The organism is Bradyrhizobium ingae (assembly GCF_055791185.1).
The window spans coordinates 112,659-166,834 of record NZ_JBVUBB010000008.1; the positions used below are offsets into that span (position 1 = coordinate 112,659).

Annotated in this window: 57 protein-coding genes, 1 other RNA gene and 1 pseudogene (2 of these 59 cut by a window edge); 46 read left to right on the forward strand and 13 right to left on the reverse strand. The window is 64.2% G+C overall.

Annotation, left to right across the window (positions count from 1 at the left end):
- From ACV1FX_RS14805 to ACV1FX_RS14820, 4 genes are all read left to right on the forward strand, one after another.
- Nucleotides 1-358, forward strand: partial view of a cell division protein ZapA gene (locus ACV1FX_RS14805; RefSeq protein WP_473118294.1) — the 3' portion only. It extends 26 nt beyond the left edge of the window; 358 of the gene's 384 nt are visible here — the last part of the coding sequence; its start codon lies beyond the left edge, outside the window; the stop codon is at nucleotides 356-358.
- A 50-nt stretch (nucleotides 359-408) separates the two neighbouring features.
- Nucleotides 409-569: non-coding RNA, 6S RNA (gene ssrS / locus ACV1FX_RS14810), on the forward strand.
- Between the two features lie 202 nt (nucleotides 570-771).
- Nucleotides 772-1,374, forward strand: a complete 603-nt coding sequence (locus tag ACV1FX_RS14815; protein WP_473118295.1) for a 5-formyltetrahydrofolate cyclo-ligase — start codon at nucleotides 772-774, stop codon at nucleotides 1,372-1,374.
- A complete protein-coding gene (locus ACV1FX_RS14820; protein WP_473118296.1) occupies nucleotides 1,352-2,176 on the forward strand; it encodes a TIGR00282 family metallophosphoesterase in 825 nt (274 codons plus the stop codon). The genes ACV1FX_RS14815 and ACV1FX_RS14820 overlap by 23 nt, the downstream gene beginning before the upstream one ends.
- A gap of 202 nt (nucleotides 2,177-2,378) precedes the next feature.
- Here the strand turns inward: ACV1FX_RS14820 and ACV1FX_RS14825 are convergent, their stop codons facing one another.
- Both ACV1FX_RS14825 and ACV1FX_RS14830 read right to left on the reverse strand, forming a co-directional pair.
- Nucleotides 2,379-3,803, reverse strand: coding sequence for a methyl-accepting chemotaxis protein (locus ACV1FX_RS14825; RefSeq protein WP_473118297.1), 1,425 nt, complete (start codon nucleotides 3,801-3,803; stop codon nucleotides 2,379-2,381).
- Between the two features lie 217 nt (nucleotides 3,804-4,020).
- The gene (locus tag ACV1FX_RS14830) at nucleotides 4,021-5,763 is read right to left on the reverse strand and encodes a methyl-accepting chemotaxis protein (protein WP_473118298.1); all 1,743 of its coding nucleotides are present in this window, start codon (nucleotides 5,761-5,763) and stop codon (nucleotides 4,021-4,023) included.
- 211 nt (nucleotides 5,764-5,974) lie between these two features.
- Between ACV1FX_RS14830 and ACV1FX_RS14835 the strand changes: the two genes are divergently transcribed.
- The 9 genes from ACV1FX_RS14835 (at nucleotide 5,975) to ACV1FX_RS14875 (ending at nucleotide 12,710) form a co-directional block, all read left to right on the forward strand.
- Entirely contained in the window at nucleotides 5,975-6,721 is a 747-nt protein-coding gene (locus tag ACV1FX_RS14835; RefSeq protein WP_473118299.1) for a YebC/PmpR family DNA-binding transcriptional regulator, read from the forward strand.
- Between the two features lie 203 nt (nucleotides 6,722-6,924).
- Nucleotides 6,925-7,452 carry a crossover junction endodeoxyribonuclease RuvC gene (ruvC, locus tag ACV1FX_RS14840; RefSeq protein ID WP_473118300.1) on the forward strand — a complete coding sequence of 176 codons (528 nt, stop codon included), beginning with the start codon at nucleotides 6,925-6,927 and terminating at the stop codon, nucleotides 7,450-7,452.
- Nucleotides 7,449-8,066 (forward strand): Holliday junction branch migration protein RuvA, encoded by a 618-nt coding sequence (gene ruvA / locus ACV1FX_RS14845; RefSeq protein WP_473118301.1) that lies wholly within the window; start codon nucleotides 7,449-7,451, stop codon nucleotides 8,064-8,066. The genes ruvC and ruvA overlap by 4 nt, the downstream gene beginning before the upstream one ends.
- 46 nt (nucleotides 8,067-8,112) lie before the next feature.
- On the forward strand, nucleotides 8,113-8,532 hold the full coding sequence (locus ACV1FX_RS14850; protein WP_458149396.1) for a cytidine deaminase: 420 nt from the start codon (nucleotides 8,113-8,115) through the stop codon (nucleotides 8,530-8,532).
- Nucleotides 8,529-9,578 (forward strand): Holliday junction branch migration DNA helicase RuvB, encoded by a 1,050-nt coding sequence (ruvB, locus tag ACV1FX_RS14855; RefSeq protein ID WP_473118302.1) that lies wholly within the window; start codon nucleotides 8,529-8,531, stop codon nucleotides 9,576-9,578. The genes ACV1FX_RS14850 and ruvB overlap by 4 nt, the downstream gene beginning before the upstream one ends.
- A gap of 95 nt (nucleotides 9,579-9,673) precedes the next feature.
- Nucleotides 9,674-10,543 (forward strand): DUF6869 domain-containing protein, encoded by an 870-nt coding sequence (locus ACV1FX_RS14860; protein ID WP_473118303.1) that lies wholly within the window; start codon nucleotides 9,674-9,676, stop codon nucleotides 10,541-10,543.
- Between the two features lie 85 nt (nucleotides 10,544-10,628).
- Nucleotides 10,629-11,546 (forward strand): metallophosphoesterase, encoded by a 918-nt coding sequence (locus tag ACV1FX_RS14865; protein WP_473118304.1) that lies wholly within the window; start codon nucleotides 10,629-10,631, stop codon nucleotides 11,544-11,546.
- A 167-nt stretch (nucleotides 11,547-11,713) separates the two neighbouring features.
- Complete coding sequence (gene ybgC / locus ACV1FX_RS14870; RefSeq protein ID WP_473118305.1) at nucleotides 11,714-12,166, forward strand: tol-pal system-associated acyl-CoA thioesterase; 453 nt, start codon at nucleotides 11,714-11,716, stop codon at nucleotides 12,164-12,166.
- Nucleotides 12,167-12,242: 76 nt separating this feature from the next.
- Entirely contained in the window at nucleotides 12,243-12,710 is a 468-nt protein-coding gene (locus tag ACV1FX_RS14875; protein ID WP_473118306.1) for a nuclear transport factor 2 family protein, read from the forward strand.
- Nucleotides 12,711-12,792: 82 nt separating this feature from the next.
- Here ACV1FX_RS14875 and ACV1FX_RS14880 read toward each other — a convergent pair whose 3' ends face one another.
- Complete coding sequence (locus ACV1FX_RS14880) at nucleotides 12,793-13,509, reverse strand: glutamine amidotransferase-related protein (RefSeq protein WP_473118307.1); 717 nt, start codon at nucleotides 13,507-13,509, stop codon at nucleotides 12,793-12,795.
- Between the two features lie 156 nt (nucleotides 13,510-13,665).
- Here ACV1FX_RS14880 and ACV1FX_RS14885 point away from each other — a divergent pair, with 156 nt between their 5' ends.
- Entirely contained in the window at nucleotides 13,666-15,750 is a 2,085-nt protein-coding gene (locus tag ACV1FX_RS14885; RefSeq protein WP_473118308.1) for a hydantoinase/oxoprolinase family protein, read from the forward strand.
- Nucleotides 15,751-15,752: 2 nt separating this feature from the next.
- A complete protein-coding gene (locus ACV1FX_RS14890; RefSeq protein WP_473118452.1) occupies nucleotides 15,753-17,417 on the forward strand; it encodes a hydantoinase B/oxoprolinase family protein in 1,665 nt (554 codons plus the stop codon).
- A gap of 8 nt (nucleotides 17,418-17,425) precedes the next feature.
- On the opposite strand, the gene ACV1FX_RS14895 is transcribed toward ACV1FX_RS14890, so the two are convergent.
- The 3 genes from ACV1FX_RS14895 to ACV1FX_RS14905 all read right to left on the reverse strand — a co-directional run bounded on the left by ACV1FX_RS14895 (nucleotide 17,426) and on the right by ACV1FX_RS14905 (nucleotide 21,404).
- Nucleotides 17,426-18,754, reverse strand: coding sequence for a dicarboxylate/amino acid:cation symporter (locus tag ACV1FX_RS14895; RefSeq protein WP_473118309.1), 1,329 nt, complete (start codon nucleotides 18,752-18,754; stop codon nucleotides 17,426-17,428).
- Between the two features lie 123 nt (nucleotides 18,755-18,877).
- Nucleotides 18,878-20,671 carry an ATP-binding response regulator gene (locus ACV1FX_RS14900; RefSeq protein ID WP_473118310.1) on the reverse strand — a complete coding sequence of 598 codons (1,794 nt, stop codon included), beginning with the start codon at nucleotides 20,669-20,671 and terminating at the stop codon, nucleotides 18,878-18,880.
- Between the two features lies 1 nt (nucleotide 20,672).
- Nucleotides 20,673-21,404 (reverse strand): response regulator transcription factor, encoded by a 732-nt coding sequence (locus tag ACV1FX_RS14905; protein WP_473118311.1) that lies wholly within the window; start codon nucleotides 21,402-21,404, stop codon nucleotides 20,673-20,675.
- Between the two features lie 142 nt (nucleotides 21,405-21,546).
- Here ACV1FX_RS14905 and ACV1FX_RS14910 point away from each other — a divergent pair, with 142 nt between their 5' ends.
- The 9 genes from ACV1FX_RS14910 (at nucleotide 21,547) to ACV1FX_RS14950 (ending at nucleotide 31,233) form a co-directional block, all read left to right on the forward strand.
- Nucleotides 21,547-22,734, forward strand: coding sequence for a cupin domain-containing protein (locus ACV1FX_RS14910; protein WP_473118312.1), 1,188 nt, complete (start codon nucleotides 21,547-21,549; stop codon nucleotides 22,732-22,734).
- Between the two features lie 205 nt (nucleotides 22,735-22,939).
- Nucleotides 22,940-24,361, forward strand: coding sequence for a YadA-like family protein (locus tag ACV1FX_RS14915; protein WP_473118313.1), 1,422 nt, complete (start codon nucleotides 22,940-22,942; stop codon nucleotides 24,359-24,361).
- Between the two features lie 16 nt (nucleotides 24,362-24,377).
- Entirely contained in the window at nucleotides 24,378-24,965 is a 588-nt protein-coding gene (locus ACV1FX_RS14920; RefSeq protein ID WP_473118314.1) for a hypothetical protein, read from the forward strand.
- A gap of 130 nt (nucleotides 24,966-25,095) precedes the next feature.
- The gene (locus ACV1FX_RS14925; protein ID WP_473118315.1) at nucleotides 25,096-26,226 is read left to right on the forward strand and encodes a helix-turn-helix transcriptional regulator; all 1,131 of its coding nucleotides are present in this window, start codon (nucleotides 25,096-25,098) and stop codon (nucleotides 26,224-26,226) included.
- A 38-nt stretch (nucleotides 26,227-26,264) separates the two neighbouring features.
- On the forward strand, nucleotides 26,265-27,083 hold the full coding sequence (locus ACV1FX_RS14930) for an NAD-dependent protein deacetylase (protein WP_473118316.1): 819 nt from the start codon (nucleotides 26,265-26,267) through the stop codon (nucleotides 27,081-27,083).
- Nucleotides 27,084-27,402: 319 nt separating this feature from the next.
- Nucleotides 27,403-29,118: an outer membrane protein assembly factor BamB family protein gene (locus ACV1FX_RS14935; protein WP_473118317.1), complete on the forward strand. Its 1,716-nt coding sequence runs from the start codon at nucleotides 27,403-27,405 to the stop codon at nucleotides 29,116-29,118.
- A 98-nt stretch (nucleotides 29,119-29,216) separates the two neighbouring features.
- Nucleotides 29,217-29,558, forward strand: coding sequence for a c-type cytochrome (locus ACV1FX_RS14940; protein WP_473118318.1), 342 nt, complete (start codon nucleotides 29,217-29,219; stop codon nucleotides 29,556-29,558).
- A gap of 44 nt (nucleotides 29,559-29,602) precedes the next feature.
- Nucleotides 29,603-30,370 carry a substrate-binding periplasmic protein gene (locus ACV1FX_RS14945; protein WP_473118453.1) on the forward strand — a complete coding sequence of 256 codons (768 nt, stop codon included), beginning with the start codon at nucleotides 29,603-29,605 and terminating at the stop codon, nucleotides 30,368-30,370.
- A gap of 2 nt (nucleotides 30,371-30,372) precedes the next feature.
- Entirely contained in the window at nucleotides 30,373-31,233 is an 861-nt protein-coding gene (locus ACV1FX_RS14950; protein WP_473118319.1) for a sugar phosphate isomerase/epimerase family protein, read from the forward strand.
- Between the two features lie 42 nt (nucleotides 31,234-31,275).
- Here ACV1FX_RS14950 and ACV1FX_RS14955 read toward each other — a convergent pair whose 3' ends face one another.
- Nucleotides 31,276-31,920, reverse strand: coding sequence for a glutathione binding-like protein (locus tag ACV1FX_RS14955; RefSeq protein ID WP_473118320.1), 645 nt, complete (start codon nucleotides 31,918-31,920; stop codon nucleotides 31,276-31,278).
- Nucleotides 31,921-32,029: 109 nt separating this feature from the next.
- On the opposite strand from ACV1FX_RS14955, the gene ACV1FX_RS14960 reads away from it, so the two are divergent.
- Nucleotides 32,030-32,680 (forward strand): TetR/AcrR family transcriptional regulator, encoded by a 651-nt coding sequence (locus ACV1FX_RS14960; protein WP_473118321.1) that lies wholly within the window; start codon nucleotides 32,030-32,032, stop codon nucleotides 32,678-32,680.
- A 30-nt stretch (nucleotides 32,681-32,710) separates the two neighbouring features.
- Here the strand turns inward: ACV1FX_RS14960 and ACV1FX_RS14965 are convergent, their stop codons facing one another.
- Entirely contained in the window at nucleotides 32,711-33,631 is a 921-nt protein-coding gene (locus tag ACV1FX_RS14965; RefSeq protein WP_473118322.1) for a LysR family transcriptional regulator, read from the reverse strand.
- Nucleotides 33,632-33,757: 126 nt separating this feature from the next.
- Between ACV1FX_RS14965 and ACV1FX_RS14970 the strand changes: the two genes are divergently transcribed.
- The 5 genes from ACV1FX_RS14970 to ACV1FX_RS14990 all read left to right on the forward strand — a co-directional run bounded on the left by ACV1FX_RS14970 (nucleotide 33,758) and on the right by ACV1FX_RS14990 (nucleotide 38,424).
- Entirely contained in the window at nucleotides 33,758-35,137 is a 1,380-nt protein-coding gene (locus ACV1FX_RS14970; RefSeq protein WP_473118323.1) for an MFS transporter, read from the forward strand.
- A gap of 31 nt (nucleotides 35,138-35,168) precedes the next feature.
- Nucleotides 35,169-36,275 carry an amidohydrolase family protein gene (locus ACV1FX_RS14975; protein ID WP_473118324.1) on the forward strand — a complete coding sequence of 369 codons (1,107 nt, stop codon included), beginning with the start codon at nucleotides 35,169-35,171 and terminating at the stop codon, nucleotides 36,273-36,275.
- Nucleotides 36,272-37,372, forward strand: a complete 1,101-nt coding sequence (locus ACV1FX_RS14980; protein ID WP_473118325.1) for an amidohydrolase family protein — start codon at nucleotides 36,272-36,274, stop codon at nucleotides 37,370-37,372. The genes ACV1FX_RS14975 and ACV1FX_RS14980 overlap by 4 nt, the downstream gene beginning before the upstream one ends.
- On the forward strand, nucleotides 37,369-37,782 hold the full coding sequence (locus tag ACV1FX_RS14985; RefSeq protein WP_473118326.1) for a Rieske (2Fe-2S) protein: 414 nt from the start codon (nucleotides 37,369-37,371) through the stop codon (nucleotides 37,780-37,782). The genes ACV1FX_RS14980 and ACV1FX_RS14985 overlap by 4 nt, the downstream gene beginning before the upstream one ends.
- 72 nt (nucleotides 37,783-37,854) lie before the next feature.
- Complete coding sequence (locus ACV1FX_RS14990; protein WP_473118327.1) at nucleotides 37,855-38,424, forward strand: hypothetical protein; 570 nt, start codon at nucleotides 37,855-37,857, stop codon at nucleotides 38,422-38,424.
- A gap of 100 nt (nucleotides 38,425-38,524) precedes the next feature.
- Here ACV1FX_RS14990 and ACV1FX_RS14995 read toward each other — a convergent pair whose 3' ends face one another.
- Nucleotides 38,525-39,490 carry a 2-hydroxyacid dehydrogenase gene (locus ACV1FX_RS14995; RefSeq protein ID WP_473118328.1) on the reverse strand — a complete coding sequence of 322 codons (966 nt, stop codon included), beginning with the start codon at nucleotides 39,488-39,490 and terminating at the stop codon, nucleotides 38,525-38,527.
- Nucleotides 39,491-39,628: 138 nt separating this feature from the next.
- Here ACV1FX_RS14995 and ACV1FX_RS15000 point away from each other — a divergent pair, with 138 nt between their 5' ends.
- The 4 genes from ACV1FX_RS15000 to ACV1FX_RS15015 all read left to right on the forward strand — a co-directional run bounded on the left by ACV1FX_RS15000 (nucleotide 39,629) and on the right by ACV1FX_RS15015 (nucleotide 42,472).
- The gene (locus tag ACV1FX_RS15000; protein ID WP_473118329.1) at nucleotides 39,629-39,997 is read left to right on the forward strand and encodes a YciI family protein; all 369 of its coding nucleotides are present in this window, start codon (nucleotides 39,629-39,631) and stop codon (nucleotides 39,995-39,997) included.
- Complete coding sequence (locus ACV1FX_RS15005; RefSeq protein WP_473118330.1) at nucleotides 39,994-41,283, forward strand: RNA polymerase sigma factor; 1,290 nt, start codon at nucleotides 39,994-39,996, stop codon at nucleotides 41,281-41,283. Before ACV1FX_RS15000 ends, ACV1FX_RS15005 begins: the two co-directional genes overlap by 4 nt.
- Nucleotides 41,284-41,497: 214 nt before the next feature.
- Nucleotides 41,498-42,034 carry an SRPBCC family protein gene (locus tag ACV1FX_RS15010; RefSeq protein WP_473118331.1) on the forward strand — a complete coding sequence of 179 codons (537 nt, stop codon included), beginning with the start codon at nucleotides 41,498-41,500 and terminating at the stop codon, nucleotides 42,032-42,034.
- Between the two features lie 24 nt (nucleotides 42,035-42,058).
- The gene (locus tag ACV1FX_RS15015; RefSeq protein ID WP_473118332.1) at nucleotides 42,059-42,472 is read left to right on the forward strand and encodes a VOC family protein; all 414 of its coding nucleotides are present in this window, start codon (nucleotides 42,059-42,061) and stop codon (nucleotides 42,470-42,472) included.
- A gap of 206 nt (nucleotides 42,473-42,678) precedes the next feature.
- Here ACV1FX_RS15015 and ACV1FX_RS15020 read toward each other — a convergent pair whose 3' ends face one another.
- The gene (locus ACV1FX_RS15020; protein WP_473118333.1) at nucleotides 42,679-43,116 is read right to left on the reverse strand and encodes a hypothetical protein; all 438 of its coding nucleotides are present in this window, start codon (nucleotides 43,114-43,116) and stop codon (nucleotides 42,679-42,681) included.
- Nucleotides 43,117-43,223: 107 nt separating this feature from the next.
- Entirely contained in the window at nucleotides 43,224-44,012 is a 789-nt protein-coding gene (locus ACV1FX_RS15025; protein WP_473118334.1) for an SDR family NAD(P)-dependent oxidoreductase, read from the reverse strand.
- Nucleotides 44,013-44,164: 152 nt separating this feature from the next.
- On the opposite strand from ACV1FX_RS15025, the gene ACV1FX_RS15030 reads away from it, so the two are divergent.
- Nucleotides 44,165-44,485, forward strand: a complete 321-nt coding sequence (locus ACV1FX_RS15030) for a cupin domain-containing protein (protein ID WP_473118454.1) — start codon at nucleotides 44,165-44,167, stop codon at nucleotides 44,483-44,485.
- Here ACV1FX_RS15030 and ACV1FX_RS15035 read toward each other — a convergent pair.
- Nucleotides 44,482-45,371: pseudogene (locus ACV1FX_RS15035) on the reverse strand (methyl-accepting chemotaxis protein); the annotation flags it as partial. The gene ACV1FX_RS15030 and the pseudogene ACV1FX_RS15035 overlap by 4 nt on opposite strands.
- A gap of 750 nt (nucleotides 45,372-46,121) precedes the next feature.
- Here ACV1FX_RS15035 and ACV1FX_RS15040 point away from each other — a divergent pair.
- The 6 genes from ACV1FX_RS15040 (at nucleotide 46,122) to ACV1FX_RS15065 (ending at nucleotide 49,874) form a co-directional block, all read left to right on the forward strand.
- On the forward strand, nucleotides 46,122-46,535 hold the full coding sequence (locus ACV1FX_RS15040) for a YciI family protein (protein WP_473118335.1): 414 nt from the start codon (nucleotides 46,122-46,124) through the stop codon (nucleotides 46,533-46,535).
- A 125-nt stretch (nucleotides 46,536-46,660) separates the two neighbouring features.
- Nucleotides 46,661-47,068, forward strand: a complete 408-nt coding sequence (locus tag ACV1FX_RS15045; RefSeq protein ID WP_473118336.1) for a YciI family protein — start codon at nucleotides 46,661-46,663, stop codon at nucleotides 47,066-47,068.
- Between the two features lie 73 nt (nucleotides 47,069-47,141).
- Complete coding sequence (locus ACV1FX_RS15050; RefSeq protein ID WP_473118337.1) at nucleotides 47,142-47,504, forward strand: hypothetical protein; 363 nt, start codon at nucleotides 47,142-47,144, stop codon at nucleotides 47,502-47,504.
- Between the two features lie 83 nt (nucleotides 47,505-47,587).
- Nucleotides 47,588-48,331 (forward strand): TetR/AcrR family transcriptional regulator, encoded by a 744-nt coding sequence (locus ACV1FX_RS15055; RefSeq protein ID WP_473118338.1) that lies wholly within the window; start codon nucleotides 47,588-47,590, stop codon nucleotides 48,329-48,331.
- A gap of 121 nt (nucleotides 48,332-48,452) precedes the next feature.
- Nucleotides 48,453-48,938, forward strand: a complete 486-nt coding sequence (locus ACV1FX_RS15060) for a DUF2852 domain-containing protein (RefSeq protein ID WP_449376900.1) — start codon at nucleotides 48,453-48,455, stop codon at nucleotides 48,936-48,938.
- 171 nt (nucleotides 48,939-49,109) lie between these two features.
- Nucleotides 49,110-49,874, forward strand: coding sequence for a serine acetyltransferase domain-containing protein (locus ACV1FX_RS15065; protein ID WP_473118339.1), 765 nt, complete (start codon nucleotides 49,110-49,112; stop codon nucleotides 49,872-49,874).
- Between the two features lie 258 nt (nucleotides 49,875-50,132).
- Here the strand turns inward: ACV1FX_RS15065 and ACV1FX_RS15070 are convergent, their stop codons facing one another.
- Nucleotides 50,133-50,363, reverse strand: a complete 231-nt coding sequence (locus tag ACV1FX_RS15070) for a hypothetical protein (protein ID WP_473118340.1) — start codon at nucleotides 50,361-50,363, stop codon at nucleotides 50,133-50,135.
- Here ACV1FX_RS15070 and ACV1FX_RS15075 point away from each other — a divergent pair.
- The 5 genes in view from ACV1FX_RS15075 to ACV1FX_RS15095 are tightly spaced (at most 28 nt apart) and all read left to right on the forward strand, a layout consistent with a single transcriptional unit that may run on beyond the window.
- Nucleotides 50,350-51,132 carry an ABC transporter substrate-binding protein gene (locus ACV1FX_RS15075; RefSeq protein WP_473118341.1) on the forward strand — a complete coding sequence of 261 codons (783 nt, stop codon included), beginning with the start codon at nucleotides 50,350-50,352 and terminating at the stop codon, nucleotides 51,130-51,132. The genes ACV1FX_RS15070 and ACV1FX_RS15075 overlap by 14 nt on opposite strands.
- A gap of 28 nt (nucleotides 51,133-51,160) precedes the next feature.
- A complete protein-coding gene (locus ACV1FX_RS15080; RefSeq protein WP_473118342.1) occupies nucleotides 51,161-51,976 on the forward strand; it encodes an amino acid ABC transporter ATP-binding protein in 816 nt (271 codons plus the stop codon).
- Nucleotides 51,973-52,644, forward strand: coding sequence for an amino acid ABC transporter permease (locus ACV1FX_RS15085; RefSeq protein WP_473118343.1), 672 nt, complete (start codon nucleotides 51,973-51,975; stop codon nucleotides 52,642-52,644). Before ACV1FX_RS15080 ends, ACV1FX_RS15085 begins: the two co-directional genes overlap by 4 nt.
- Entirely contained in the window at nucleotides 52,641-53,330 is a 690-nt protein-coding gene (locus ACV1FX_RS15090) for an amino acid ABC transporter permease (protein ID WP_449376896.1), read from the forward strand. The genes ACV1FX_RS15085 and ACV1FX_RS15090 overlap by 4 nt, the downstream gene beginning before the upstream one ends.
- Nucleotides 53,317-54,176, forward strand: the 5' portion of a protein-coding gene (locus ACV1FX_RS15095) for an NAD(P)/FAD-dependent oxidoreductase (RefSeq protein ID WP_473118344.1). The gene runs 379 nt beyond the window's last position; the window shows 860 of its 1,239 coding nt (coding positions 1-860); the start codon lies at nucleotides 53,317-53,319; its stop codon lies beyond the right edge, outside the window. Before ACV1FX_RS15090 ends, ACV1FX_RS15095 begins: the two co-directional genes overlap by 14 nt.

The window sequence follows — 54,176 nt, forward strand, 5'->3', positions numbered from 1 at the left end:
CGGCCGGCAATATCGCATGGCCTGCGAGGAAGGGCAGGAGGTGCGGCTGCTGAAGCTCGCCGAAGGCCTGGAGTCGCGAATCCAGAACCTGCGCGGAAAATTCGGCGAGATCGGCGATGCGCGGCTCACCGTGATGGCGGCGCTCACCGCATGCGACGAGCTGGTCGACGCCGGCAACCGCATCCGCACGCTGGAAGCCGAGGTGAGTGAGCTGCGGGATTTCCGCAATGCCGCCGCCGAACGCGCCCGGATGACGCAGACCGCGGTGGTCAATGCGCTCAACGCGGCCGCCGAACGCATCGAGAAATCGACCCAGGTCCTGAACCGGACCGTCGGCAACGGGATTGCGATCGGCTGACCATCACGGCGGGCTGGCGATTCGTCAGCGTCGTTGCTAGATTGCGTCAAGCGAAGCTGTGGCGCGCGTCAGGAGCCATATATCCCCGGGGCCTTATCGATCCTTTAGGGAACTGTCCCTGGCCGGGCCCGTGGGCCCGGACATATGGTGCCCACCTACTTTCGTAGGGAACTCCGGGATCGAGTGCTTCAACGGCGTCTACGGCTTCGCGCTTTGTTTGCCTGGTTTGTGCCTGTCTAATTGCGTTCTCGACAACCCGGTTCAATCATTCTCAGTGTCATGCCCCGCGAAAGCGGGGCATCCAGTACGCCGCAGCGTCGAGGTTCAAGCACTGGCGTCTCTGGAATACTGGATCACCCGCCTTCGCGGGTGATGACAGCAGAGTTGGCTCTGCCATCGAGGGAATGATTTCGATGCCTGCGCACTCACAGAAATCCGAGCTCCGCGCCAAAGCCCTCGCCAAACGCGATGCGCTCAGCGAGAAGAAGCGCGCCGCTGCCGCCGCAAAGCTCGGCAAACGCGGCCTGCCGTTCGAGATCGTGCCCGGCAGCATCGTGTCCGGCTATTCGCCGATCCGCAGCGAGATCGATCCGGTGCCGCTGATGCAGAAGCTTGCGGCCGAAGGCGCGCGGCTGGCGCTGCCCTGCGTCACCACGCGCGGCAAGTCGCTGATCTTCCGCATCTGGCATCCGAGCGACCGGCTGATGCTCGGCCCGCTCGGCATTCCCGAACCATCGCCGGCGGCGGCCGAGGTCATTCCCGACATCATGTTGACGCCGCTTGCCGCGTTCGACCGTCTCGGTCACCGGATCGGCTACGGCGCGGGACATTACGACTTCACCTTCGCGCATCTGCGCAAGACCAAGCATGTCCTCGGCATCGGGCTCGCCTTTGCGGCGCAGGAGATCGAGGCCGTTCCCGCACTATCGCACGACGTCGCGCTGGATTATGTGCTAACGGAAACGGACGTGTTCGATTTCCGGAGTTCTGAAGTTGCGCATTCTCTTCGTGGGTGACGTCGTCGGCCGGGCCGGCCGTGCGGCGATCGCCGAGCACCTGCCCAACATGGTTCGCGACTGGTCGCTCGATTTCGTCGTCGTCAACGGCGAAAATTCCGCCGGCGGATTTGGGATCACGGAAGCGATCTATCAGGAACTGCTGGACGCGGGCGCCGACGCAGTCACGCTCGGCAACCATTCCTGGGACCAGCGCGAGGCGCTGGTGTTCATCGAGCGCGCCGAGCGCCTGGTGCGGCCTGCGAACTATCCGCGCGGCACGCCGGGCCGCGGCGCCGCCCTGGTCGAGACCAAGAACGGCCGCCGTGCGCTGGTCGTCAACGCGCTGGGCCGTGTCTTCATGACGCCGTTCGACGATCCCTTCGTCGCGCTCGAGCGCGAGCTCGGCGCCTGTCCGCTGCGCGAGGCGGCCGATGCGATCGTGGTCGATTTCCATTGCGAGGCGACCAGCGAGAAGCAGGGCGTCGGCTTCTTCTGCGACGGCCGCGCCAGCCTCGTCGTCGGCACGCATACGCATGTGCCGACCGCCGATCACCAGATCCTTCCCGGCGGCACCGCCTACATGACCGACGCCGGCATGACCGGCGACTACGATTCGATCATCGGCATGCAAAAGGAAGAGCCGCTGCGCCGTTTCACCTCCGGGATTCCGTCCGGCCGTTTCGAGCCGGCGATGGGTACGGCGACGCTGAGCGGGGTAGCGGTGGAGACGGATGATGCAACGGGGCTCGCACTGCGCATCGCTCCGGTGCGTGCGGGCGGCCGGCTCGAGCCGGCAACGCCGAGGTTCTGGTTGAGCTGAATTTTCGTGCGGCATTGACAGTGCACCCTCTCCCTGTGCGGGAGAGGGTGGCTTCGATGCGATGCATCGAAGCCGGGTGAGGGGTTCTATCCGCGAACGAATCTCTTGCAGTTGAATTCGCGGAAGCACCCCCTCATCCGGCGCGCTGCGCGCGCCACCTTCTCCCGCAAGGGGAGAAGGGACGGCAGCGTGCTCTGCGCCGTCAGCCCTGCCTAAATCCCATCCGGAACGCGCCCCAGTGCTTGCCGCGGACGATGATCGGTGAGGACAGATCCTTCATCAGCACGAACTGGCCGCCGCCCATGTCGCGGCGGTAGGTTTGCAGCAGGAACGGCTTTGTGTTCGCCGCGACCTTCTTCACCGCGCGATCGTTGAACAGGCGGCGGTTGCGGCAATTGGCGTTGTTCCAGACGGGGTCCTTGCCCTGCGGCAGGCGATAGTTCGGATTGTGGGTCGGCAGATAGCCGCCCTTTGCCCAGGCGACGCAGAACACGATGCGCGGATCCGATTTCTGGATCGGGTCCTGGATCGCCGGCAACACGCGGTCGGTGAAGTTGACGTAGTCGGTGAGATATTGCTTGGGATCGGTGCCGGGAATCTCGCGATATTTCTCGTCCATCAACTGATCGAGTGAGAGCTCGCCACGGTCGATGGCGGCCTCGAACTCGGCCGAGATGCGCTTGGCGGTGTCGACGACGACGCGGATCAGCGGCGCGTCCGACGTCTCCACGCCACTGTCGGCGATCAGCGCGATCAGGCCCTCGGAGGTGTCGAGCAGCTTTGCCACGCGCTCGTCTGCATTCTTGAGATCGCGCGAGGAGAGATCGACGCCCTTGGCAAGCTCGCTGAGCTCCGAGATCACGGTGTCGCAATGGCCGAGATTGGAGGTCGCGGCGCGCGCGACGCTGTCGATCTCCGCGCCCACGGAGGCAAAGCCCTGCTGCACGCGCGAGATGATGCCGGAAATCTGCTGTGCGCCGTCGCCGGCGTTCTTCGCGCGCAGCGAGGCATCGCCGCTCTCGCCGATCAGGCTGCCGATCTGGCCGTCGAGATCGCGTACGGTATCCGAGATCTGTTGCGTGGCCTGGCGGGTCGCTTCCGCGAGGCTCTTCACCTCGCTCGCCACGACGGCGAAACCGCGGCCGGCGCTGCCGGCGCGCGCCGCCTCGATCGTGGCGTTGAGCGCGAGCAGGTTGGTCTGCTTCGCGATCGCCTCGATCGAGCCGGAGACCTTGGCGACCTGGCTCAGCGCCGAGCCGACTGCGGCGAGCCGCGTCTCGATGCGAGCGACCGCCGCGACGAGTTCGGAGATGTGGCTGACCGCGGTCTCGACCGCGTCGCGCGACTGCGCGATCTCGCTGGCGGCGGTGGATGTCGTCGATTGCACCGCCTGCGATGCATTGGCGATGTCGCGATTTGCCGAGACCATCGTCTCGGCCGTCTTCTGCAGATGGTGGAACCGCTCCGACTGGCTGGCGACGCGGTTCGCAACCTCCTGGACGTTGCCGGCGATGTCGGCGAGCTCAACGCCGAGCCCGCCGATGCGATCGGCGAGCTGGTCTATGAGCCGTTCGGCCAGCGTCCGGTTGGATGACGTGTCCATGACTGCACGCTGCACGACGGACATGTTCGAACTTCCTTCAGTCGGAGTCGCCTATCGACTCGCTACGGCATTCCCATTCCCATTCCAAAGCGTGAGTCGTTTTAATGCTGATTCGCGCTTTGCCGTCTTGCCTGAGCGTGCACTAGGAGCGCGATGACACCAGAGTGAATTGCCATCGTGCCCCGGTCTTTGTGAGCGCATGATCTTTTCGGAACCGCTCCGTACTTCCCCGGGTCGTGCTTCAAAGCTTGTAGGCCGTCCGGAACCCGCCCCAGTGCCGGCCCTGCACGCGGATCGGCACGTCGATCTCGCGCATCATCACCGTGTTGCCGTTGCCCATGTCGCGCGCGTAGCTCTGCACCAGGTAGGAGCGCAGATTGCGCGCCGCAGCGAGGCCCGCCGGGTCGTCGAAAATGCGCCGGTTGCGACTGTTCGCAGTGTTCCAGGCGATGTCGCCCGGTCGCTGCGGATGCGAATAGATCTTGTTGTGCACCGGCAGGAAGCCGTTGCGGTCGACCATGGCGCAGAACGCCATGCGCGGATCCTTCGCCAGGAATGCTTCCTGGAACGAGGGGAGGGCACGGTCGGCCCAGTCGAGATATCTTGTGCGATACTGCGGCGGATTGGTGCCGGCAATCTCCGCATAGTTGGCGTCGAAGAGATCGTCGAGCCTGATCTCACCACGCGCGACCGCCTGTTCGAAGATCTTCGTCAGCGCAGCGCCCGCTTCCATCGCGCGGGTCACGAACTCGGTGTTCTCTTCGCGGATCGACCAGAGCTTGTCCTCGATCTTTTCGCGCAGCTCGGCATTCGGCGCCTGGAACTGCGCCCGCGCACCGGCCTTGGATTGATCGGTGACGCGTAGGCGGCAGGTGCCGATATCCTGGAGCAGGCCGTCAATGGTTTCGTGCAGCGAAAGCCTCGCGGCGTCGGCGCCGCCGATCAAGACGCCGTCAATCGCAATCTCGTAGACCGGCATCGCTGCCCGGCCACGCCCGATCTCGAACTTGAGATGGCAGGGCAACCGCTCGGCCTTGCGACGGTCGTCGCCATCGCTCTGCCTGAGCAGCACCGCGCAGCGCGATTTCAGTTTCTGGGCGAACGTCGTGACCGCCTTGCCGGCGCTGGAGACGCTCTCGCCATGCGCCTCCGCCGCCTTGGTGGCGGCGTCGATCTCGGCGGCGCTTTCGCCGACGGACACGATGAATTGGGATGCGGTCGCGGCGTTGCCCGAGACTTCGCTGGTGGTCGCGGTCTGCTCGGCGACCGCGCCGTTGACGGTGTCGAACACCGGGCGGATCGCCTCGATCGCCTGCGAGATGCGGTGCACGGCTTCCGCCGAGCCCGCCGCATCCCTTTGCAGTGCATCGATCTTCCTGGTGATCTCCTCGGTCGCGCCCTGGGTCTGCACCGCGAGCGCCTTCACCTCGGTCGCAACGACGGCAAAGCCTTTACCTGCCGCGCCGGCGCGCGCGGCCTCGATGGTCGAGTTCAGCGCGAGCAGCGTGGTCTGGCGCGCGATCTGCGCGATCAAATTGACGACGTTGCCGATCGCGGCGGAGGATTCGCGCAGGCGGTCGACATTGGCGCGGGCTTCTTGCGCGGCGGCGCTGGCAGCATCGGCGAGCTTGCCGGCCTCGCGGACCTGGGCGCCGATGCCTTGCGCCGACTGGGTGAATTTCTCGGCCGCGCTGGCAAAGGTGGTGGCGGTCGATTGCGCGACGCTGCTGCGCCCCGTGAGCGCATCGGTGCGCTCGCGGATGGTCGCGAGCGTGTTGGCGGTCGCTTCCGCCCCGCCGGCGACCGATTGGGCCGCGCGCTCGAGCTGGCGGATCATCGCGCCGAGCTCGAGTTCCAGAAGCTCGAGGATTTCCCTGGCCGAATCGCCCTCCGGTGCGGCAACGGGCTCGCCGACGGCTTGGGACACCGGTGACGCAACCGCGGCCTGTTCCGGCAGACGCTTCCGAAGTAGTCCGAAGGCCATCGGGGCACTCTTGTCGGGGGACGGGATGGGGATAGTTTCACATCCCCAAATGAAGTCAGGGTTAACAGATGCCTGATGGCAGCGTATCCGACTTACTATAATACCTCCAAGTATGCCCTTTCATTCCGGGGGTGTCGCGGCCTATAAGGCCCGCGCTTCGATCACTTACCTTGCCCCTGACCTTGACTGACGATTCCTCAAGAGACCACGCATGGCCGGACATTCCCAATTCAAGAACATCATGCACCGCAAGGGGCGGCAGGATGCGCAGAAGTCGAAGCTCTTCGGCAAGCTGGCCCGCGAAATCACCGTCGCGGCCAAGCTCGGCACGCCCGATCCCAACATGAATCCGCGCCTGCGCGCGGCCGTGATCGCGGCGCGTCAGGAGAACATGCCGAAGGACAATATCGAGCGCGCCATCAAGAAGGCGCTCGGCAATGAAGGCGAGAACTATGACGAGATCCGCTACGAGGGCTACGGCCCCGGCGGTGTCGCCGTCATCGTCGAGGCGCTGACCGACAACCGCAACCGCGCGGCCTCCGACATCCGCTCGTTCTTCACCAAATCCGGCGGAAATCTCGGCGAGACCGGCTCGGTGTCCTTCATGTTCGATCGCACCGGCATCATCGAATATGACCGCAGCGTCGCTTCCGACGACGCTGTGCTCGATGCCGCGATCGAGGCCGGAGCCGACGACGTGATCTCCGGCGAGAATGGCCACGAAATCTACGCTTCGACCGAAGGCTACCGCGATGTAGCCAAGGCGCTCGAGACGAAGTTCGGCGAGCCGCGCAAGGCCGCACTGATCTGGAAGCCGCAGAACACGGTCGCTGTCGACGACGAGACCGGCGAGAAGCTGCTGAAGCTGATGGACCTGCTCAACGAGCACGACGACGTCCAGAACGTCTACGCCAACTTCGAGGTGTCTGACGCGCTGATCGCGAAGATGGGCGGCTGAGGTCGTCTCGTGTCCCGGACGCGACGCGGCGTGAAACGCTGCGGCGCAGGGGACCACTCTTCCCGTGCCGATGAGGGATGGGCCCCGGTTCAGCAGCGCATCACTGCGTGCTGCGCTGCGCCCGGCGCACGAAAGCTCAGTTCCCCTGTTACTTTCGTTCCGTTTCTGTTTCCCTCCTTCCGGCCAGCCGCTATCACTGGCCCATGATCGCGCCCCCGATTCGCCAGCCCGTCCGCATCATCGGCATTGACCCCGGCCTGCGCCGCACCGGTTGGGGCGTGATCGAGGCAGACGGCAATCGCCTCGTCTACGTCGCCTGCGGCTCGGTGGAACCGCCGGAGGGGCTGCCGCTCTCGAGCCGGTTGCTGGCGATCCATGAGGGGTTGGCTTCCGTGCTATCCGGCCACAAGCCGATGGAAGCGGCCGTCGAGCAGACCTTCGTCAACAAGGACGGCGTTGCGACGCTGAAGCTCGGCCAGGCCCGCGGCGTCGCCATGCTGGCGCCTGCGATGTTCGGCATCACGGTTGCCGAATACGCGCCCAACCAGGTCAAGAAGACCGTCGTCGGCGCCGGCCACGCCGACAAGAACCAGATCGCGGTGATGCTGAAGATCCTGCTGCCCAAGGCCGAGCCGCCGTCGGCGGACGCCGCCGATGCCCTCGCCATCGCCATCACTCACGCGCATCACCGGCAGAGTGCCGCGCTAAGGCTGAAAGTGGTGGGGATATGATCGGCAAGCTCAAGGGCCTGATCGATTCCTACGGCGAGGATTTCGTCATCCTCGACGTCGGCGGCGTCGGCTACCAGGTGCATTGCTCGACGCGTACGCTGCAACATCTGCCTTCGCCCGGCGAAGCCGCCGTGCTGTCGATCGAGACTTATGTCCGCGAGGATCAGATCAAGCTGTTCGGCTTCCGCACCGACCAGGAGCGCGAATGGTTTCGCCTGCTCCAGACCGTGCAGGGCGTCGGCGCCAAGGTCGCCCTCGCGGTGCTCGGCACGCTGCAGCCTTCCGATCTCGCGAATGCGATCGCGCTGCGCGACAAGGCCGCGGTGTCGCGCACGCCGGGCGTCGGCCCCAAAGTCGCCGAGCGCATCGTCACCGAGTTGAAGGACAAGGCGCCGGCTTTTGCCAATGTCGATCCGGCGGTGGTGCATCTTGCCGGCGCGGTCGACGAGCAGCGCGCCCCGCGCCCCGTCGCGGACGCGATTTCGGCGCTGGTCAATCTCGGCTACGGCCAGCCGCAGGCGGCGGCGGCCATCGCCACGGCGTCACGCAATGCCGGCGAGAATGCGGAAACCGCGCAGCTCATTCGCCTGGGTCTGAAAGAATTGTCGAAATAGACTATCCTGCGCGGCCGCTGACTGACGAAGGAACGCATTTTCCGCCATGCTGAGCAAAGAAGACAAGGAACTCATCGCTGCCGCGACCGCGGCGATCAGCCAACGCTATCGTAATGACTGGCAGGAGGTGGGGGCGGCGATGCGCACGCGCGACGGCCGCATCGTCACCGGCGTGAACATCGACGCCTATATCGGCCGCATCGCGGTCTGTGCCGAGGCGATCGCGATCGGGCGCGCCATCACCGAGACCGGAGACCGCGGTATCGAGACCATCGTCGCGGTGCGCCATCCCAAGCCAGGCGAGCCGGGCGATATCGCCGTCGTCTCACCCTGCGGCATCTGCCGCGAGTTGATCCATGACTATGATGCCAAGGCGCGGGTCATCGTTCCCGACAACGGCCGCGAGCCGAAGGTCGCGAGTATTGGCGAACTGCTGCCGAACAAGTACCGGCGAGGCAACGAGTGAACACGCCCTCCCGCATCGTCACGCCCGAGCGCCGCAGCGACGATGTCGGCGACACGGCGCTGCGCCCGCAGTCGCTCACCGAATTCGTCGGCCAGCAGCAGGCGCGCAAGAATCTGTCCATCTTCATCGATGCGGCGCGCAAGCGCGGCGAGGCACTGGATCACGTGCTGTTCGTCGGTCCCCCCGGTCTCGGCAAGACCACGCTGGCGCAGATCGTGGCGCGCGAGCTTGGCGTCGGCTTTCGCGCCACGAGCGGCCCCGTGATCGCCAAGGCCGGCGATCTCGCTGCGCTGCTGACCAATCTCGAAGAGCGAGACGTGCTCTTCATCGACGAGATCCATCGCCTGAGCCCTGCAGTGGAAGAGGTGCTCTATCCCGCGATGGAGGATTTCCAGCTCGACCTCATCATCGGCGAGGGTCCGGCGGCGCGCTCGGTCAAGATCGAGCTGGCAAAGTTCACCCTCGTCGGCGCGACGACGCGCGCCGGCCTTCTCACCAATCCGCTGCGCGATCGCTTCGGCATTCCGATCCGGTTGAATTTCTATACGGTCGAGGAGCTGGAAGGCATCGTCACCCGCGGCGCGCGCGTGCTCAATGTCGGCATGAACCCGGACGGCGCCAACGAGATCGCGCGCCGCGCCCGCGGCACGCCGCGCATCGCCGGCCGCCTGCTGCGGCGGGTGCGCGACTTTGCCTCGGCTGCGAACGCCGAAACCATCGATCGCGAGATCGCCGACCACGCGCTGAGTGCGCTGGAGGTCGACGCCGCGGGCCTCGACGCCATGGACCGTCGCTACCTCTCGACGATCGCACTGAACTATGGCGGTGGCCCGGTCGGCGTCGAGACCATGGCGGCCGCCCTGTCCGAGCCGCGCGACGCGATCGAGGACATCATCGAGCCCTATCTGATCCAGTGCGGCTATCTCCAGCGCACCCCGCGCGGCCGTCTTCTCACCACACATGCCTTCCGCCATCTCGGCCTCGCTGAGCCCTCGCGCGATACGGCACAGTTCGGCTTGTTCGGCACGGACGAGAGCGACGACTAGAGCGACGTTGAACCCACCTGTTTCGTGCTCCCACTAATGCGAACGCGCGGCGATCGGGGTCGCCAGCGCAACGCACATTGGCTGGAGTGGGAAGAATGGGGCTGAGTGAGCACACAACATTGCTTGAAGCCGTCGCGTCCGCACCGCAACTGCGGACGCCTGACGAGACCGAAGCGTTCCTCGATCCGATGCCGTTGGCCGAGCTGGCCTCGATGTGGTGCGCGCTTCAGCGCGTCAGTCGGCGAGACCAGGCCGGCAGCGTCTGGGCGCTAAAACTCTATTTCGATCATCTGCCGCATCGCCGGCCGCAGCGCGCGCTCGATCTCATCCTCGACGTGCTGAAGACCGAGACCGACAAGCCGACGGTGATGCAGCTGAACGACAAGTTCTTGCTGGCGCTGCTCTATGCTCATGGCAACGAGGTGATCGCGCGCATCGAGCATGAGGCGAAGCACAATGCGCGGCTGCGCTGGCTGCTCGGGGGCGCGCATCTCGGCGAGGAGGAGCCGCTGATGCGACGCATCGCCGGGATCGCCAATGGTGCAGCCTGGCACGCCGATCACATGGCCCAGCGCACCCCGCGCGAGCCGCTCGATTGCGCCGGCATGTCGCTGTCCGAACTGGCGCAGGCCTGGATCGAGCAGTATTCCAGGTCCGACCGCGACCAGGACGACAATCTGTTCGCGATGATGGATTTCGAGCGCGAGCTGCGCGAGGACGATCCCGACCGGATGATCGACCTGATCCTGGAGATCCTCAGGGTGGAGTCCAATCCCGTGCTGCTGTCGCTGCTGGCGGCAGGCCCTCTCGAGGACGTGATCAGCCTGCGCACGATCGACCGTATCGAGCGCGAGGCCCGCGCCGACACGCGATTCCATGACTTGCTCGGCGGCGTCTGGTATTACCGGGCGTCCGACGAATTGAAGACGCGTCTGGATGCGCTGGTCGGCGTGAGGGACCGTTAACGTTTCTGCTGACGATCTGCACAAGCGCACCCCAATTCCGCTTCAATCGGAGGACATTGAGGCAAGGCATCACACCCGGTTCCACATGATCTCTCGGCGCGCTTTCTTTCGGTCCATCGGCGGTCTGTCCGCTGTCGGCGTTTCCACCGCGGCTTACGGCGTCGGGGTCGAGCCGGAGCGGCTCCGCATCACCCGCTATCACCCGATGCCGAAGCAGTGGCCGGCCGACTTCCCGCTCCGGATCGCCGTGATCGCCGATATCCATGCCTGCGATCCCTGGATGTCGCTGGAGCGGATCCAGGGCATCGTCGAGCATACCAATGCGCTGAATGCCGATCTCATCGTCATGCTCGGCGATTACGTGACCGGACATCACCACGTTACGCGGATCATTCCAGCCCCCGAATGGGCCGCGGTGCTGGCAGGCCTCAAGGCCCCGCTCGGCGTTCACGCCATCATGGGCAATCACGACTATTGGGAAGACAAGGCGGTGCAGCGCATCCTGCGCGGCCCGACGGTCGCCCATCGCGCGCTCGAAGCTGCCGGTATCCCCGTCTACGAGAACGACGCCGTGCGCCTCACCAAGGACGGCCGCGCGTTCTGGCTTGCCGGGCTCGGCGATCAGCTCGCTTTCATGCCGGCGGCGCGTCAGCGCCCGGTACCGCATTTCGGCACGGACGATCTCACCGCGACGCTCGCCAAGGTCACTGACGATGCGCCGGTCATCCTGCTCGCGCACGAGCCCTATATTGCGGAGCGCGTCCCTACGCGGGTCGCGCTGCAACTCTCCGGCCACACCCATGGCGGCCAGGTGCGCCTGTTCGGCTGGTCGCCGGCGGTGCCGCCGCGCCACGGCGTGCGGCTCGCCTACGGTCATTTCAAGCTGAAATGCGACGTCATTATTTCGGGCGGCCTCGGCTGTAGCATCGTGCCGATGCGCGTCGGCGTGCCGCCCGAGATCGTCGAGGTGACGCTGGGGCGGACGGTGCAAACAGTATCATAGCCGTCCCGCTTGCGCGGTCGGCCGATTTTGCGCAAAACGGGCTCTGAAGCGCGATGAAATCAGGATGAATCGTCATCGCGCTTCAGGTTGTTGTTTGAGCATGATCTTTCCGGAAACTCGCTTCACGTTTTTCCGGATCGTGCTCTGGACAGCGAAAGGCTTGCGCAATGACTGCCCATCTCGACGGCGAGATCCGCGACGGCCGCCATCACATGCAGGTCCGCGTCTACTACGAGGACACGGATTTTTCCGGCATCGTCTATCACGCCAACTATCTGCGCTTCATGGAGCGCGGGCGCACCAACCATCTGCGGCTGATGGGTGCGGAACAGCAGGCGCTGTTCGAGCAGGTCGAGACGGAAGATGCCGGCTTTGCTTTCGTGGTGCGCTCGATGCGTCTGGATTTTCTCAAGCCCGCGCGCATGGACGACGTGCTCGACGTCGTGACCTGGCCGATCGCGGTGAAGGGAGCCTCCATCATGCTGGCGCAGGAGGTGCGCCGCAGCGAGGAAGTGCTGGTGAAAGCGGAGGTGCGCGTCGCCTTCATCAGCGGCGGCCGCGCCCAGCCGATCCCGAAATCGATCCGCACCCTGATGAAGGGCGATGTGATTTCGAAATGAGGCGATAGGGACGGGACCATCGACTTCCCGGCGCGTGAGCGTAGATTTGCGCAGCCCCCAACCGATGAGGCCAGCCATGTCGCGCCCGCCGCTTCCGCCGTTCACGAGAGAGTCCGCCGCGCAAAAGGCCCGTATGGCCGAGGACGCCTGGAATTCACGCGATCCGCAGCGTGTTGCGCTCGCCTATACCGAGGACAGCCGCTGGCGCAATCGCTCTGAAGTGTTTCAAGGGCGCGAGGCGATCGTCGCCTTTCTCACCCGCAAATGGGCCAAGGAGCTCGACTACCGTCTGATCAAGGACCTCTGGGCCTTCGACGGCAACCGCATCGCGGTGCGCTTCCAGTACGAATGGCACGATACCAGCGGCCAATGGTATCGCTCCTACGGCAACGAGCAGTGGGAGTTCGATGAGCACGGGCTGATGAAGCGGCGCGAGGCCTCCATCAACGATATCGCGATCGCAGAGAACGATCGCCGCTTCCACTGGCCCGCGCCGGGGCCGCGGCCTGCGGACGTGGTGGGGCTGGGGGACAATCCGTTTTAGGAGCTTGCGAGAACTTAAGAGCTCGGCGCTGCTTTTCCCTCTCCTCTTGCGGGAGCGGGTGGCTGTGGCAGCATCCCGCAAACTAAGGAGTTGTCGCTCGCCTCGTCAGAAACCTCGTGATCGCCCCGCCGAGCTTGGCGCTGTCCAGCGGCTTGGCCAGTGACGCCTTTGCGGTGGCGACGACGTCGTCCGGCGCGTGGCCTTCGCGGAGCTCGCAGCAGACTTGCGCAAAGCCCACGTCGAACTCCGGATGCGGCTGCACGGAGAGCGTCGTGCCGCCATCATAGAGCAGGCCGGCATGCGGTGCGAATTCCGAGTACAGGATTGTTCGCGCGTTCTGCGGCGGCTCGATGATTTGGTCCTGGTGCGAGCAGGCAATGGCGAGCTGTTCGCCGTCGATGACGCCGTTGTTCGGAGCCACCTGATAGACGTGCCGGCCGATGCCCCAGCCCTTGTCCGATTTGCGGACCACGCCGCCGAGCGCCTGCGCGATCAGTTGATGGCCGAAGCAGACCCCGACCATCCGCGTCCGATTGGCATGGACAGCGCGCACGAATTCTTCGAGCGTCGCGATCCAGTCGAGCCCGTCATAGACGCCGGCCGCTGCGCCGGTGATCAGGATCGCCTCCAGCCCGCGCGTGTCGGGGAGCGCCTCGCCATCCGGGATGCTGACGACGTCGAATGTGCTGGAGGGATCCTCAGTGCGGATCATGCGCTCGAACATGTCCGGAAACGAGCCGTGGCGCTCGCGAAGTTTGCGAGGGATGGCTCCGGTTTCGATGATGGTGATGCGTGCCATGTCGTCAAAGGATATGAGGTGGCTCGCGCTGATGCAACCTCAGTCGCTATCGCATAGGTGCCCGGCAAAATCATGGAGTGCGTTGCCATCGGCGGAGTCGATGGCATACAAATTGCTGAACACCTGGACCTGTCGATCAGCACGGAGACATCTGGAATGCATGAGGGCGCCGAAGTGCGGCTTGCCGTCGATATCGGTGGAACGTTCACCGATATCGTGCTGGATGTGGGACAGGATCGCAAGACGCGCAAGGTGCTGACGACGCCGACGCGTCCGGAGCAGGCGGTGCTCGACGGCATGCGTCTCATTCTCGCCGACGCGCAGGCGCATATCAGCGATATCGACGTCTTCATTCACGGCACGACGCTGGCGACCAACGCGATCATCGAGCGCCGCGGCGCCAAGACCGCGCTGATCGCGACAGACGGTTTTCGCGACGTGCTCGATATCGGCACCGAGAGCCGCTACGATCAATACGATCTCACCATCGACAAGCCGAGACCGCTGGCGCCCCGTTCCCTGCGCTTCACCGTTCCCGAGCGCGTCGATGCGCAGGGCGCGGTGCGGCTGCCACTGGATGAGGCTGCGGTGCGCGCACTGGTGCCGCAATTGCGTGCGCTGAAGGTCGAAAGCGTCGCGATCGCCTTCCTGCACTCCTACGCCAATCCCGAGCATGAACGGCGCACGGCCGCGATTATCGGGCAGGAGATGCCCGGCATCTCCGTGACGATGTCGTCGGCGGTCTGCCCCGAGATCCGCGAGTATGAGCGCACCTCGACCGCAGTGGCCAATGCCTATGTGCAGCCTTTGATCGACGGTTATCTCGCGCGCATGGCCGAGGCGCTGGCGGTCGAGCAGTTCCGCGGCGCGATCTATCTCGTGACCTCAGGCGGCGGCGTCACGTCGATCGAGACGGCGCGGCGCTTTCCGGTGCGCCTCGTCGAATCCGGTCCCGCGGGCGGCGCGATCTTCGCGGCGCAGATCGCGGCACGGCTCGGCGAAAGCAAGGTGCTCTCGTTCGACATGGGCGGCACCACCGCAAAAATCTGCCTGATCGAGAAGTATCAGCCGGAGACCTCGCGGGTGTTCGAGGTCGATCGCGCCGCGCGCTTCTTGAAGGGCTCGGGCCTGCCGGTGCGCGTTCCCGTGATCGAGATGGTCGAGATCGGGGCTGGCGGCGGCTCGATCGCGCGGATCGACGCGATGAAGCGCGTCACCGTCGGTCCCGAGAGCGCATCATCCGAGCCGGGCCCCGCCTGCTATGGCCGCGGCGGCTCGCGTCCCGCGGTGACCGATGCGGACGTTGCGCTGGGCATGATCGATCCCGACGCCTTCGCCGGCGGCACGATCAGGCTCGATCCCGAACAGTCGAAGGCAGCGCTGCTGCGCGATGTCGGCGAAGCCCTGGGCCTGTCTGCGGAGAATGCCGCCTACGCCGTGCACGAGGTTGTCTGCGAGAACATGGCGAGCGCGGCGCGCGTGCACGCGGTCGAGCGTGGCGCGGTGGTCGGCCAGCACACGCTGATCGCCTTCGGCGGCGCCGCGCCGCTGCATGCGGCGCGCGTTGCCGAGAAGATCGGCGTCTCCCGGGTGATCGTGCCGTCCAACGCCGGCGTCGGTTCGGCCGTCGGGTTTCTGGCCGCGCCCATTGCCTATGAGCTGGTGCGCAGCCGTCATGTCCGGCTCGACGACTTCGACACCGCGGGGGTCTCGAACCTGCTGCAGGAGATGGCGACCGAGGCGCGGGCGCTGGTCGAGCCCGGCGCTGCCGGCGCGCCGGTACGTGAGCGCCGCGCCGCCTTCATGCGCTATGTCGGCCAGGGCCACGAGATCACGGTCGAGCTGCCGAACCGTCCACTGACCGCGGCCGATCTTGCCGGCCTGCGAAAGTCCTTCGAGGCGGATTATGCCGCGATGTTCGAGCGCCCGATCCCGGGCGCTGCCATCGAGGTGCTGAGCTGGTCGGTGCTTGCGACCACCGAGCCGCGCAATCCACCGATGGTCGACGCCGTCGCGCGCAAGCCGGCCGGCAAGGCATCCGGCAGCCGCAAATTCTACGACGGAAGGGCAGGGCGCCTCGTCGAAATCCCGCTGTACCGCCGGGAGGACATGACGCCCGGCGCAACCGTCGCCGGTCCCGCCGTGATTGCGGAAGACGAGACCTCGACATTCGTCTCGACGAGCTTTGATGCCCACATCGACGGTGCCGGCAGCATCGTCATGGAACGAAAGGCGGCATGACCATGACTGGCGCAAGCACCAGCCTGATCGATCTTCAGATCATGTGGCACCGGCTGATCGCGGTGGTGGAGGAGCAGGCGCAGGTGCTGCTCCGCACCGCCTTCAGCCCGATCGTGCGCGAATGCGGCGATCTCTCCGCCGGCGTGTTCGACCTCCGCGGCCGCATGCTGGCGCAGGCCGTGACGGGCACGCCGGGTCACGTCAACTCGATGGCGGAATCGGTCAAGCACTTCATCGCGCACTTTCCGCTTGCGACGATGAAGGAAGGCGACGCCTACATCACCAACGATCCCTGGATGGGCACCGGCCACCTCAACGACTTCGTCGTCACCACGCCCTGCTTCAAGAACGGCAAGCTGGTCGCGCTGTTCTCATGCACCAGCCATCTGATGGACATCGGCGGCATCGGCTTCGGACCCGACGCCACCGACGTCTTCATGGAGGGGCTCTACATCCCCATGCTGAAGCTGATCGACCAGGGCGTCGTCAACGGGACGCTGATGGCGATGATCCGCACCAACACGCGGCTGCCGATCGACACCGAGGGCGACACCTATTCGCTCGCCGGCTGCAACGATGTCGGCTGCGAGCGCCTGGTCGAGATGATGACCGAGTTCGGCATCGACACGCTCGATGAACTCGGCGATTACATCTGCGACCGTTCGCGCGAGGCGGTGCTCGCCGAGATCGCGAAGCTGCCGAAGGGAAGCTGGCGCAATACCATGATCGTCGACGGTTATGATGCGCCGGTCACGCTGTCGGCGATGCTGACGATCTCGGAGAAAGGCATTCACGTCGATTTCACCGGCACGTCGCCGGCCTCGCAGTTCGGCATCAACGTGCCGCTCTCCTACACCACCGCCTACACCGTGTTCGGCCTCGGCTGCGTCGTCGCCTCGGAGATTCCCAACAATGCCGGCTCGCTGTCGCCGCTGACGGTGTCGGCGCCATCGGGCGCGATCCTCAATGCACCAAAACCCGCGCCGGTGGCTTCGCGCCACGTGATCGGCCAGATGCTGCCCGACGTCGTGTTCGGCTGCCTGCGCCAGATCATCCCGGAGCGCGTCCCGGCCGAAGGCACCTCGTGCCTGTGGAATCTCAACGTGCGCGGACAGACGCGTTCCGGCGCCGGCGGCAATTACGGATTCTCGATGGCGGTGACCTCTAATGGCGGCACCGGTGCGCGCTTTGCCAAGGACGGGCTGTCGGCAACCGCCTATCCGAGCGGGGTGCGCGGCACGCCGGTCGAGATTGCGGAGACGCAGACACCGCTGATCTTCTGGCGCAAGGAGCTGCGCCCCGATTCCGGCGGCGCGGGTCGCACCCGCGGCGGTCTCGGCCAGATCATCGAGGTCGGCAGCGGCGTCGACGCGCCGTTCGACATCCTGGCAGCGTTCGACCGCATCGATCATCCGCCGCGCGGCCGCGATGGCGGGCACGACGGCGAGGCTGGCTATGTCGGATTGAAGTCCGGCAAGAAGATGCGCGGCAAAGGTTTCCAGACCGTACCGCCCGAGGACCGCCTCGTCGTGATGACGCCGGGCGGTGCCGGCATCGGCGATCCCCGGGAGCGCGAACGGACCAGTGTGCAGGAAGATGTCGAGAGCGGGCTGGTCTCGGCAGACAATGCGGTTGCGATCTACGCGCTCGCCGAAATCACATCGTGATCCGAGTCTCAGGACCCGCCGCCGGGCTCGAGTGCCTCACCCATCTCCAGCGGATGCGCCATGGCCTCGTGCAGCGCGGTGCGATCGAGCTCGCCCTCGGACATGCTGATCACGACGCAGGCGACGCCGTTGCCGACCAGATTGGTCAGCGCGCGACACTCGCTCATGAACTTGTCGATGCCGACCAGGATCGCGATCGACTGGACCGGAATGTCGGGCACGATGGAGAGCGTCGCCGCCAGCGTGATGAAGCCGGCGCCGGTCACGCCCGAGGCGCCCTTGGACGTGATCATGGCGATGCCCAGAATACCGAGCTCCTGCCAGATCGTGAGGTTGGTGTTGGTCGCCTGGGCCAGGAACAGCGTCGCCAGCGTCATGTAGATGTTGGTGCCATCGAGGTTGAAGCTGTAGCCGGTCGGGATGACGAGGCCGACCACGGAACGCGAGGCGCCGAGATGCTCCATCTTCTGGATCATCTGCGGCAGCACCGTTTCCGATGACGAGGTGCCGAGCACGATCAGGAGCTCGTCCTTGATGTAGGCGATGAAACGCAGGATCGAGAAGCCGGCGACCCGCGCGATCGCGCCGAGCACGACCAGCACGAACAGGATGCTGGTGAGATAGAACGTACCGATCAGCGCGACGAGGTTGAGCAGCGCGCCAAGGCCATAGGCGCCGACGGTGAACGCCATCGCGCCGAATGCGCCGATCGGCGCGACACGCACCACGATGCGGATGATGCCGAAGAACATCTTTGCGGCCTTGTCGACGGCGTCGACGATCGGCTCGCCGGCCTTGCCGAGGAAGGCGATGGAGAAGCCTGACAGGATCGAGATCAGCAGCACCTGGAGGATGTCGCCGCGTGCGATCGCGCCGATATAGCTGTCCGGGATGATCGCCATCAGATGGGCGACGATGCCCTCTTCCTTGGCCTTGGTGACGTAGGTGGCTACCGACTTCGGATCGATCGTGGAGGGATCGATGTTGAAGCCGTGCCCGGGCTGGAGCACCTCGCCGACGAGCAGGCCGACCGCGAGCGCCACCGTCGAGACCGTCTCGAAATAGACCAGCGCCTTCAGTCCGACCCGGCCGACCCGCTTGAGATCGCCCATCGAGGAGATGCCGTGCACCACGGTGCAGAAGATCACCGGCGCGATCATCATCTTGATCAGTGCGATGAAGCCATCGCCGAGCGGCTTCAGCTCCTTGCCGAGGTCGGGATCGAAATAGCCGACTAGGATCCCGAGCGCGATCGCGATCAGCACCTGGACGTAGAGGATCTTGTACCAGGGTTGATGACGACGATGGACGGCGGGCGGAATCGCAACTGGCGTCATGGAGTGCCCCGGATTGCATTGCAGGTCGGTGACCTTTCATCATGGGCCGTCCGGGGCAGGGCGGATAATCACAATTTCGTCGGCGCGCACGGGCCGCAGCGCACCATCGTATGCGCGGCTCCGTTACTCGGCGGCCATTTCGGAGCTCAATAGCGCATTGAGCCGGATGGGTTGGACCGGCTTGCGCATCAGCAGTATGCCGCGTTGGCGTGCGCCCTCAGCGATCTCCGCGCCGATGTCGCCCGTCATCATGCTGATCCGGGTGCGGCCGCCGTGATTTGACAGGATCCTGTCCGCGATGGTGAGGCCCGTTTCCGCACCGGCGAGCCGGTAGTCGAGCAGAACGATCCACCGCCGTCGTGCGCCTTCGTGCTCCAGGAAATCAAGCGCGGGATCTCCCGCTTCGAACAGCGCGCATTCGTAACCCCAATTGGTCAGGAGACGCCCCAACGAATCCCTGGTGGTGGCGTCATCATCGATCACGAGGACGCCCGGCTGATCCGACGTATTCGGCAGGCGTTCAACCTCTCGCGACGGCTCGATATCGGTGCGTGCCGATACCGGCTCTGCCAGCGGAACCGACAGGCTGAAGGTGGTCCCGCGGCCGACGGCCGACGTTACGTCGATTTGCCAGCTCATCGCCTCGCAGAGACGGCGGACGATGGCGAGGCCAATGCCGAGGCCTTTCTCCCTGTTGCGTTCGGGATTCCCGAGCTGGACGAAATCATCAAAGATCGAAGTGAGGTATTTCGATTCAATGCCGATCCCGGTATCGATGACTTGAATCTTGACGGCGTCGGCGCGACGGCGCGCGCCGAGCAGAATGGTGCCCTTCTTGGTATATTTGATCGCGTTGCTCACCAGATTGAGCAGCGCGCGCTCCAGCAGCACAGGATCGACCGAACACCAGAGCTCTGAAGGGAACACACGTAGGCGCAGCGACTTGCGCCGGGCTTCGAGGTTGAGGGTCGAGGCAACGCGAGCGAAGATCTCGTGAACGGCGACGGGCCGGGCACTTGCATTTCGGATATCGACGTCGGTGGCTGATACGCCCATGATGGCATCGAATTGCCGCAGCAGGCTTGCCGCGCAGTCCTGCAGATGCGCGATGATCTCGTTCCGGTCACGGTGCTCGGAAGAGCGCGTCAACAATTCGAAATAGAGTCCCATCGCGTTGAGCGGCTGACGAAGATCATGGCTGGCCGCACTGAAGAAGCGCGTCCGCTCCGCGAACAGCTCTTCGATCTGCTGGGCCTGCTTCGCCTTGATCTCGAGCAGCTCGGCAATGTCGAGGCGATTCTGGATCGCGGCCTCGGTGTTGCCGGCCGCAATGACGCCGGTTGCGATCGTGAATGGCAGCAGGGTCAAAAGACCAATGCCGGCGACCTTCTCGAGCCCGCTTCCAAAGCTGAGCAGCCAGAGCGAGGCGGGCACCATCGCAACCAGCATCACTGTCCACATGCTGGGCGTGTAGTCGGCGCCGACGATCCAAGTTGCGATCGTCACGAAGAAGATCAGGGCGCCGAGAGGCACCAGTACCGATGCGGGCGCGCCGGGCACGTGCAGCAGCAGAGGTGCAAGCGACCAGGCGAATGCATTGAGGCCGCAGAGCGCCGCCTTGGCCCAGCCCCAGCGCCACAAATGGTCGTCGGGTGGATGCGCGACGCGGAACGCATCGTTGATGACAGTGATGAAGCATTCGGACAAAAAGACGAGAAAGGTCCAGATCACGACGTGGAGGAACGGCAGGTCACACAGCAGCCAGACCAGCAGGCCGGTGTAGAATGCCCCGCCGGTGGAAATCGCCTGGAGAACCCGGATGTAGCGAAGATAAGGGATGGTCTGCGTTCGAAAGAAAAGCTGAATGCGCTCCCGCTTGACCGCGCGGGCGCGCAAGGCGGTGGCGGCGGGGGACATGTCAGATCAGCCTCTGACGCAACGCTCGGGTGACCGCTTCCGTTCTGTTGCCCACCTGCAGTTGCTCGAAGATGCGTCCCCAATGCGCCCTGATCGTGCTCTCGGTGACGCCCATGCGCTCGCAGATCTGCTTGTCCAGCAGCCCCTGGCTCGCATAGATCAGGATCTCCCGTCGTCGCAGCGACAACGCGTTGCCTTCTCCGCCACCGACCGCGTCGTAGACCTTGCCCCCGGAGAACGCGATGCGAATGGCGGCGACCAGATCGGCCGACGTCTTGTCTTTCGAAAGGCAGACGACGGCTCCCAATGCCGTCGCACCTTCGACCAGGGGCAATGACAGGTCGGCGCAAAGCAGGCCCACGGCGATCAGAGGAAACCGCGCCTTGACGTCCCTGAGCAGCGACAAGCCGTCTCCATCCGGCAGGCTGTAGTCGGCGAGGCAAAGATCAACTTCGTTACGGTTGAGAAACTCCAGCGCCGAGCTGCAGCTTCCCGCGGTCGCCACACTCAGCTCTTCGATTTCCAGCTCAAGCGTGCGGCGCACCGCGTCCCGATAAATGGGATGATCGTCGACAAACAGGAGCGATGGCACCAGTCCCGCCTTTATTCCAGTATCGTCCTTCTCAAATACCAAGAAACTTGTCCGGGCTGGAAGCGCAATTTGCTGCGCAATTCGCGGGTGGACACAGGTCTGCTCACAAGGCCGAGCGCCGAAGGGGCGAGCGAGTTCCATTTGATTCCGGTCTGCTGCTTATCGTTCCGCGCACCATTCGGCGAGCTATCGAAAGCAACAGGTGTCGAAATCACCAAGTGGTCAACGATGATCGCCTGACGCACGCTCCGGCCAGATTATTCTTGGAAATTTGGAGCCTGCGATGTTGAGGTCCAACCGCCGCGTTTTCCTTCAGTCGGTTGCTATCGGTGCCGGAGCATTGGGCGCCTCGCGCGCCGCGATTGCCGCTCCCGACGGGCATGCTGCCGGTTATGACGTTGCTCCGGCGTCCGAGTTCCAGAAGACGATCCCGCGAAAGTCCGGCGATCCCGTGGTGTTCACGGCTTCGCTCGACAAGGGGCCCGTCAAAGCGACCTCAGGCGGCTGGGCGCGCGAGATCACGACGCGCGGGCTTCCGCTCGCGACCGGTATTGCCGGTGCCCACCTCTTCATCAATGCGGGCGGCGCCCGGGAGATGCACTGGCACGATTCCGCCGAATGGGCCTATGTGGTCGAGGGCCATTGCCAAGTGGCGGCGCTTGATCCGGAAGGCCAGCTCGAAGTGGTCAATCTCGGCCCCGGGGATCTCTGGTATTTCCCGAAGGGGCACGGCCACGCCATTCAGACATTGGGCAAGGCGCCGTGCCACGCCATCCTCGCCTTCGATGACGGCCTTTACTCCGAACACGGCACGTTCGGAATCAGCGACTGGATGAGCCGCTACGACGTCCCGGCCCTGTCGCAGTCGCTGGGCGCCCCCGCGGAGATGCTGAGCGCAAATCCCAAAGCCGAGACCTACATCATGCAGGGCGAGGTTCTGGCGCTCGACGGTCCGCAAGCGCGCGTCGCTCGCGCGCTGGATCGCGACCGGACCCATCGTTTCCCGCTGATGTCCCAGAAGCCGCATGTCAGCACGGCCGGTGGTGCGCTCTATGTGGCATCTTCCAAGGAGTTTCCCGTTTCGGCGGGCATGACCGGGCTGGTCCTCAGACTGAAGCCCGGCGCGATGCATGAGCCGCATTGGCATACCGATGCAAACGAGTGGCACTACGTCTTGAAAGGACGTACGCGCGTCACGCTGTTTGCATTCGACAAGCGTGTCGCCGTGGCCGAACTGTCGCCGGGCGATTGTGCCTACATTCCGCGCAATTGCGGACATTCGATCCAGAATATCGGCACGGACGAGGCCGAGATGGTCGGTGTTCTCGACAGCGGCGCCTACCATGAGAGCAGCCTGTCGGATTGGCTGGCCAAGGCGCCGCGTCATCTGCTGGCCAACAATTTCGGCATCGCGGAGGAAACCGTCGGGCGCTTCGCTCCCAGGCGAACGATTGTTGCAGCGTCGGCGTGATGGATGGTTGCTGCGTGCAGAAACATCGGGATGCGGCCAGAAGCAATTCGGCAACACTCGGCGGGAAAATTCCGGCGCCTGACGGCGTTGAAGGCGACCTCAACCGAACGGTTGATGTCGGGCTTGCGGTCCCGGCCCACAGTCGCAACCGCCGCATCCGATCAACCAACCACGATCGGCCGAAATTCTGGAGCTGAGAGCGCAAATGCCTCACGTGATTACTGAAGCGAAGTTTCCTCTAGTCAAAGTCATCGCTGGCGCCGCGGCGCTCGTCATGTTCGGCTTGGCGCTGGCTCCGACGCCAGCATCGTCCGGGGAGGTCTGCAGTCCGTCGCCATCGGGGGCCGCTCTCGGCACTGCAAGCGGAAACTATGCGTTCGCGTGCGGCTACCTCGCCACCGCGAGCGGCGACGATAGCGTGGCGGTCGGTAACAACGTCACGGCGAGCGGCTCTGGCGGGACGGCGGTCGCGGTCGGCGCACGTGCAACCGGCACCGAGAGCACGGCGATCGGCCTTGGCGCCCACGCGAGTGGCGACTACAGCACGACGAGCGGCGCCAACAGCATCGCGTCCGGCACCGCAAGCACCGCGTTGGGAGGCGGCGAGTTCACCGGGCTTGGCAATAGTTTTGCCACCGCGTCCGGGAATTACAGTGTCGCCATCGGAGGTGGCGGCGACGGAAGCGCCGGTTTGGGTGCGCAGTCCAGCGGCGACAAATCGATCGCGATCGGTCTCAGCAGCGCCGCGGCGGGCGTGTCCTCGACGGCTATCGGCAGCGGCGCCGCTGCCAGCGGCACCAACGCCGTCGCGCTGGGCAACACGGTGACGGCAACCGGCAGCAATGCCTTTGCGGCCGGCAACAACTCCCACGCTACCGGGGCAAGCGCTGTTGCGATCGGCGATGGCGCGACCGCCGGCAGCGGCGCGAATGCGATTGCCATCGGCACCGGCGCGGTCTCGACCGGATCGATTGCGATTGGCGCCAATTCTGCAGCAGCGCTCGGCAACACCGCCGTCGGCGATGGGGCGAAGGCAAGCGCTGCGGCGGGCAGCTCCGCTTTCGGCAATGGCGCGGTGGCTTCGGCGGCCAATGCGACCGCGCTCGGCACCGGCGCCACCGCGGCCTTTTCGAACTCCGCTGCAATCGGTAACGGCGCGACGGCGACGGCCGCCAACCAGGTCGCAATCGGCACCGCAAGCAATACCTACCGCCTGGCGGGCGTGACATCCGCGGCGAGCCTTGCGGCGCAGAGCGGGCCGGTGTCCTTTGTCACCACTGATGCGGCCGGCAATTTGGCGACGTCGAGCTTCAACCCGGCCAGCATCACCTCCCTGCAGTCGCAGGTGACATCGCTGCAATCGCAGGTGATGGACAACCGCTTCGAGGCGCGCAGCGGCACGGCGGTTGCGCTCGCCGCCGGATCGATGCCGGCGCTGCAACCGGGCCGCAAGTTTGCGCTCTCGGCCGGCTACGGCAATTTCGAAGGTGCCAACGCTTTCGCAGTCGGCGCAACCGCGCTGCTCTATGACGGCAAGAACTATGCGGTCGTCGCCAATGCCGGCGGCGGCATCGGGCTCGAGCGCAACGTGGCAGGCGGGCGCGGTGCGGTTTCGATCCAGTGGTAGGGCGAGCGCCGTCGCCATGACGCTGCGTTGGGTGAGTGCCGGTCTTGGGCTCCTGATCCTCGGCGTGGTGACGACGTTCGCGCAGCAGCCATCGCCGCAACCGCATCCGTCGTCGTCACCGCCGCCGCCGCAGCAGGCCGCGCCCAAGCCCGCCAATATCGACCGCAACGGCGTACTGATGCTGATCCGCTCGACGCTGCTCGCGCTCGATCACGCCAACAAGACCGGAAACTACACCGTGCTGCGCGACCTCGGCGCGCCCGGTTTCCAGGTCAACACCGCAGCCAAGCTCGCGGAGATTTTCGCCAAGCAGCGCGGCGATAAGCTCGATCTCTCCGCCGTTGCGGTGATCGAGCCGCAATTGTCGCTGCTGCCGCAGATCGAGCCGAACGGTCTGCTGCACATGGCCGGCTTCTTCCCGTCGGTGCCCTCGCAGGTGAATTTTGAGCTGCTGTTCGCGCCGGTGGAAAGCCAATGGCGCGTGTTCGGGGTGTCGTTGTCGGTCGGCCAGTCCGCACCCGTGGCGCCTGAAGCGCCACCGGCCAAGGCCGTGCTCTCGCAGAAGCAGGCCCTGCCGCCGAAACCGGTCGCGCCAGCGAAATAGCCAGGCATGCCGTCAACACAACGCTCGATATTCATGCATGCGACGCTTTGCAGTCGTCGCGGAGTGCGTGTTAGAGTCCCAACGAGGCGCCAATGCCCCACATGTTGCTTGCAATGATGAAGAGCCGGCCTTGACGTCCGAATCCGCTTTGCTTTCGGAGCTGATCGGCCTCGTTTATGACGCCGCGCTCGATCCCGCCCTGTGGCCACGTGCTCTCGAACAGACTTGCTCGTTCGTCGGTGGCTCCTCCGGAAACTTGTTCTGGCACGATGCAACAACCGAGCAATCTGCGGTGCTGCATAATTTCAACGACGAGCCGCACTACACCAGGCTCTATTTCGAGAAGTATCTTGCGTTGAATCCGTGCTTCCCGGCCGCGACCTTTTATGAGCCTGGTCTCGTCTACGGATCGACCGATCTCGTACCGTTCGAGGAAATGGTGGAAACGGTGTTCTACGACGAGTGGATGAAGCCGCAGGGCCTCATCGATCTGGTCGCGGCCAATCTGGAAAAGACCGCGACCAGTTCATCCATCATCGCCGTGCGGATGCACCAACAGGACGGTCTCGTCGATGCGGAGAATCGCCGGCGCCTTGCGCTGATCGTGCCGCATTTGCAGCGCGCCGTCGCAATCGGGCGGCTGTTCGACCAGAGCAGGGCCGCGCAGGCGGTTCTGACGCAAACGCTCGACAACGTTACGGCCGGCGTTTTCCTGGTCGGCCCGAGCGGACGCCTGGCCTTCGCCAACGGTCCCGGACGCGCCATGCTCGACGAGGGCGCGCTGCTCGCCGAGCGGATGGGCGCCTTGACGGCGGTCGCGCCGGAGGCGCAGCGCGCCCTGCGCGAGGCGCTCGCAGCCGCCGAGGCCGGCAATGCCGGCGCTGACGGCGCCGGGCTGATTTCCATCTCGACCTCCCAAGGCCGCTGGTTTGCCAACGTGCTGCCGCTGACCTCGGGCGACAGGCAACGCACCGGCGCGCTGCATTCGGCCGTCGCCGCGATCTTCGTCCGCAAGATTTCGCCTGCAAGTCCGCCGCCGCTGGAAGCACTCGCAAGGCTCTACGAGCTCACGGCCAGCGAGGTCCGCGTGCTGGATGCCGTCTTGAAGGTGAGCGGCGTGAAGGCCCTGGCCGAGACGCTCGGGCTGACGCAGGCCACGGTCAAGACCCATCTCCATAATGTCTTCCGCAAGACCGGGACCGCGCGACAGAGCGAGCTCGTGAAGCTGATCGCCGGATACGAGCTGCCGGAACGGCAGTGATCTGGCAAAACCCGGCGTCCCGCACTACATCTTGCGCCATGTTAGACTCAGGCACGGCAAAACGTCCGCTCGAAGATTTTATCGGCCGGCATCGGCGTCTCTTCATTCTGACCGGGGCAGGCTGCAGCACCAATTCCGGCATTCCCGATTATCGCGACAGTCAGGGCAACTGGAAGCGGACCCAGCCGGTCAACTACCAGGCCTTCATGGGTGATGCGCGCACGCGGCAGCGATACTGGGCGCGCAGCCTGATTGGCTGGCGGCGGTTCGGCCAGGCCGTGCCGAACGATGCGCATCACGCGCTGGCTCGCCTCGAGGCGAAAGGGCGGTGCGAGATGCTGCTGACCCAGAACGTCGATCGGCTGCATCAGTCGGCGGGCCACCGGCAGGTGATCGATCTGCACGGCCGGCTCGATCTCGTGCGCTGCATGGGCTGTGGCGAGAAGACACCGCGCGACGAATTCCAGCGCTCGCTCGGCCGCGCGAATGGTGCCTGGCTCGCATTCGATGCGGCGGATGCGCCTGATGGTGACGCCGATCTCGAGGAGGATTTTTCGACGTTCAACGTGCCGGCGTGCCAATCCTGCAGCGGCGTCCTCAAGCCCGACGTCGTGTTCTTCGGCGAGAGCGTGCCGCGCGAGGTCGTTGCATCCGCGCAAGAACATCTGGAGCATGCCGACGCCATGCTGATCGTCGGCTCATCGCTGATGGTCTATTCCGGTTTTCGCTTCGTGCAGATGGCGGCGCGCAAGAACATTCCGATTGCCGCCGTCAACCTCGGTCGCACCCGCGCCGACGATCTGTTGACGCTGAAGGTCGAAGAGCGCTGCGAAGCTGCGCTCGCCTTCCTGCTGTGAGCACGCGCAGGGTTCGGGCTCTGCACACGGAGCGTACGGCATCGCTGAAATAGTCAGCGCAACTGACGTTCCGCATTCGCCTCCGGCGCGCATTTCCATGATTGCACTCTTTGCGATCCGGCGTACTCTATGCCCGCGAGCGGGAGCAACAGCAGCCAGTCAAACAGACCGACCTCCTTGGGCGATGGGCGCCGAGAGAGAGGAAAGCTGTCGCCGATTCATAAGGAGACAAACCGACACCGAAACGGGCTGCAAGCGTCCGTCGCAGGGACGTTCGCAAGACGTAAGTCAAGAAACACACAAGTGGGAGGAACTGCACATGAAGACGTGGTGGTGCTATTCTGGTCTGCCTCTTGTCGTTGGTGCGACACTCACCGTGTCGTCGGCCCTGGCTCAAACCGTGGACACTGCGCGCATCGACGCCGGCGGCCAGAACGACTGGCTGACCTATCATGGCTCCTATAAATCCTATCACTACAGCCCGCTCGCGCAGATCAATGCGAGCAATGTCGGCAATCTGGGCGTTGCCTGGATCCACATTCCCGGACGGTCGACGCGTGGCCTGCAATCCATGCCACTCGTGGCCGATGGCGTACTCTATTACTCGGGTTCCTACAGCAGGGTGTTTGCGCTGAACGGCGCGACCGGCGAGGTGATCTGGAACTTCTTTCCTGAGCTCGATGAGGCGCTCATCAGTAGGCAAACCCATTCTCCTTACAATCGCGGCGTAGCAATTGGCGAAGGCAAGGTCTTTGTCGGCACGATGGACGGCCGCCTGTTCGGGCTGGATGCGAAGACCGGCAAGGTTCTCTGGGAAACCAAGCTGATCGACTCGCAGAAGCTGACGGTTGGCTTCACCGGTGCGCCACTCTATGCGAAGGGCACCGTGATCATCGGCGCGCAAGGTGGAGAGTGGCCGGGCCGCGGCCCGATCTTCGCCGTCGATGCCACCACAGGCAAAAAGAAATGGGAATTCCTGACGGTTGCCGGCACCGATGAAGCCATGAAGACGTGGGGAAATGATTCATGGCGTACCGGCGGGGGTGGCGGCTGGATGCCGGGCACCTACGACTCCGAGACCAACACCGTCCTGTGGGGCACCGCCAATCCGGCCCCGCTTTACGACTGGTCGGGCGCCGACTTCAAGACGCAGGGCGCGCGGCCCGGCGACAATCTCTATACGAGCTCGGTGATCGGCCTCGATCTCGATAGCGGCAAGCTGAAATTCTATCATCAGGAGCTGCCGCACGACGGTTGGGACTTTGACAGCGCCGTCGGTGAATTCGTCATGCTCGATCGCGACGGTCAGAAGCTTGTGGTGCATCCGAACAAGAGCGGCTACATCTTCGTCTACGATCGCAGTCTCGGTTTGAAGAACGTCTGGCGGATTACCGAGAACAGCAATTTCGTCAAGAGCATCGACCCAAAGACCGGCGAACTGATCGGCCGGCGTGACTTTACGGCGGGAAAGGTCGAGGAGCCGCTGTGTCCGCACATCTCCGGCGGTGTCAGTTTCAATTCTGGCTCCTACAATCCGAAGACGGGCCTCTACTACAAGCTCGGCCAGGAATGGTGCATGACCCTTGAGGTCATGAAGACGACACCGGTCGTTGCCCCACAAGTACAGCTCAACATCGGGGCCGATTTCAAGATTGCGCCTCCTCCAGGCGGGGAGATTTATGGTCACCTCGATGCGCGCGACCCGGTGACTGGCGCCAAGAAGTGGGAGGTCCGCTTCCCCGAGCCGCCGCTCGCGAGCGTCCTGTCGACCGGCGGCAATCTGGTGTTCGTACCCGACTCGCGCGGTACCATTCATGCCTACGATGCCGAAAGCGGGACCGAGCTCTGGAATCACTCTGACGGTACCGGCCATCAGGGCGGAATCATCAGCTACTCCGCCGGCGGCAAGCAGTATATCGCGGTGACTGCGGGCTTTGGCGGCATGGCGTCCGATGATTATGCGCCGACGTTCGGCGGCGTTTACAAGAGCATGCCGCGTGATGATGGCGCGCTCATCGTTTACAGCCTGAAATAGGCCTTTTCGGACGATTGGGCAGGGAGCGGGCACAAGCCCGCTCCCTGTGCGTTGGAACGGGCAGAGGTAGATGGAACGTAAGAATGGAGTTCTGCTCCATGCGATTGAATTTGCCGGTGCTGTGGACGGCGGTACTGTCCACGTCCTTCGCTTGTGCTGTGCCCGCATCCGCGCAACAGGCTCCCGCGGCGCCGGGCAACGAGGAATTCGATGTCAGGCAACTGTTCGCAACGACCTGTGGCTGGTGTCATTCCGACGGGGGGCGCGCGGCCGGCAAGGGGCCGCAGCTCATGAATACGACTCGTGACGACGATTTTCTTCGCAACCGCATCAAGCATGGCAAGTCCGGCGCGATGCCTGCGTTCGGCGAGACTTTCAGCGACGCGCAGATCGATGAGATCATCAAGTATATCCGGCAATTGAAGCCGCACGAGGGGTGAGGCGGGGAAATCAAAACTTGAACCGAGAACACGAGGCTTTCGGAATGAAGGTGATCCTCTCGCTCATGATCGGTGCCGCCGTTGCGATTTCTGCGCCGGCCCAGGCGCGAACCCTGGAGGCGATCCGTTCCTCCGGCGAGCTCGGGCTGTGCGCCCACCCCAACTCGCTTCCCTTCGCGAGCAAGGCCGGCGATCCTCCGGGATTTCAGATCGAGCTGGGACAGGCGCTGGCGCGCGAGCTGGGCGTCTCGCTGAGGCTCGACTGGATCATCACGCAGTATCAGATGCGCAGCGCTGCCTGCGATGTGCTTCTCGACGTCATCGCCGACCGTGAGGCGCAAGGCGAAACCCGACTGCGTATCTCGAAGCCCTATTACCGCACCGGTGTCGCGCTGGCGGTGCCGTCCTCGAGTCCGCTCACCTCGTTCGAAAGCCTGAACGAGCACACCAAGGTCGGCGTGCAGGTCGGCTCGGTCGCAGCCATGATCATCGGCCAGCGGCGCGTGCCGACGTCGACCTTCGGCTTCGAGAACGACAGCCTCGACGCGCTGTCGAACAATGAGCTCGACGCTGCCGCGGTCACGCCGACGGCGGCGAGCTATTTCAACCTTACGCATCCGCAGAAGCCGCTCCGGATCCTTGCTCGCGACGAGAGCGTGGCCGACTTGAACTGGAACGTCGCCGTCGGCATGGTTCGTCCGGACGATGCGTTGCGCGACGCGATCGATGGGGCGGTCGAACGCTTGCGAGGCGACGGCACGATCGACCGCATCTATCGTCGCTATGGCATCGTTCTCGAGGCGCCGAAATAGCCGTGCGTCGCGGCCTCGGCAACCCGCCGTTCGGCAGACGTGACATTCTCCGATGTCTCGCTGCCGCGGCGGTCATTGGTGCGAACCCGGTATTCGGCGGGCAGGCGCGCGAGATCGGCCTTCAACTCTATACGGTCCGCGACCTCCTGAAGAGCGACTTCGAAGGGACTCTTCGCAAGGTTGCCCGCCTCGGCTATCGCGAGGTGGAGTTCGCCGGCATTCTCGGCCCCGACGTGAGACGCACGAGCGAGCTGCTGCGCAGCCTCGGTCTCGCCGTCCCGTCGCTGCACCTCGACTACATCGAGCTGCGGGACAAGGCCGGATCATCGTTCGATATCGCCCATTCGCTCGGCAGCCGGTTCGTTGTCTGTCCGTGGCTGGATCCACCGCTGCGACAGACGATCGACGACTGGAGGCGGATCTGCGACGATCTGAACAGGATCGGCGAGCTCGCGGCACGTTCCGCACTGACGCTCGCGTACCACAATCATGATGTGGAGTTTCGAGAGCTCGCCGGCGGCATCCAGCCCTACGACACTCTGCTCAGCCGCACCGACGAGCGTGTTGTCAAGCTTGAGCTCGACGTCTACTGGGCGACCAAAGGAGGCCGCGATGCCGCCGATCTGCTGAGGGCCCATCCATCGCGATTTCGCCTGGTTCATCTCAAGGACATGGCGAAGGACGGGTCCACCACCGAGCTCGGTCAAGGCACGATTGACTTCGCGAGAATACTCGCGGCGATGTCCGCAAGCGGCGTGCAACATGCCTTCGTCGAGCAGGATGTGTCTGCCGATCCGCTGCGTAGCATCGAGACCAGCATCGCCTTCCTTCGCGCGCAGCGGTATTTTTCCCGCGGTACGTGATCGTCCCGGCCGTGGCCGGGACGACATGTTGATCGATGCGACTTACGCCGCGGCCTTCCGCCGCGCCTGCTCAGCCTTGTACAGTTCGAACTCTTCCGCGATCGCCTTTGCGATCGACGGGCGCTGCTTGAGGCGCTCGTAATAGGCCTTCAGATTCGGCCATTTCGCCAGCTCGATCGGCGGCGTCGCCATGGTCCAGTTGATCACCGTGACGAGATAGGCGTCGGCGACGGTGAAGTGGTCGAGCAGGAACTCACGGCCCTTCAGGTGGTTCTCGACATAATCGAGTCGCGACAGGTTCTTCTCCAGCGCGTAGGCCTTGCTTTCGTGCGGCGACTTGCGATCGAGCACGGGGATGAACAGCCCCTTGTGGAGCTCGGTGCCGATGAAGCAGAGCCATTGATGCAGCCGCGTGCGATCGATGCCGGACGCGGTGCCGAGGCCGGACTGCGGAAAGCGGTCGGCGACATATTGCAGGATCGCCGCGTTCTCCGTCAGCACCACGCCCTCGTCGGTGCGCAGTGTCGGCACCAGGCCGATCGGATTGACGGCGCGGAAGTCGGAGCCGTCCTTCAGCACGGTCTTGGTCGGTGAATCGACTTCGAGATAGTTCGCCTCGGCGCCGGCTTCATACAGCGCGACGCGGGTCGCCATCGAGCAGGCGAGCGGCGAGAAATAGAGATCCATGGGGTGCCTCCTTGGGCGTGGTGTCCTTGACCTTGCGTTCGCAACCCGGCCGGATTGATTTTTGTACTGTTCCGCATAATATGGAGGCGGTCAAGGATTATTTTACGAGATGGTACAAAAATCAAAAGGTCCGCCTGTGGCTGCACCCGAGCCGCCGAAGCGCCGCGGCCGGCCGCGCACCTACCAGCCTGATGTGGCGCTCGGCAAGGCGCTCGACCTGTTTCGCACGCAGGGCTTTGCGGCGACCTCGCTCGACGATCTCAGTGAGGCTACCGGCATGAACCGGCCGAGCCTCTACGGCGCCTTCGGCGACAAGCGCGAGCTCTACATCAAGAGTTACCAGCGTTACCGTGAGCAGGCGCGGGCATCGATGGTGGAGATCTTTCGTGCGGATCTGCCGCTGCGCGAACGGCTGGAGCGCATCTTCGCCTCCGCGCTTGCCATTTATCTCTCCGGTGAGACCGGTCCGCGCGGCTGCTTCACGGTGGTGACCGCGGCATCCGAAGCCGTCGGGGATCCCGAGATCCGCGCCATGGTGCTGGACGGCCTATCGGAGCTCGACAAGGCCTTTGCCAATTGCTTCCGCCGCGCCAAGGAGAAGGGCGAGTTGCCCGACAGTGCCGACCCAGCCGTGCTGGCGCAACTCGCCTCGGCCACCATCCACTCCATCGCCATCCGTTCCCGTGCCCGCGTCCCGCGCAAGGAGCTCGATGCGATCGTGAAAGGTGCGATCGATGTGATGGTGGGGGTGAAAGGCTAACTCTTCGCCCGGATAACCGCGAGAGCGCGGCTACCCCGCGTCCCGGGCGGGTGCCGACACCGATATCGCAACGTCCCGGAAGGCATCGCGAATGGAGCCCAGCAGCGTCTGCACACGCGCGAGATTGGAACGCGTTGCCGGGACCAGTGCCTTGAGCCAGAGATCAGGGACCTGGAGTTGTGGGAGCAACTCGATGAGCGCGCCGGACTTGAGCCGTTCCGCCGCCGCGGTGCGTGAAACGATCGCAATTCCGCTGCCCGCGCACAGGCTGTCGATCACCAGCGCGCCGTTGTTGGTCACGAGGTGGGGCCGAACCGCAACTGTCGTCACGCCGTTGCGGCCTTCGAAGGTCCAGGCCGGCCCGATCGGCGAAAACACGATGCAATCATGATTGACGAGATCGCGGGCGTGCCGGGGATGGCCGCGCCGTGCCAAATAGGAAGGCGCAGCACAAAGCACGCGTTCGAAGACGTGCAAGGGTTCCTCGAGCACGCCATCGAAGGATGACGGCATCATGGTGAGCACGATGTCGAAGCCTTCCTCGACCGGATTGACTGTGCGGTCCACCAGCACCGCATCGAGCGTCACGCGCGGATACTTGATCTGAAACGACGACAGCAACTGGGCGAGGTCGATGACCATTGGTGATGCCGGCGCCTTGATCCGCAACTGGCCCTCGAGCTCGTTCGGGGAGCGCATGATTCCCTTGGCCATCTCGTCGTATTCGCGGACAATCTGGCGGATGACGTCGAGGTAGCGTTCGCCGACCTCGGTGAGCGCCAGGCGCCGCGTGCTCCGCCGCAGCAGCGTGGCCTTTAGCGACCATTCCAGTTGGCCGACCCGCTTGGTGATGACGGATGGCGCGACCCCGAGCTGTCGGCCCGCTTCGGAGAAGCTGCCGGCCCGCGCGGTCGCCAGAAACGCCTTCATATTCAAAAGGCTATCGGCCATTTAATCCAATCCGGAAAAGATCATCGCACGAAATAGCTTATTCTCCATCGTTCTCGAAGGAAATAGGCTCCCGAGCGCGATAAGCCGTCACCAAAACAGCGAAACGGCAGCGCGGAGGAACGAGCAATGAGCGCACCCGACGTCATCGATGTCACCGACGTCATCGAGCGCCAGCGCCGCAACGGCCTGGTCCTCACCGTCCTGATCCTGTCGACGACGATCATGTTCCTGGACGGTTACGATCTTCAGGCGATGGCCTTCGCCGCGCCGTCCATCATCCGCACCTGGGGCATCGAACGGGCCGCGCTCGGCGTCGTCTTCAGCGCCGGCATTTTCGGCATCCTCGTCGGCGGCCTCGTGTTCGGATCGCTCGGCGATCGCATCGGCCGGCGGCTCTCGATCGTGGCGTCGATGCTGGTGTTCGGCGGCTTCACTCTCGCGACGGTGTGGGCCAGCGACATTACCAGCCTCATCGTGCTTCGCTTCCTCGCCGGTATCGGCATCGGTGGATTGTCGCCGCTGTGCTACGCGCTGAACCTCGAATATGCGCCGAGCCGGTACCGCGGCACGGCGGTCGCGATCATCATGGTCGGCTATGTCGCGGGCAGCAGCATCGGTGGCTTCATCGCAGCCGGTCTCGTGCCGCAGTTCGGCTGGACCATCGTGTTCTGGATCGGCGGCGTGCTGCCTCTCCTGGGTGCAGCGCTTTGCTATTTCGCGCTTCCGGAATCGATCAAGTTCCTCGTGGTGCGCAATCGCGAGCCCGCGGAAATCGCCCGCATCCTGAACCGGATCGAGCCCGCGCTTCAGGCGCAGGTAACGACGCGCTTCATCCTTCGTGATGAAGCTGCGCCCGGTACGGCCGACACGGGTCTCCTGTCGAAACTCGCGACACTGTTCGACGGCCGGCTTGCGATCATCACGCCGTTCCTGTGGGTGGCCTACATCGCAAGCTCGATCACGATGTTCTTCCTCAATAGCTGGACGCCGATCCTAGCGGAGGCGTCCGGGCATACGCCCGCGCAAGCCGCCATGGGCTTGACTGTGTTCAGCCTGGGCGGCGCGATTGGGGGCCTCACCATCGGCCGCGTGCTCGATCGTTTCGGTGTCATCGCCATTGCGATCGTGCCGCTGATTGCCTCACCACTGGTCGCTTCGCTCGGCTGGGCCGGTCTTGGCGACAGCACCTACCTTGCGACCATGGCGTGTGTCGGCTTCTTCGTGGTGGGCGGTCACCAGGGCCTGAACAGCTCGGTCGGCCAGTTCTATTCCAGCGCCAACCGCACGACGGCCGTCGGCTGGGCGTTGTCGGTCGCCAAGATCGGCTCGATCAGCGGACCGCTGGTTGCCGGGATCCTGATCGCACAGCACCTGCCGTTCTCGAGCCTGTTCCTGCTCGCCGCGCTACCGCCGCTGGTGGTGGCGGCTTGCGTGCTGGTGCTGGGGATATCGCAACGCAAGCACACTGCAGCGGCGCGCAAGATTGACCAGACGGCAACAGCCTAGCCGCATTCGCGCGCAGCAACGGAGGCCGAAGATGAGAATACCGTTCGCAGGGGCGATCGATTGCGACCTGCATCCGCCGATGCCGAGCATGGCGCAGTTGCTGCCTTATCTGGACGACTACTGGCGCGATCAGATCACCAACCGCGCGATCGACCGCATGCAGTTCGCCATGATGAGCTATCCGCCGAACGCCCCGATCAGCGCACGGGCTGACTGGCGCGCGCCGCAGGCCGGGCGAAGCGATCTCGATACGCTGCGCGCCCATGTTCTCGACGCCTTCGATCTCGGCTTCGGGATCGCCAATGTGATCCACGGCGCGATCGCGCTCCATAATGATGATCTGGCGGCGGCAATCTGCCGCGCGGTGAACGACTGGCTCCGCGCCGAATGGCTCGATCGCGAACCGCGGCTGCGTGGCTCGATCCTGGTGACCCCGCAGGATCCGGCGCAGGCCGTCGCCGAGATCGAGCGTCTTGCGCCGGATCAGCGCTTCGTGCAGGTGCTGTTGCCCGTGATGGGCGAGAAGCTTCTCGGGCGCCGCGAGTTCTTCCCGCTCTACGAGGCGGCTGAGCGGCATGGGCTCGTCATTGCCGTGCATGCCGGCAGCACCTACCGCTACGCGCCGACGATCGTGGGCTGGCCGTCCTACCAGTTCGAGGATTACGTGGCGCAGGCCCAGGCTTTCGCCAACCAGACCATCAGCCTCGTTGCCGAGGGCGTATTCCGCCGCTTTCCGCGGCTCAAGGTCGTGATGCTAGAGTCCGGCGTGAGCTGGCTGCCGATGACGGTGTGGCGCACGGACAAGACCTGGCGCGGCGCGCGACCGGAAGTGCCCTGGGTCGACCGCTGGCCGTCGGAGATCATCCGCGAGCATCTACGCTTCACCATCCAGCCGTTCGATGCGCCCGACGCGGCGGCGGTTGCGCAAACCATCGACCGCATCGGTACCGATCAGGTGTTGCTGTTCTCCACCGACTATCCGCACTGGCAGTTCGACGGCGACGACGTGCTGCCGGACGGGTTGCCGGCGCACTCGCTCATGAAAATCCTCGTAGAGAATGCCCTTGAGACCTATCCCCGTCTGGCGCAGGCCGCGACTGCACTCGCCGCCGAACAGACGAAGGAGGACGTCGGATGAACGCACCTTTCATCGAACAGAAGTCTCGCCAGACGCTTGCGATCGTCGATTGCGACATCCATCCGGCGCACCGTACACCGGCCGAGCTCTTGCCCTATCTCGAGCCGCGTTGGCGCGAGCACTACCAGAGCCATGGCGTGCATGTGCGGCAGGCGCTGCCGAACGGCCTGATGTATCCGCGCATGATGGCCGCCGGCATGCGCGCCGATTCGCTTCCCGAAGGCGGCGGCCCTGCGGGATCCGACCTCGATCTCCTTCGCAAGCAGCATCTGGATCCCGTGAATGTCGAGTTCGGCCTGTTGATGGCGCTCAGCAAGGGCGGCATGGAGGAGCGCAATCCCGGTCTTGCAGCGGCGCTGTCGCGCGCCACCAATGACTGGCAGATCGATCGCTGGGTGCGCGAGGAGCCGCGCCTTCGCGCCGGCATCGTCGTGCCGCAGGAATTTCCCGAGGCCGCCGTCGCCGAGATCGAACGCTGCGCCGGCGATCGGCGCTACGTGCAGATCATGCTGTCGTCGCGGCCATCGGATCCGCTGGGCCATCGACGCTATTGGCCGATCTATGAGGCGGCAGAGCGAGCTGGCCTGCCGATCGGCCTGCATCCGGTCGGCTACAATGGCGGCCATCCTTCGACTGGCTCCGGCTGGCCGACGTTCTATCTGCAGGAGCACTACGTCTTCGTGGCTTGCATGGAAGCGCTGGCCAGCAGCCTGATCATCGAGGGCGTGTTCGAGCGTTTCCCGAAACTGAAGGTGGTACTGGTCGAGGGCGGCTTCGGCTGGGCGCCGGCGCTGGCCTGGCGCATGGACAAACACTTCGAGAAATTCCGCAAGGAGGTCGCGCATCTCAAGCGGCGTCCCTCGGAATATCTGCGCGAACACATCTGGTGGACGACGCAGCCGATCGAAGAGCCGGCGCAGTCGCGCCACATCGTCGAGATCATCGACTGGATCGGTTGGGACCGGCTGCTCTATTCGTCGGACTATCCGCACTGGGACTATGACAATCCGTCTTTCGCGTTCAAATTCCCGATGACAGAAGAGCAGCGCCGCAAGATCTTCAGGGACAATGCGATGGCATTGTATCGCCTCGCATGAGCCGCCATGTGGTCTGCCCCGCGACCGAATTGCCGCCCGGCGCGCGCAAGGTCGTCGTCATCGACGGGCGCGAGATCGGCGTGTTCAATGTCGAGGGGCGCCTGCACGCGCTGCTCAACCGCTGTCCGCATGGTGGAGCTGCGATCTGCTCGGGCGTGGTGACCGGCCTCAGCCAGTCTTCCGGCCCCGGCGACTACCGCCTGGAGCGTCGTGGCGAATTTCTGCGCTGCCCCTGGCACGGCTGGGAGTTCGATATGGCGACCGGCCAATCCTGGTGCGATCCGCGCCGTACCAAGCTGCGAAGCTTCGAGGTCACGCGCGAGGCGGGCGGCGATCTCGTGATGGGCCCCTACGTGGCCGAACGATATCCCGTGACGGTCGAAGATACCTATATCGTCGTCGATCTCTGACCAAGCCCGCGGCGGTTCTGGCGTTCCGGTCATCCGGCGCGTATACTTTCAGGATATCTGAAGGTCCCACGGATGTTCATTTTCGCACGCGGTTCGGCCCTCGCATTGATCCTGGTGGCGCTCTGTGCGGGCGGGCGAGCGGCCCATGCCCAGGCTGCCCCTGTGCCCTACATGAACTCGGGCTGGCTGATGGGCTGGGGCGACAATCCGGCTTTCGATACGGGCGATCCGCAGTCCAAGTTCCCGAAAGGCTGGTTTCTCAGCAGCTCACGCGACAGCACTGCGTGGAGCATGAATGGCTTCGACCAGGCGAGGGCGTTCGGCAATTACGGCTCGCTGTCGTCCGACGGCGTGAAGTTCGGCTATAACTTCGCGAATGCACCCGTTACGCTCTACACCGGCTTCGACACATTGAAATATAATCTCGGGACCGGTGGTCCGATCTCGCCCTTCGACTCCACCTCGCCGACGCTACCGGGCGGCTATCGCGCAAGTGCCGGGATCGAATTCCGCCCGACGTCGAATCTCAGCCTGTCGTTCGGCGCGAGCTTCACCCAGCAGTCATCCGGGCTGGTCGACAGCGACATCAATTCGCCGCTGCCACCCGGCGCCTCGCCGCTGGCTTTCGGCGCTCGCCGCTAAGGCGAATACCGGCTCGATATCCATGCGCCAGATCCTCAAGCTGTCGTCCCTGCGTCTGCGCTGACGCTTGTCCGGGACGACAGCGAATATGTGGCTGCCCTCAATACCCGCGCGCCCGATCCACCACATTCTCCAGTGCGGCGCCGGCCTCGAAGCGTGCGATCTGCTCCGCGACATAGGCCGAGATGGCATCGGCATCGGTGTCGGCCGCATTGTGCGGCGTCACGACCACCTTCGAATGGCTCCAGAGGCGGCTCGCCGTCGGCAGCGGCTCCTCGACGAACACGTCGAGCGAGGCGGCACCGAGCGTGCCGTCGTCAAGGCAGGCGAGGATGTCGTCCTCGTTCTGCAAGCCGCCGCGGCCGGCATTGATCAAGACCGGCGCGCCGAGCGGACTGTTGCGGTTGAGCCTCGTAAAAACCTCGCGGTTGAGGATGCCGTGCGTCTGCGGCGTCAACGGCAACAGGCAGACCAGAATGTCGGTCGCGCGCAGGAACGCGTCCATCTGGCCTGCGCCGTGAAACGCCTCCACGCCATCGACACTTCGCGGACTGCGGCTCCAGCCCACCACGCGGAAGCCGAGCCGGCGCAGCACGTCGGCGGCGTCTGCCCCCAGCGTGCCGAGCCCCATGATGCCAACCGTGACCGCGCTCGCCGGCCATTGGTATTTGGGCTCCCAGACCTTGTCGCGCTGTGACTGGCGCAGGTACAGCTCCTGCCGATGGTGCATCAGCACGTGAAGCACGACATACTCGGTCATGCGACCGGTGAGATCGGGCACGGCAACACGGACCAGCGGCACATCCGGCAGGCTCTTGTCCGCCATCAGCGCATCGACGCCGGCGCCGAGATTGAAGATCGCGCGCAGGTTCGGGAAAGCCTTGAGATCGCCCGGAACCGGCTTCCACACCGCGGCATAGTGCACTTCGGCCGGGTCGAGGTCTGGATCGGGCAGCAGCACCACGCTTCGGTCGCCGCAGACGGCTTCAAAACGCGCTTTCCAGCGTTCCGGCAGCCAGTTCTGCTGCTTGCTGTTGATCAGGAGTGCCAGCGCGCCTTTAGTCATTCGTGATGTCCTATCGAGTTCCCCATTCAGGGCCCTCCTTGGCACGAACGCGCGGACATTTCCTACAAAAATTTCCGCAAGCGGTGTCGGGGCAGGGCATAGTGCGTCGTCTTCAATAAGAGAAAACAGGACGTGCCCATGCTCTATGCCATCCTTTGCTACCACGATGAGGATTTTGTCGGCTCCTGGAGCAAGGAGCAGGACGAAGCCGTGATGAAAAAGCTCGCCGTGGTACAGGACAAGCTCACCAAGCAGGGCCGGCTCGGTCCTGTTGCGCGGCTTCTGCCCACCACGGCGGCCGCGACGCTGCGGAAAGAAGACCCGCCGCTGGTGCTCGATGGTCCCTATGCCGAGACCAAGGAGCAATTGCTCGGCTTCTACATCGTCGATTGCCAGAATCTCGACGACGCGCTCGACGTCGCGCGCGATCTCGGCGCGGCCAATCCCGGCGGCGCCTATGAGGTGCGTCCCGTCGGCGTGTTCAGGCCGGGAGGGAATTTGACGTGAGCGAGACCGACGCCGCCTGGATCGAGACTGCGCTGACCTCGGCGCGGCCCCAGGCGGTGGGCGCGCTGCTGCGCTATTTCCGCGACCTCGATACTGCGGAGGAAGCGTTCCAGAACGCCTGCCTGCGCGCACTGAAGACCTGGCCGCAGAACGGACCGCCGCGAGATCCCGCCGCCTGGCTGATCATGGTCGGCCGCAATGTCGCGATCGACGAGGTGCGGCGTGCGCGCAAGCAGGAGCCGCTGCCCGAGGACGACCAGGCGATCTCCGATCTCGACGATGCCGAGGGAAAGCTCGCCGAGCGGCTCGACGGCTCGCATTATCGCGATGACATTTTGCGGCTGATGTTCATCTGCTGCCATCCGGATCTGCCGGCGACGCAGCAGATCGCACTCGCGCTGCGCATCGTCTCCGGCCTCACGGTAAAGCAGATCGCGCGCGCCTTCCTGGTTTCGGAAGCGGCGATGGAGCAGCGCATCACCCGCGCCAAGGCGAAGATCGCCGATGCCGGTGTGCCGTTCGAGGCGCCCGGCGCAATCGAGCGCGGGGAGCGTCTCGCGGCCGTTGCCGCGATGATCTACCTGATCTTCAACGAGGGTTATTCGGCGAGCGGCGACACTGCCGAAATTCGCAAGCCGCTATGCGAGGAGGCGATCCGGCTGGCGCGACTGCTGTTGCGGTTGTTTCCAGCCGAACCGGAAATCATGGGGCTCGCCGCGCTTTTGCTGTTGCAGCACGCGCGCAGCGCGGCGCGTTTTGCAGCCGACGGCTCGCTGATCCTGCTCGAGGATCAGGACCGCTCGCTGTGGAACGGCACCATGATCGCCGAGGGGCTCGCGCTGATCGACAAGGCGATGCGCCATCGCAGGAGCGGCCCCTATCAGATCCAGGCGGCGATCGCGGCGCTGCACGCCCGTGCGGCGACCCCCGAAGAAACCGATTGGGCGCAGATCGACCTGCTCTATGGCGCGCTCGAGCTGGTGCAGCCCTCTCCGGTGGTGACGCTCAACCGCGCGGTCGCGGTCTCCAAGGTGCGCGGTGCGGAAGCGGCGCTCGCGCTGATCGAACCGCTCGCGCCGAAGCTTGCCAACTATTTCCACTTCTACGGCGTGCGCGGCGCCTTCCTGATGCAGCTCGGCCGCAACGAGGAAGCCCGCGTCGCCTTCGACCGCGCTATCGCGCTCGCCAACACCTCGGCCGAGGCCGCTCACATCCGCATGCATCTCGATCGCCTGATCAGGGACAGCCGGCCGAAGGAGTCCAAGGAAGGCGCGAAGGCGAAGTAGAACGAGACGCTCTCCGGAGCGTCATGCCCGGGTAAAAGCGCGAAGCGCGTCTTCGCGATGTCCGGGCATCCACGTCCTTTCTTCGCGCCCAGGTACGTGGATGGCCGGGACGAGCCCGGCCATGACGTGGGGGCCGTGTGCCAAAAAAATTCTTCCGGTCTTGTCGATCCGGCGGTGCCTCCTTCGTCCTTAGGCCAATTGAAGGGAGCCCGTCATGCTGAAAGCTGTTGCCATTGTCGCCATTGTGCTTGCCGCCGGCATCGCCGGCATTCTCGTCTTCGCCGCTACCAAGCCGGACATGTTTCGCGTGGAACGCACGCTCTCCGTCAAGGCGCCGGCCGATGCCATCTATCCCCTCATTGCCGATTTCCAGCGCTGGACGAGCTGGTCGCCTTACGAGGGGCGCGATCCCGGCATGAAGCGTACCTTCGGCGGCACCACGCAGGGCAAGGGCGCGACTTATGCCTGGGACGGGAACAAGGACATCGGCGCCGGACGCATGGAAATTCTCGAGGCGAGCACGCCGTCGAAACTTCGCATCAAGCTCGATTTTGAGCGTCCGTTCGAAGGTCACAACATCGCCGAGTTCACGTTTGTGCCGCAAGGCGGTGCAACACTGGTCACATGGGCGATGTACGGTCCGGCCCCGTTCATCTCCAAGCTGATGCAGGTGTTCATCAACATGGACAACATGATCGGCAAGGATTTCGAGACCGGTCTCGCCAATCTGAAGAAGCTCACCGAGAAGTAGAAACCTTACGTCAAGGAGAGAACCATGCTCAATCCATACCTGTTCTACCAGGACAAATGCGAAGCCGCGTTCAACTATTATGCGCGCGTGCTCGGTGGAAAGGTCGAGGCGATGTTGCGTGCCTCCGACGCCCCGCCTGAGATGCCGGCGGCACCCGGCCGCGAAAAGACCATCATGCATGCGCGCATATCGTTTCCCGATGGCAGCGTCCTGATGGCCTCCGACGCTCCGCCGGAGCATTCGCAGAAGCCGCAGGGCTTCTCGATCTCGCTGACGATCACTGACGTGGCCGATGCCGAACGCAAGTTCAACGCACTCGCCGATGGCGGCACCGTCACGATGCCCTTCAGCAAGACCTTCTGGGCCAAGGGCTTTGGCATGTGCGTCGACCAGTTCGGCATCCCCTGGATGGTGAACTGCCCGGCGGAAGGGATGTAAGGGGACGGTCGCCTCACGAACGCTGCAATCCGGGAGAAGGTGGCGCGAAGCGCCGGATGAGGGGTTGTATCGGCGATTGGATTTTGAGAAGTTCACGCGCGGAGCCAGACCCCTCACCCAAGCGAGATCGTGTCTGCCAACTGAGCTGCCCTCTCCCGCAAGGGGAGAGGGCACACCTATTGTCGCCGGTTGCTCAACAGCAATTGCTACCGGCACCTTGGATAGATGGCGGCGAGATCGCGGCCCCTCAGCAGTAACAGCCGCGACGTCAGTCCGCCGCGACTTCGGATCCAGTCGCGCACCGGCGCCGGATAGGCCTGAAGTACCGCCTGGGAGGCTTCCGGCTCGGCATAGAAGCGGCCGCGCTGGTCGACCGAGCGGGCGGCGTGGAAGCCGAGCACCGCGCGTTTGGTGACGCAGATGCGCTCGCCGGGCACCAGACTCAGCACCAGCGTGCAGGCGGAGAGGCAGGGCCCGTCGATCACCACGCGCTCGCCGGACTCGCGCACCCGCTCGAACAGTTCGAGGAATGGCCCGACCTGTCCGCCCGGAGACTGGATGATGCGGATTTCGGCGGACGCGGATGCAGAGGCGAGCAGCGCAGTCGCAACCGTTACGGCCCTGACGAATGCAACGCATCGCATAGCACTCTCCACACACGTAATTTCGCAGGGTGGGCGAAGGCGCGCCAGCGCCGTGCCCACCAATGCAGCCGCGACCCGCTTTGCCCACCCGACAGAGCTACAAAGACCTACCCATTCCTCCGCTGTCCGCGCAGTGTCGGCAGGCCGATCCCCGCTGCATCGAAGCCGCCATCAACGGCCAAAATTTGGCCGGTGATGTAGCTCGATCGATCGGAACAAAGGAAAAAGATCGCCTCCGCGAGTTCCTCTTCCAGACCATAGCGGTTGAGCGGGATGGCATCGTGATAGTCGGCGCGGATTTCCGGCGTGTGCACCTCTTTGGCCATTGCGGTGTCGACCGGTCCGGGCGCAACGGCGTTGACGCGGATGTTGAGCGCCGCGAGTTCGACCGCGAGTTGCTTGGTCAGATGCGCCAGCCCTGCCTTGCTGGTTCCGTAGGCAGAACGCAGCGTCGAGGCACGCACCGCCGAGATCGAGGTGATGTTGACGATAGCGCCGCCGCCGGCCTCGCGCATCAGCGGCACTGCGGCCTTGGTGCTGATGAAGGGTCCGGTGAGGTTGACCTCGAGCACGCGGCTCCAATCCTTGTCCGACGTCTCCATCAGCGGCGCGAACACCGCAATCCCGGCATTGTTGACGAGCGCATCGAGCCGGCCGAAGCGCTGTTCGACCGCCTTCATCGCGACTGCGACCGCGGCGCTATCGGAGATGTCGCAAGTCAGTGCCAACGTCGCGTCGCGCCGGTCGATCGCGGCGACGGCGTGTGCCAACAACTCGCCCTCGATGTCGAGCAGCGCCACGCGCCAGTCCTCTGCGAGGAATTTCCTGGCCGTCGCAAGGCCGATGCCGCGCGCGGCTCCGGTGACGAGAGCAACCTTTTGCGGGCTTGAGGTCATCTGCTAATCTGTCCTGTATCCGGAACGCCGGCCACAAAGGCGGACGGCCTTCGCGTCTTTTACTGCGCTTTCGCCCTCGCAAGAAAGGCTTCCGCATGGAGTCCTCCGATCCATCGGCTCTGGAAGAGTGGCGGCCGGGCGTCAAGACTCGCATGCTGGCCTCGGCCCGCACCGGCGCCACGGCGTTGTGCATTTTCGAGCAGTGGGTCGCCCCCGGCGCCGGCGCGCCGACGCACAGTCACCTCGTCGAGGAGGTGCTGACGGTGCGTGAGGGCGAAGCCGAGATCTGGCTCGAGGAGACGCGCGCAAAGGTCACCGCCGGCCAGTCGGTGCTGGTGCCCGCCGGTCGCAAGCACGGCTTCCGCAATGTGGGAACTGTGACGCTGCACGTCCACGCCGTGCTGGCGTCAGCAATCTTCGAAATGTTGCCGGAAGGCGCGAGCGAGATGACGCGGCGGTGGCTGCCGGACTAGGAGAGCTCCGCTGAGGCGCGCTGCATGTTCCCGGACATTCGGCGGTCACGATGCTCTGCTCCTCGACCGCGGCGGCGGTGGAGGCGATGAACTCGTTCAGGCCCGCGATGGCGGCCTTGATCGCGCCGAGGGAACTTGCGACGTCGCCCGAAATGCTGTTCAGCGCGTCGATCTCCGAGGAGATCGTGTCGGTCGCCTGCTTGGCCTGGTTGGCGAGGCTCTTCACCTCCGAGGCCACCACGGCGAAACCGCGCCCGGCTTCGCCGGCGCGTGCGGACTCGATCGTGGCATTGAGCGCGAGGAGATTGATCTGGCCGGTGATGCCCGAGATCAGTTCGACGATGCCGCGCATCGCCTGCGCCGCCGCATTGAGCTTCTGTGCCTGGCCGTCGGCGATCTCGACCCGGCTCGTCGCCGCCTTCGAGCTCTGGCGTGATTTTGCCATGGTCTCGGAGATCTCCCGGATCGAGGCGCTCATCTCCTCGCTGCCCGCCGCAACCGCCTCGATCAGTCCGCGCGCGTTGTCGGCCTTCTTGCGGCCGATCGCCTGCGCGGTGATGTCGGTTGCGTATTTCACGACCTTGTAGGGCTTGCCGTTGAGGTCGAAGATCGGGTTGTAGGAGGCCTGGATCCAGATCTCGCGGCCGCCTTTGGCGAAGCGCTTGTATTGTGCGGCCTGGAATTCACCGCGATTGAGCCGCGCCCAGAAGTCGCGATAGGCCGCGCTCTCTCGTTCGGCCGGATCGACAAACAAGCGATGATGCTTGCCGCTGATCTCGTCGAGCGAATAGCCCATCGCTTTCAGGAAATTGTCGTTGGCGGTGACGATCGTGCCGTCGAGACTGAACTCGATCACCGCCTGCGAGCGATCGAGCGCCGCCGCCTGTGCGAGCGCATGCTGAATCCTGGCCTTGCCTGAAAAGCTGAACAAATCCGTGCCTCCGGGGAAAATGGTTTGGGCGTTGGAACGCGGGAGGATCGAATGAATGCAACTGTCACAAAGAGTTGCACGTGATTCTTTATCGACTATGAACCCTGCGAAGCGAGCCGGTTGTCCTGCTACTCCCGGATCGCAATGACTATGTGTCTGCGTCTGCGTTCATTATCGATTTATATGCATGCCAGCAGTCATTACTCGCGACGTGGGTGCTTCCGTACATCTACGGAAAAGCCAAGATTTTCTGTATCGGATTTCGGCAGGTGCGTCCGTGTCACGATGTCGCGCCTGCGCCACGCGAATGACGCCGATACGGAATGCGCGCTCTTCAATGAGACCGGACGTTGCTCCGGTTGTTTCGCGGAGGTGGTGTAATGATGCCGGCCGATCGCGTAAGCCTGATCAAGGATCTCTTGGCTCCCTCTCTTGCCAATGCCCGCGCCAGCGTCGCGGACGCTCGCCGACAACTTCCGCTTCGCCAGCTCCCTTCGACGACAATCTCGATAAGCAGACTTACTTCGCGCGCTGCTGGGATGATTCCGGCTGGATCGCGTGTCTTTCTGCCGCCAGCAGGGATAGCCTCGCGACCCCTTACCTCCGAAATAATTTTCACCGGCATGTCGGGACCGCAAGATGCGGTTCGTCCTATCCAAGAGCGCGGGTAAATTCGGCCCAAACACGAAAAACGGAGCATCGACAATGCGTTTCATGGTGATCGTAAAGGCCAACCGGGATACAGAGGCCGGCAAGATGCCGACCACCGAGATGCTGGCCGCCATGGGCAAGTTCAACGAGGAGATGGCGAAAGCCGGCGTGATCGAGGCGGGCGAAGGGTTGCATCCGAGCGTCAAGGGTGCACGCGTCCGTTACGGCGGCGAGGCGAGGGTCACCCGCGGCCCGTTCGATCTCTCTTCCGACCTCGTCTCCGGCTTCTGGCTGATCAAGACCGCTTCGCTGGATGAGGCGATTTCCTGGATGAAGCGTGCTCCGTTCGCGCCCGGCGCCGAGATCGAGATCCGCCAGGTGTTCTCGGCGGAGGATTTTGGCGAGGCCCTCACCCCCGAGCTGCGCGAGCAGGAAGAGCGGACGCGCGCGACGGCCGCGAAGAAATAGCCCGACCTGCCGTCATTCCGGGGCGTGCGTCGGGGCTGAACCCGAAATCCAGAAATTGTGGTGCGAGATTCCGGGTTCAGCCCCGCGGGCTGCCCCGGAGTGACGAAAAACAACAAGGAACTCTCATGCGATTCATGATGCTGATGATCCCGCTCGGTTACGAGACCGCGCCGAAGGACGTTCAACTCGATCCGGAGCGCGTCGCCGCGATGATGCGCTACAACGAGGCGCTCAGGGACGCCGGCGTTTTGATCACGCTCGACGGCTTGCATCCGCCCTCGACTGGCGCACGCGTTTCGTTCGCGACCGGCAAGCCGGTCGTGACCGACGGTCCCTTCGCCGAGTCAAAGGAAGTCTTGGGCGGCTACTGGATGATCGAGGTTGATTCGCGCGAGGAGGCGATCGGCTGGGCCAAGAAGTGTCCGGCCTCGCCGAACGAGATCATCGAAATCCGCCAGGTGCAGGAAATGGCCGACTTCTCGCCTGAGGTGCAGGAGGCGGCCGCCGGCTTCGACGGCCTGAAGAAAAAATAGCCACGATGGCCGCGGCCGATGTCGCGGCTTCGTCACTCCATCAATCAGTCCACCATCAAAGGAGAAACGACCGATGAGCAACGACACCTATCTCGCCGTCTTCCTCGGCAGCAAGGAGAGCGCGAAGATGGCTGCCTGGAATGCGCTGCCGGAAGCCGAACGCAAGGCGAAGGAGAAGGAGGGCATGGCGGCTTGGCACGCCTGGGTCCAGAAGCACCAGGACGCGATCCAGGCCATGGGCGGCCCGCTCGGCAAGACCAAGAAGGTCGACACCAAAGGCGTTGCCGACATCGCCAACGAGATGGGCGCCTTTACGGTGGTCAAGGCCGCCTCGCACGAGGCTGCGGCGAAAATGTTCGAGAACCATCCGCATTTTGCGATCTTCCCGGGCGAGCGGGTCGAGATCATGCCGGTGCTGCCGATTCCCGGCGGCTAGCTCCCATTCCGGGGAAGTACGGGTTAATCAATCCCCGCCCGCGCTAGTGACCTTCGCGCACAGCTCATGTAAAAGTCATTCACATGAGCTGGCGCAAGGACGAGCAGCGCCGCGCCGAGCGCGGCTATCATCACGGCAATCTGAAGGAGGCGTTGCTCCAGGCAGCGCTGGGGCTGATCGCCGAGAAGGGCGCGGCCGGCTTCACCTTTGCCGATGCCGCGAGGATGGCAGGCGTCAGCCCGGCCGCTCCCTACCGGCATTTTCGCGACCGCGACGAACTGCTCTCCTCGATCGCGCAGCGCGGCTTCGAGCAGTTCGAGGCGCGCCTGACCGCGGCCTGGGACGATGGCCGCCCGGACACTCTCACGGCGTTCGAGCGCGTCGGCAAAGCCTATCTCGCCTTCGCGCGCGAAGAGCCCGCTTTCTATTCCGCGATGTTCGAATCCGGCCTGCCGGTCGACGCCAATCCGGCGCTGATGGCGGCAGGCGAGCGCGCTTTCGGTGTCATTCGTGCGGCCGCCGAACGCCTCGCGGCGTTGACGCCGCCGGGCACGCCGCGGCCGCCGGCGATGATGATGGCGCTGCACATCTGGTCGATGTCGCACGGCGTGGCCTCGCTGTTCTCCCGCGGAGATGCCGCGCGCCGCAAGCTGCCGATGTCGCCGGACGAGCTGCTCGAAGCCGAAGTGCTGATCTATCTGCGCGGCCTCGGCTTCCCGATCGACCGTCGTCCCGCGACGAAAGGCGCCGAGCCGCCGCCGGTGCCACCGGAGGCATCCTCCGGTTCGACCAGCCCGCCCAATGGTCCCTGGGGCAAGCTGAAATAAAATTGCGCAAATAAATCGGCCGGCCTGTCCGGCGGCTGGCTTGACAAAACCACGGGATCGGCTACCTATGTAAATGTTATTTACATTCACAACGGCGTGACAGCCGTGATGGAGATGGGAAATGGCCTACACCGCTGATGTCAATCGATGGCGCGGCCCCTCGGAAGACCCCTACTACCGCCCCCACATGCTCGATACGCCCTGGCACCCCGGCTGGATTGCCGTGACCGTCCTGGGCTTCATCATCTGGTGGCCGATCGGGCTTGCCCTTCTCTTTTTCACACTCGGGAGCAGAAGAATGTCGTGCTGGAGCGGCCACGATCGCTGGCAGAACAAGATGGAGAAGATGCAGTACAAGATGGACCGCATGCGCGACCGCATGGAGCGCCGCGGCTTCGGCTTTGGCTTCGGCCCGCCGTCCTCCGGCAACCGCGCGTTCGACGAGTACCGCACCGAGACCCTTCAGCGGCTCGAGGAAGAGCAGCGCGAGTTCAAGGATTTCCTGACGCGGCTTCGTCACGCCAAGGACAAGGAAGAGTTCGACCAGTTCATGGCGCAGCACAAGACCCGTCCGACGCCGCCGAACGAGCCGCCGCCGCAGGGTTGATCCGATCCGCAAAGCCTTCAGGCGCACGCCCCCAAAAATCCTGATGGCCCCGAACCGCCCGCCTGCGAGCCCCGCAGGCGGGCGGTTTGGCTTTGCTAGCCTGGTGCCACACCGCCGCGGACATCCTATATTCAGTGGGCGAAACTAGGCGGCGAAGGACCGGGGTCGGCGATGGCGGAGGCTGCAAGCATATCGAGCGCCAGTCTCTGGCAGGCGATCCGCGGCGAGGCAGAACGCGCGGCCGCAGCCGATCCCGTCTTCGGCACGGTCTTGGCGGCAACTGTCCTCGCACATGACGATTTCGCCGCCGCTCTGTCAGATCTGATCGGCCGCCGGCTTGGCGGCAGCAACACCACTGTGCGTGCGCGCTTCACCGCGTTCGCCAACGACGCTTTCCGTCAGCAGCCCGACCTGATTGAGACGGCAACTCTCGACTTGCGCGCCATCGCGATCCGGGACCCTGCCATCGCGGGCCTGCTGTCGCCACTGCTGCATTTCAAGGGCTATGTCGCGCTCGAGGCATGGCGCGTCTCGAGCTGGCTCTGGAGCCGCGGCCATATCGATGCGGCGCTGCTCTTTCAGAACGAAGCATCCAACGCCTTGCAGGTCACCATCCATCCTGCGGCGCATATTGGCTCGTCGGTATATCTCGACCACGCCAGCGGCATCGTGATCGGTGCTAACGCCGTGATCGGCGACGCCGTGACGATTCTCCAGAATGTCAGCATTGGCCGGAATGGCGAACTGCCGACCCGCTCGCCTCGGATCGGAAACGGTGTCTTCATCGGCGCCAGCGCGACCATTCTTGGCGACATTCGCATCGGCGACTTCGCCAAGATCGGCGCCGCGTCGGTTGTGATCTCCGACGTGCCGGACGGCTGCACCGCTGTCGGCAATCCCGCGCGGTTGACCAACTGTCCGGAAGAAGTCGCCTGATCGTCGCCGCGATCGGCCCTGCCGCGCGAGGCCACTCAGCGACGCGGCCTCGCGGGCTGTGAGCCCGAGACGCGCAGTGTCATTCAAGCGAGCACGATGGAATCCGCACAGCCTGAGGGAGAGGCCGCGTGAAATGCGCTCATGCGATCGTCTTGCAACACGCCTCGAAAGCAGTTACTGTACCAGACGTACGGTATAAAAATGGGTGCCGGGCACGCGGTCGCTTCGATCGATGCGGTCGCTTGCCGCGTGGAACAATCAGGAGGAGCTCATGTCTTTCGACCAATCTTCTTCGCGCCAGAGCAAATCTTCTTCGCGCCAGAGAATGGCTTTTCTTTCCCGTCGAGACGTCTTGTCGGGAGCGATTGGGGGAACGGCTGCCCTGGTCATGGCACGCAGCTCCAGGGCAGGTTCGCAGGGGTTCAAGACGGTGGCGCCGGGGGCACTGACGGTCGCGATGAACGGGGACATGCCGATGACCAGCATCAAGGAGGGGCAGATCCTTGGCGCCGATGGCGAGATGATCACGGCAATCGCGACGAGGATGGGTCTCAAGGCGGTGCCAGCCTTGATGGACTGGTCAGCGACGATCGAGTCGATCCGGGGAGGCCGCGCCGACGTCATGCTTGGCAATATGGGGTGGACGAAAGCGCGCTCGCAGGTGCTGCTTCTGACCGACGCGATCTACTACACCGGCAAGTACACCTTGACGCGAAAGGACATGAAGGTCGGCCCGCGCCTGGTCGTCGACGACATGAAGGGCCGCAGCATCGGCACGGTCAGCGGATTCACGATCGTCCCCGAACTGAAGAGAATTCCCGGAACGAGCGAGCTCAAGCTCTACGATACGACCGATGCGTGCGTGCGTGACGTGCAGGCCGGGCGTCTCGATTTCGCGTTTCTGGACGCGCCAACGGTCGCCTACATGATCCAGCAGAATCCCAACTGGAGCCTCAAGCTGGTGCCGACCGATTCGTTGCCGGACTTCGATGTGCTGGGCCAGAAGCAGACCACCGTCATCGGCATGAACGTCGAAAACTTCGATCTCTTCGACGCCGTGAACGCCGGTGTCCGCTGGCTCTGGCGATCCGGCACTAATGGCAAGCTGCTGAAGAAATACGGCATGGAGGCCGACGACTACCTCGCAGCTCTTTCCAACGAAAGCAATCCGCGTCTCGGCGTCGACCGCGACGAGAGCGGCAATGTCATCGGAAAGTGGGCGCACCAGCCAAAGGACTACTCGGCTTTGTTCGGCTGAACGATCCGAGGCGAGCAGGGCAGGCGGCATGAATCACGTTGCAGCGAACTCATCGCTTGTGAAGGTGTCGGGCCTTTGCAAGACCTTCGGAAATTACAGGGCGCTCGACCATGTCAGCCTGAACGTCGCAGGCGGCGAACGGGTGGCAATCATCGGCTCGAGCGGCTCCGGCAAGACCACGCTTCTCAGATGCATCGCGCATCTTGAGAAGCCGAATGCCGGTGAAGTCATCGTCGCCGGCAGATACATCGGCGACAGGTTCGTCGATGGCCAGCGGATTTCGATGTCCGACCGCGAGATCGCTGACATTCGAACCGGCATCGGCATGGTCTTCCAGCGGTTCAATCTCTTCCCGCATCTGACGGCGCTCGAAAATATCATGCTCGGGCCGCTCAAGGTCCTGAGGCGCCCGCGCGACGAGGTCGAACCCGAAGCGCGCGACCTTCTCGAAAAGGTGGGCCTCCCGCAAAAGGCGAACGCCTATCCCGACCACTTGTCGGGTGGACAACAGCAGAGAATAGCAATCGCGCGTTCGCTGGCGATGAAGCCGAAATTGATGCTGTTCGACGAGGCGACGTCTGCGCTGGACCCAGAGCTCGTCGGTGAGGTGCTGGATGTCATGCAGCAGCTTGCCAATGAGGGCATGACGATGCTGATCGTCACGCACGAAATGTCGTTCGCCGAGGAGGTTGCCGACCGCATCATCGTGATGGATCACGGAGCCGTCGTCGACGAAGGAGCGCCGCGGGATCTTCTGAGCAAGCCGGCTCATCCGCGGACGATGGCACTGCTGCGCCCACAACGTGACCGACGTAGCGCATCCCCAACGGGGCTCGCGTCGTGAACGAGTGGTCGCGTGCACTGCCGTTGCTGCCTGAATTCACGGCGGTTCTGCTCTCGGGGGCGATAACCACGGTCAGGATCACGATTGGCGCCTTCATCGTCGCGGTCCTGATCGGGCTCGTCCTTGGGCTGCTTCAGACCTTTCCCTCACGCCTCGCCCGACTGGGCATCAGGATCTACGTCGAGATATTCCGCGGCGTCCCGATCCTCACCCAGCTGTTCGTGTTGTATTTCGGCCTGGCGCAGGTCGGTGTGAAACTGGATCCGATCCCAGTGGCGGTACTCGGCTTCGGCTTGAACGGCGGCGCCTATCTGACGGAAGTTTTCCGCGCGGGCCTGCAGTCGGTTCATGCGGGTCAGCTCGAGGCGGCTTTCATGATCGGCATGACGCGCCCAAAGGCGCTTCGTTACGTGATCTTGCCGCAGGCGATGCGGGTGGTCCTGCCGCCGCTGGCGAATTTCGCCGTGGGTCTGCTCAAGGAGACCTCGCTCGCATCGGCCGTTGCCGCGCCCGAACTCAGTTTCTACGCCCGCAACCTCGTTACGAAGAGCTATCTCAGCGGACCGATCTACATCCTGGTCGCGGTCATCTACATCGCGATGAGCTTTCCGCTGTCGCGGCTCGCCCAGTGGCTCGAAAACCGGCTCCGCCGCGGGAGGCTGACATGATCGGCTTCTTTTCGCTGTTTCTGGAATGGCTGCCCCAGCTCCTGCGCGGCGCCGTCTGGACGCTGCGACTCATGTCGCTGGCCTTCATCCTCGCCGCTGTGCTCGCCTTGCCGCTGGCGCTAGCCCGGTTGTCCTCGCGGGCCTGGCTGCGGGCGATTGCATATGGCTACGTCGAGATCGTCCGCGGCATGCCGTCGTTGACGCTGCTGTTTGTCATCTATTTCGGACTGCCCTCGATCGGAATCACGCTCAATTCGTTCAATGCGGCCGTGCTCGGCCTTGGCTTGAACGGTGCTGCCTACGTTGCCGAAGTCTATCGGTCCGGCATCCAGGCGATCGACAAGGGGCAGCGCGAGGCCGCGCAGATGCTGGGCATGCGCAACATTCAGGTCCTTCGCTACGTCGTGTTGCCGCAGGCTCTTCGCATCGTCCTACCGCCGATGGGCAACTACGGTATCGCGCTGCTCAAGGATACATCGGTTGCGTCACTGATTGCGGCACCGGAGATGATGCTGCAGGCACGGGATCTCACCAGCGAATACTTCATGCCGCTGCAGATCTATATCGCGGTCGGTCTCATGTACCTGATCATGGCGTTGCCGCTGTCCTATCTCGCCAAGTTGATGGAAGCACGCCTGAGCCCGCAATCATCGGAAGAAAGGAAGGCCGGTTATGGACAAGTTTGATGCAATCGTCATTGGTTCGGGCGCGCTGGGCTCGAGCACTGCTTTCCATCTCGCCAAGGCAGGACGCCATGTTGCGGTGCTGGATCAGGCCGAGATCGCCTCGCAGACCTCGGCGCGCGCCGCCGGGCTGAGCGGTCAGGTCCGCTCGACCGAGGTCATGACCAGGCTTGCGGTTCGTGCAGTCGAGAAGATCGAGCGCCTGGCCGAGGATACGGGCGAGCCGATCGAATTCTACCAGCCCGGCAGCATGTCGGTTGCACGTCGACCGGAACATCTCAAGCTGTTGGCGGAGCGGGTCGCCGCTGCGAAGAAGCTCGGGCTCGAAGTCGACATGATTACGGCCGAGGAGGCGTGTGAACGCAACCCGTTTCTGCAGAACAAGGGCATCGTTGGTTCGACGCTGATGCGGCGGGACGTCTTCCTGGAGCCGGTGCAGGTCCCGCGCGCCTACGCGAAGGGCGCGGTGCGGCTGGGGGCTACGATGCTGCCTCACACGAAGGTCTCCGAGTTGGTTGTCGAACACGGCGCGGTCACGCGGGTCGTCACTGATCGCGGTGAATTCTCCGCGCCCGTCGTTGTCGATGCCGCCGGCGGATGGTTTCGTTTCGTCGCCTCCCTGGCCGGCGCCAAGGTCCCAGCCGTTGCCATGCGCCACCAGTTGATGATCACCAATCCGCTGCCTGGCGTGAGCAATCAGCAGCCGATCACCCGCATCATCGATGCCAATGTGTATGTGCGGCCGGATCGCGGCGGGCTGATGTTCGGAGGATACGAGAGCGATCCCACACCGGTCGATCTCTCCAAACTGCCGGGCTCGTTCCGGATCGAAAATCTCGAGCTTGATCT

What these genes read in the sequence shown, in the direction of transcription:
- ACV1FX_RS14815 (WP_473118295.1), top strand. Translation starts at nt 772, where the DNA reads ATGCCTGCGCACTCACAGAAATCCGAGCTCCGCGCCAAAGCCCTCGCC.
- ACV1FX_RS14825 (WP_473118297.1), bottom strand. Translation starts at nt 3,803, where the DNA reads ATGTCCGTCGTGCAGCGTGCAGTCATGGACACGTCATCCAACCGGACG.
- ACV1FX_RS14830 (WP_473118298.1), bottom strand. Translation starts at nt 5,763, where the DNA reads ATGGCCTTCGGACTACTTCGGAAGCGTCTGCCGGAACAGGCCGCGGTT.
- ACV1FX_RS14835 (WP_473118299.1), top strand. Translation starts at nt 5,975, where the DNA reads ATGGCCGGACATTCCCAATTCAAGAACATCATGCACCGCAAGGGGCGG.
- ruvC (WP_473118300.1), top strand. Translation starts at nt 6,925, where the DNA reads ATGATCGCGCCCCCGATTCGCCAGCCCGTCCGCATCATCGGCATTGAC.
- ruvA (WP_473118301.1), top strand. Translation starts at nt 7,449, where the DNA reads ATGATCGGCAAGCTCAAGGGCCTGATCGATTCCTACGGCGAGGATTTC.
- ACV1FX_RS14850 (WP_458149396.1), top strand. Translation starts at nt 8,113, where the DNA reads ATGCTGAGCAAAGAAGACAAGGAACTCATCGCTGCCGCGACCGCGGCG.
- ACV1FX_RS14860 (WP_473118303.1), top strand. Translation starts at nt 9,674, where the DNA reads ATGGGGCTGAGTGAGCACACAACATTGCTTGAAGCCGTCGCGTCCGCA.
- ACV1FX_RS14865 (WP_473118304.1), top strand. Translation starts at nt 10,629, where the DNA reads ATGATCTCTCGGCGCGCTTTCTTTCGGTCCATCGGCGGTCTGTCCGCT.
- ybgC (WP_473118305.1), top strand. Translation starts at nt 11,714, where the DNA reads ATGACTGCCCATCTCGACGGCGAGATCCGCGACGGCCGCCATCACATG.
- ACV1FX_RS14875 (WP_473118306.1), top strand. Translation starts at nt 12,243, where the DNA reads ATGTCGCGCCCGCCGCTTCCGCCGTTCACGAGAGAGTCCGCCGCGCAA.
- ACV1FX_RS14880 (WP_473118307.1), bottom strand. Translation starts at nt 13,509, where the DNA reads ATGGCACGCATCACCATCATCGAAACCGGAGCCATCCCTCGCAAACTT.
- ACV1FX_RS14885 (WP_473118308.1), top strand. Translation starts at nt 13,666, where the DNA reads ATGCATGAGGGCGCCGAAGTGCGGCTTGCCGTCGATATCGGTGGAACG.
- ACV1FX_RS14890 (WP_473118452.1), top strand. Translation starts at nt 15,753, where the DNA reads ATGACTGGCGCAAGCACCAGCCTGATCGATCTTCAGATCATGTGGCAC.
- ACV1FX_RS14895 (WP_473118309.1), bottom strand. Translation starts at nt 18,754, where the DNA reads ATGACGCCAGTTGCGATTCCGCCCGCCGTCCATCGTCGTCATCAACCC.
- ACV1FX_RS14900 (WP_473118310.1), bottom strand. Translation starts at nt 20,671, where the DNA reads ATGTCCCCCGCCGCCACCGCCTTGCGCGCCCGCGCGGTCAAGCGGGAG.
- ACV1FX_RS14905 (WP_473118311.1), bottom strand. Translation starts at nt 21,404, where the DNA reads ATGGAACTCGCTCGCCCCTTCGGCGCTCGGCCTTGTGAGCAGACCTGT.
- ACV1FX_RS14910 (WP_473118312.1), top strand. Translation starts at nt 21,547, where the DNA reads ATGTTGAGGTCCAACCGCCGCGTTTTCCTTCAGTCGGTTGCTATCGGT.
- ACV1FX_RS14915 (WP_473118313.1), top strand. Translation starts at nt 22,940, where the DNA reads ATGCCTCACGTGATTACTGAAGCGAAGTTTCCTCTAGTCAAAGTCATC.
- ACV1FX_RS14920 (WP_473118314.1), top strand. Translation starts at nt 24,378, where the DNA reads ATGACGCTGCGTTGGGTGAGTGCCGGTCTTGGGCTCCTGATCCTCGGC.
- ACV1FX_RS14930 (WP_473118316.1), top strand. Translation starts at nt 26,265, where the DNA reads ATGTTAGACTCAGGCACGGCAAAACGTCCGCTCGAAGATTTTATCGGC.
- ACV1FX_RS14935 (WP_473118317.1), top strand. Translation starts at nt 27,403, where the DNA reads ATGAAGACGTGGTGGTGCTATTCTGGTCTGCCTCTTGTCGTTGGTGCG.
- ACV1FX_RS14940 (WP_473118318.1), top strand. Translation starts at nt 29,217, where the DNA reads ATGCGATTGAATTTGCCGGTGCTGTGGACGGCGGTACTGTCCACGTCC.
- ACV1FX_RS14945 (WP_473118453.1), top strand. Translation starts at nt 29,603, where the DNA reads ATGAAGGTGATCCTCTCGCTCATGATCGGTGCCGCCGTTGCGATTTCT.
- ACV1FX_RS14955 (WP_473118320.1), bottom strand. Translation starts at nt 31,920, where the DNA reads ATGGATCTCTATTTCTCGCCGCTCGCCTGCTCGATGGCGACCCGCGTC.
- ACV1FX_RS14960 (WP_473118321.1), top strand. Translation starts at nt 32,030, where the DNA reads ATGGTACAAAAATCAAAAGGTCCGCCTGTGGCTGCACCCGAGCCGCCG.
- ACV1FX_RS14965 (WP_473118322.1), bottom strand. Translation starts at nt 33,631, where the DNA reads ATGGCCGATAGCCTTTTGAATATGAAGGCGTTTCTGGCGACCGCGCGG.
- ACV1FX_RS14970 (WP_473118323.1), top strand. Translation starts at nt 33,758, where the DNA reads ATGAGCGCACCCGACGTCATCGATGTCACCGACGTCATCGAGCGCCAG.
- ACV1FX_RS14975 (WP_473118324.1), top strand. Translation starts at nt 35,169, where the DNA reads ATGAGAATACCGTTCGCAGGGGCGATCGATTGCGACCTGCATCCGCCG.
- ACV1FX_RS14980 (WP_473118325.1), top strand. Translation starts at nt 36,272, where the DNA reads ATGAACGCACCTTTCATCGAACAGAAGTCTCGCCAGACGCTTGCGATC.
- ACV1FX_RS14985 (WP_473118326.1), top strand. Translation starts at nt 37,369, where the DNA reads ATGAGCCGCCATGTGGTCTGCCCCGCGACCGAATTGCCGCCCGGCGCG.
- ACV1FX_RS14990 (WP_473118327.1), top strand. Translation starts at nt 37,855, where the DNA reads ATGTTCATTTTCGCACGCGGTTCGGCCCTCGCATTGATCCTGGTGGCG.
- ACV1FX_RS14995 (WP_473118328.1), bottom strand. Translation starts at nt 39,490, where the DNA reads ATGACTAAAGGCGCGCTGGCACTCCTGATCAACAGCAAGCAGCAGAAC.
- ACV1FX_RS15000 (WP_473118329.1), top strand. Translation starts at nt 39,629, where the DNA reads ATGCTCTATGCCATCCTTTGCTACCACGATGAGGATTTTGTCGGCTCC.
- ACV1FX_RS15010 (WP_473118331.1), top strand. Translation starts at nt 41,498, where the DNA reads ATGCTGAAAGCTGTTGCCATTGTCGCCATTGTGCTTGCCGCCGGCATC.
- ACV1FX_RS15015 (WP_473118332.1), top strand. Translation starts at nt 42,059, where the DNA reads ATGCTCAATCCATACCTGTTCTACCAGGACAAATGCGAAGCCGCGTTC.
- ACV1FX_RS15020 (WP_473118333.1), bottom strand. Translation starts at nt 43,116, where the DNA reads ATGCGATGCGTTGCATTCGTCAGGGCCGTAACGGTTGCGACTGCGCTG.
- ACV1FX_RS15025 (WP_473118334.1), bottom strand. Translation starts at nt 44,012, where the DNA reads ATGACCTCAAGCCCGCAAAAGGTTGCTCTCGTCACCGGAGCCGCGCGC.
- ACV1FX_RS15030 (WP_473118454.1), top strand. Translation starts at nt 44,165, where the DNA reads ATGCTGGCCTCGGCCCGCACCGGCGCCACGGCGTTGTGCATTTTCGAG.
- ACV1FX_RS15040 (WP_473118335.1), top strand. Translation starts at nt 46,122, where the DNA reads ATGCGTTTCATGGTGATCGTAAAGGCCAACCGGGATACAGAGGCCGGC.
- ACV1FX_RS15045 (WP_473118336.1), top strand. Translation starts at nt 46,661, where the DNA reads ATGCGATTCATGATGCTGATGATCCCGCTCGGTTACGAGACCGCGCCG.
- ACV1FX_RS15050 (WP_473118337.1), top strand. Translation starts at nt 47,142, where the DNA reads ATGAGCAACGACACCTATCTCGCCGTCTTCCTCGGCAGCAAGGAGAGC.
- ACV1FX_RS15055 (WP_473118338.1), top strand. Translation starts at nt 47,588, where the DNA reads ATGAGCTGGCGCAAGGACGAGCAGCGCCGCGCCGAGCGCGGCTATCAT.
- ACV1FX_RS15060 (WP_449376900.1), top strand. Translation starts at nt 48,453, where the DNA reads ATGGCCTACACCGCTGATGTCAATCGATGGCGCGGCCCCTCGGAAGAC.
- ACV1FX_RS15065 (WP_473118339.1), top strand. Translation starts at nt 49,110, where the DNA reads ATGGCGGAGGCTGCAAGCATATCGAGCGCCAGTCTCTGGCAGGCGATC.
- ACV1FX_RS15075 (WP_473118341.1), top strand. Translation starts at nt 50,350, where the DNA reads ATGACCAGCATCAAGGAGGGGCAGATCCTTGGCGCCGATGGCGAGATG.
- ACV1FX_RS15080 (WP_473118342.1), top strand. Translation starts at nt 51,161, where the DNA reads ATGAATCACGTTGCAGCGAACTCATCGCTTGTGAAGGTGTCGGGCCTT.
- ACV1FX_RS15090 (WP_449376896.1), top strand. Translation starts at nt 52,641, where the DNA reads ATGATCGGCTTCTTTTCGCTGTTTCTGGAATGGCTGCCCCAGCTCCTG.